The sequence below is a fragment of the Haloarcula sp. CBA1122 genome, from assembly GCF_009741785.1.
Classification (GTDB): Archaea; Halobacteriota; Halobacteria; order Halobacteriales; family Haloarculaceae; genus Haloarcula; species Haloarcula hispanica.
In genome coordinates this window covers 1-54,930 of the sequence record NZ_WPCB01000014.1, presented here as the reverse complement: position 1 = coordinate 54,930, position 54,930 = coordinate 1, and the positions used below count along the sequence as shown (strand labels likewise).

The 54,930-nt window shown below is 63.9% G+C and carries 56 protein-coding genes and 3 pseudogenes (1 of these 59 only partly in view); 27 read left to right on the top strand and 32 right to left on the bottom strand.

The window, feature by feature from the left end:
- A protein-coding gene (locus GJ630_RS07760; RefSeq protein ID WP_064287501.1) for a PQQ-binding-like beta-propeller repeat protein crosses the window boundary here: on the bottom strand, nt 1–1,113 show its 5' portion. The gene continues 102 nt to the left of window position 1, outside the view; only the first 1,113 of its 1,215 coding nucleotides appear in the window; it begins with the start codon at nt 1,111–1,113; its stop codon lies beyond the left edge, outside the window.
- Between the two features lie 363 nt (nt 1,114–1,476).
- Here GJ630_RS07760 and GJ630_RS07755 point away from each other — a divergent pair, with 363 nt between their 5' ends.
- Genes GJ630_RS07755 through glpR form a run of 7 tightly spaced genes read left to right on the top strand, consistent with a single transcriptional unit; the run spans nt 1,477 to nt 6,970 of the window.
- Nucleotides 1,477–2,802 carry an extracellular solute-binding protein gene (locus tag GJ630_RS07755; RefSeq protein ID WP_191449661.1) on the top strand — a complete coding sequence of 442 codons (1,326 nt, stop codon included), beginning with the start codon at nt 1,477–1,479 and terminating at the stop codon, nt 2,800–2,802.
- Nucleotides 2,803–2,828: 26 nt separating this feature from the next.
- Entirely contained in the window at nt 2,829–3,767 is a 939-nt protein-coding gene (locus GJ630_RS07750) for a carbohydrate ABC transporter permease (RefSeq protein WP_064287499.1), read from the top strand.
- Nucleotides 3,764–4,684, top strand: coding sequence for a carbohydrate ABC transporter permease (locus tag GJ630_RS07745; protein WP_064287498.1), 921 nt, complete (start codon nt 3,764–3,766; stop codon nt 4,682–4,684). Before GJ630_RS07750 ends, GJ630_RS07745 begins: the two co-directional genes overlap by 4 nt.
- 6 nt (nt 4,685–4,690) lie before the next feature.
- Nucleotides 4,691–5,821, top strand: a complete 1,131-nt coding sequence (locus tag GJ630_RS07740; RefSeq protein ID WP_050007720.1) for an ABC transporter ATP-binding protein — start codon at nt 4,691–4,693, stop codon at nt 5,819–5,821.
- Between the two features lie 2 nt (nt 5,822–5,823).
- Nucleotides 5,824–5,997 (top strand): hypothetical protein, encoded by a 174-nt coding sequence (locus GJ630_RS19485; RefSeq protein ID WP_196219974.1) that lies wholly within the window; start codon nt 5,824–5,826, stop codon nt 5,995–5,997.
- A gap of 19 nt (nt 5,998–6,016) precedes the next feature.
- Complete coding sequence (locus tag GJ630_RS20300; protein WP_255359459.1) at nt 6,017–6,139, top strand: hypothetical protein; 123 nt, start codon at nt 6,017–6,019, stop codon at nt 6,137–6,139.
- 57 nt (nt 6,140–6,196) lie between these two features.
- Complete coding sequence (gene glpR, locus GJ630_RS07735; RefSeq protein WP_064287497.1) at nt 6,197–6,970, top strand: HTH-type transcriptional regulator GlpR; 774 nt, start codon at nt 6,197–6,199, stop codon at nt 6,968–6,970.
- Nucleotides 6,971–7,007: 37 nt separating this feature from the next.
- On the opposite strand, the gene GJ630_RS07730 is transcribed toward glpR, so the two are convergent.
- From GJ630_RS07730 to truA, 3 genes are all read right to left on the bottom strand, one after another.
- The gene (locus GJ630_RS07730) at nt 7,008–8,228 is read right to left on the bottom strand and encodes a proteasome-activating nucleotidase (RefSeq protein ID WP_050007719.1); all 1,221 of its coding nucleotides are present in this window, start codon (nt 8,226–8,228) and stop codon (nt 7,008–7,010) included.
- Nucleotides 8,229–8,376: 148 nt separating this feature from the next.
- Nucleotides 8,377–10,167 carry an oligoendopeptidase F gene (gene pepF, locus GJ630_RS07725; protein ID WP_191449660.1) on the bottom strand — a complete coding sequence of 597 codons (1,791 nt, stop codon included), beginning with the start codon at nt 10,165–10,167 and terminating at the stop codon, nt 8,377–8,379.
- A 52-nt stretch (nt 10,168–10,219) separates the two neighbouring features.
- Complete coding sequence (truA, locus tag GJ630_RS07720; protein ID WP_191449659.1) at nt 10,220–11,047, bottom strand: tRNA pseudouridine(38-40) synthase TruA; 828 nt, start codon at nt 11,045–11,047, stop codon at nt 10,220–10,222.
- Between the two features lie 95 nt (nt 11,048–11,142).
- On the opposite strand from truA, the gene GJ630_RS07715 reads away from it, so the two are divergent.
- On the top strand, nt 11,143–11,649 hold the full coding sequence (locus GJ630_RS07715; RefSeq protein ID WP_014039432.1) for a GNAT family N-acetyltransferase: 507 nt from the start codon (nt 11,143–11,145) through the stop codon (nt 11,647–11,649).
- Between the two features lie 195 nt (nt 11,650–11,844).
- The gene (locus GJ630_RS20295; RefSeq protein ID WP_255355510.1) at nt 11,845–11,976 is read left to right on the top strand and encodes a hypothetical protein; all 132 of its coding nucleotides are present in this window, start codon (nt 11,845–11,847) and stop codon (nt 11,974–11,976) included.
- Between the two features lie 62 nt (nt 11,977–12,038).
- On the opposite strand, the gene GJ630_RS07705 is transcribed toward GJ630_RS20295, so the two are convergent.
- Together GJ630_RS07705 and hisS are read right to left on the bottom strand one after the other, a co-directional pair.
- Complete coding sequence (locus GJ630_RS07705) at nt 12,039–12,461, bottom strand: SHOCT domain-containing protein (protein WP_151144551.1); 423 nt, start codon at nt 12,459–12,461, stop codon at nt 12,039–12,041.
- 61 nt (nt 12,462–12,522) lie between these two features.
- Nucleotides 12,523–13,830: a histidine--tRNA ligase gene (hisS, locus tag GJ630_RS07700; protein WP_014039429.1), complete on the bottom strand. Its 1,308-nt coding sequence runs from the start codon at nt 13,828–13,830 to the stop codon at nt 12,523–12,525.
- A 246-nt stretch (nt 13,831–14,076) separates the two neighbouring features.
- Here hisS and GJ630_RS07695 point away from each other — a divergent pair, with 246 nt between their 5' ends.
- On the top strand, nt 14,077–14,742 hold the full coding sequence (locus tag GJ630_RS07695; protein ID WP_191449658.1) for an ATPase domain-containing protein: 666 nt from the start codon (nt 14,077–14,079) through the stop codon (nt 14,740–14,742).
- Nucleotides 14,743–14,779: 37 nt separating this feature from the next.
- On the opposite strand, the gene GJ630_RS07690 is transcribed toward GJ630_RS07695, so the two are convergent.
- The 4 genes from GJ630_RS07690 to GJ630_RS07675 all read right to left on the bottom strand — a co-directional run bounded on the left by GJ630_RS07690 (nt 14,780) and on the right by GJ630_RS07675 (nt 17,436).
- Complete coding sequence (locus tag GJ630_RS07690; RefSeq protein ID WP_191449657.1) at nt 14,780–15,397, bottom strand: alpha hydrolase; 618 nt, start codon at nt 15,395–15,397, stop codon at nt 14,780–14,782.
- Complete coding sequence (locus GJ630_RS07685; protein WP_050037501.1) at nt 15,398–15,742, bottom strand: DNA-binding protein; 345 nt, start codon at nt 15,740–15,742, stop codon at nt 15,398–15,400. It abuts the gene before it with no gap.
- Between the two features lie 87 nt (nt 15,743–15,829).
- Complete coding sequence (locus GJ630_RS07680; RefSeq protein WP_050007718.1) at nt 15,830–16,291, bottom strand: 30S ribosomal protein S19e; 462 nt, start codon at nt 16,289–16,291, stop codon at nt 15,830–15,832.
- 113 nt (nt 16,292–16,404) lie between these two features.
- Nucleotides 16,405–17,436 carry a lysylphosphatidylglycerol synthase transmembrane domain-containing protein gene (locus tag GJ630_RS07675; protein WP_064287374.1) on the bottom strand — a complete coding sequence of 344 codons (1,032 nt, stop codon included), beginning with the start codon at nt 17,434–17,436 and terminating at the stop codon, nt 16,405–16,407.
- Between the two features lie 95 nt (nt 17,437–17,531).
- Between GJ630_RS07675 and thiL the strand changes: the two genes are divergently transcribed.
- Complete coding sequence (gene thiL, locus GJ630_RS07670; RefSeq protein WP_064287373.1) at nt 17,532–18,398, top strand: thiamine-phosphate kinase; 867 nt, start codon at nt 17,532–17,534, stop codon at nt 18,396–18,398.
- 30 nt (nt 18,399–18,428) lie between these two features.
- Here thiL and GJ630_RS07665 read toward each other — a convergent pair whose 3' ends face one another.
- Together GJ630_RS07665 and GJ630_RS07655 are read right to left on the bottom strand one after the other, a co-directional pair.
- Complete coding sequence (locus GJ630_RS07665; protein ID WP_191449656.1) at nt 18,429–19,676, bottom strand: site-2 protease family protein; 1,248 nt, start codon at nt 19,674–19,676, stop codon at nt 18,429–18,431.
- A 178-nt stretch (nt 19,677–19,854) separates the two neighbouring features.
- On the bottom strand, nt 19,855–20,103 hold the full coding sequence (locus GJ630_RS07655) for a hypothetical protein (protein ID WP_004518404.1): 249 nt from the start codon (nt 20,101–20,103) through the stop codon (nt 19,855–19,857).
- A 419-nt stretch (nt 20,104–20,522) separates the two neighbouring features.
- Between GJ630_RS07655 and pyrH the strand changes: the two genes are divergently transcribed.
- Together pyrH and lysS are read left to right on the top strand one after the other, a co-directional pair.
- Nucleotides 20,523–21,209 carry a UMP kinase gene (gene pyrH, locus GJ630_RS07650; protein WP_191449655.1) on the top strand — a complete coding sequence of 229 codons (687 nt, stop codon included), beginning with the start codon at nt 20,523–20,525 and terminating at the stop codon, nt 21,207–21,209.
- Nucleotides 21,210–22,847, top strand: coding sequence for a lysine--tRNA ligase (lysS, locus tag GJ630_RS07645; protein ID WP_191449654.1), 1,638 nt, complete (start codon nt 21,210–21,212; stop codon nt 22,845–22,847).
- Nucleotides 22,848–22,900: 53 nt separating this feature from the next.
- On the opposite strand, the gene GJ630_RS19480 is transcribed toward lysS, so the two are convergent.
- A complete protein-coding gene (locus GJ630_RS19480) occupies nt 22,901–23,077 on the bottom strand; it encodes a hypothetical protein (RefSeq protein ID WP_008311078.1) in 177 nt (58 codons plus the stop codon).
- Between the two features lie 62 nt (nt 23,078–23,139).
- Nucleotides 23,140–24,036: a universal stress protein gene (locus GJ630_RS07640; protein ID WP_050037497.1), complete on the bottom strand. Its 897-nt coding sequence runs from the start codon at nt 24,034–24,036 to the stop codon at nt 23,140–23,142.
- Between the two features lie 96 nt (nt 24,037–24,132).
- Between GJ630_RS07640 and GJ630_RS07635 the strand changes: the two genes are divergently transcribed.
- Nucleotides 24,133–25,899: a site-2 protease family protein gene (locus GJ630_RS07635; RefSeq protein WP_064287371.1), complete on the top strand. Its 1,767-nt coding sequence runs from the start codon at nt 24,133–24,135 to the stop codon at nt 25,897–25,899.
- 72 nt (nt 25,900–25,971) lie between these two features.
- Nucleotides 25,972–27,711: an arginine--tRNA ligase gene (gene argS / locus GJ630_RS07630; protein WP_191449653.1), complete on the top strand. Its 1,740-nt coding sequence runs from the start codon at nt 25,972–25,974 to the stop codon at nt 27,709–27,711.
- A gap of 65 nt (nt 27,712–27,776) precedes the next feature.
- Here the strand turns inward: argS and GJ630_RS07625 are convergent, their stop codons facing one another.
- The gene (locus GJ630_RS07625; protein WP_191449652.1) at nt 27,777–28,568 is read right to left on the bottom strand and encodes an alpha/beta fold hydrolase; all 792 of its coding nucleotides are present in this window, start codon (nt 28,566–28,568) and stop codon (nt 27,777–27,779) included.
- A gap of 143 nt (nt 28,569–28,711) precedes the next feature.
- On the opposite strand from GJ630_RS07625, the gene GJ630_RS07620 reads away from it, so the two are divergent.
- Nucleotides 28,712–29,398 (top strand): helix-turn-helix domain-containing protein, encoded by a 687-nt coding sequence (locus GJ630_RS07620; RefSeq protein ID WP_050037494.1) that lies wholly within the window; start codon nt 28,712–28,714, stop codon nt 29,396–29,398.
- A 67-nt stretch (nt 29,399–29,465) separates the two neighbouring features.
- Here the strand turns inward: GJ630_RS07620 and GJ630_RS07615 are convergent, their stop codons facing one another.
- Complete coding sequence (locus GJ630_RS07615) at nt 29,466–30,284, bottom strand: cell division ATPase MinD (RefSeq protein WP_008311088.1); 819 nt, start codon at nt 30,282–30,284, stop codon at nt 29,466–29,468.
- Between the two features lie 366 nt (nt 30,285–30,650).
- On the opposite strand from GJ630_RS07615, the gene prf1 reads away from it, so the two are divergent.
- A complete protein-coding gene (prf1, locus tag GJ630_RS07610; RefSeq protein ID WP_191449651.1) occupies nt 30,651–31,907 on the top strand; it encodes a peptide chain release factor aRF-1 in 1,257 nt (418 codons plus the stop codon).
- Between the two features lie 27 nt (nt 31,908–31,934).
- Here the strand turns inward: prf1 and GJ630_RS07605 are convergent, their stop codons facing one another.
- From GJ630_RS07605 to ahaH, 11 genes and pseudogenes are all read right to left on the bottom strand, one after another.
- Entirely contained in the window at nt 31,935–32,327 is a 393-nt protein-coding gene (locus GJ630_RS07605) for a DUF6276 family protein (protein ID WP_129755964.1), read from the bottom strand.
- A 56-nt stretch (nt 32,328–32,383) separates the two neighbouring features.
- Nucleotides 32,384–33,076 (bottom strand): V-type ATP synthase subunit D, encoded by a 693-nt coding sequence (locus GJ630_RS07600; protein WP_004593983.1) that lies wholly within the window; start codon nt 33,074–33,076, stop codon nt 32,384–32,386.
- A gap of 109 nt (nt 33,077–33,185) precedes the next feature.
- Nucleotides 33,186–33,938, bottom strand: a complete 753-nt coding sequence (locus GJ630_RS07595) for a bacteriorhodopsin (RefSeq protein WP_023843114.1) — start codon at nt 33,936–33,938, stop codon at nt 33,186–33,188.
- 93 nt (nt 33,939–34,031) lie between these two features.
- Nucleotides 34,032–35,450, bottom strand: coding sequence for an ATP synthase subunit B (locus GJ630_RS07590; RefSeq protein WP_014039410.1), 1,419 nt, complete (start codon nt 35,448–35,450; stop codon nt 34,032–34,034).
- Between the two features lie 2 nt (nt 35,451–35,452).
- Nucleotides 35,453–37,212: pseudogene (locus GJ630_RS07585) on the bottom strand (ATP synthase subunit A).
- A 2-nt stretch (nt 37,213–37,214) separates the two neighbouring features.
- Entirely contained in the window at nt 37,215–37,538 is a 324-nt protein-coding gene (locus GJ630_RS07580; protein ID WP_014039408.1) for a V-type ATP synthase subunit F, read from the bottom strand.
- Entirely contained in the window at nt 37,535–38,608 is a 1,074-nt protein-coding gene (locus tag GJ630_RS07575; RefSeq protein WP_014039407.1) for a V-type ATP synthase subunit C, read from the bottom strand. Before GJ630_RS07575 ends, GJ630_RS07580 begins: the two co-directional genes overlap by 4 nt.
- Nucleotides 38,605–39,189: a V-type ATP synthase subunit E gene (locus GJ630_RS07570; protein WP_008311110.1), complete on the bottom strand. Its 585-nt coding sequence runs from the start codon at nt 39,187–39,189 to the stop codon at nt 38,605–38,607. The genes GJ630_RS07575 and GJ630_RS07570 overlap by 4 nt, the downstream gene beginning before the upstream one ends.
- Before the next feature lie 22 nt (nt 39,190–39,211).
- Complete coding sequence (locus GJ630_RS07565) at nt 39,212–39,475, bottom strand: F0F1 ATP synthase subunit C (protein ID WP_008311113.1); 264 nt, start codon at nt 39,473–39,475, stop codon at nt 39,212–39,214.
- Nucleotides 39,476–39,693: 218 nt separating this feature from the next.
- Nucleotides 39,694–41,945 (bottom strand): annotated as a pseudogene (locus GJ630_RS07560) (V-type ATP synthase subunit I).
- Entirely contained in the window at nt 41,932–42,264 is a 333-nt protein-coding gene (gene ahaH / locus GJ630_RS07555; protein WP_004964552.1) for an ATP synthase archaeal subunit H, read from the bottom strand. Before ahaH ends, GJ630_RS07560 begins: the two are co-directional and overlap by 14 nt.
- 115 nt (nt 42,265–42,379) lie before the next feature.
- Between ahaH and GJ630_RS07550 the strand changes: the two genes are divergently transcribed.
- On the top strand, nt 42,380–43,000 hold the full coding sequence (locus GJ630_RS07550) for a methyltransferase domain-containing protein (protein WP_008311118.1): 621 nt from the start codon (nt 42,380–42,382) through the stop codon (nt 42,998–43,000).
- Nucleotides 43,001–43,185: 185 nt separating this feature from the next.
- On the opposite strand, the gene GJ630_RS07545 is transcribed toward GJ630_RS07550, so the two are convergent.
- Nucleotides 43,186–44,418, bottom strand: a complete 1,233-nt coding sequence (locus tag GJ630_RS07545) for a hypothetical protein (protein WP_023843112.1) — start codon at nt 44,416–44,418, stop codon at nt 43,186–43,188.
- 154 nt (nt 44,419–44,572) lie between these two features.
- On the opposite strand from GJ630_RS07545, the gene GJ630_RS07540 reads away from it, so the two are divergent.
- The 7 genes from GJ630_RS07540 to GJ630_RS07510 all read left to right on the top strand — a co-directional run bounded on the left by GJ630_RS07540 (nt 44,573) and on the right by GJ630_RS07510 (nt 50,055).
- The gene (locus GJ630_RS07540) at nt 44,573–45,670 is read left to right on the top strand and encodes a hypothetical protein (protein WP_014039403.1); all 1,098 of its coding nucleotides are present in this window, start codon (nt 44,573–44,575) and stop codon (nt 45,668–45,670) included.
- A gap of 85 nt (nt 45,671–45,755) precedes the next feature.
- On the top strand, nt 45,756–46,547 hold the full coding sequence (locus GJ630_RS07535) for an electron transfer flavoprotein subunit beta/FixA family protein (RefSeq protein ID WP_008311121.1): 792 nt from the start codon (nt 45,756–45,758) through the stop codon (nt 46,545–46,547).
- Nucleotides 46,547–47,497: an electron transfer flavoprotein subunit alpha/FixB family protein gene (locus GJ630_RS07530; protein ID WP_014039402.1), complete on the top strand. Its 951-nt coding sequence runs from the start codon at nt 46,547–46,549 to the stop codon at nt 47,495–47,497. The genes GJ630_RS07535 and GJ630_RS07530 overlap by 1 nt, the downstream gene beginning before the upstream one ends.
- A 61-nt stretch (nt 47,498–47,558) precedes the next feature.
- On the top strand, nt 47,559–48,401 hold the full coding sequence (locus GJ630_RS07525; RefSeq protein ID WP_004594002.1) for a polyprenyl synthetase family protein: 843 nt from the start codon (nt 47,559–47,561) through the stop codon (nt 48,399–48,401).
- Nucleotides 48,402–48,452: 51 nt separating this feature from the next.
- Nucleotides 48,453–49,016, top strand: coding sequence for an AAA family ATPase (locus tag GJ630_RS07520; RefSeq protein ID WP_050037486.1), 564 nt, complete (start codon nt 48,453–48,455; stop codon nt 49,014–49,016).
- Nucleotides 49,013–49,435, top strand: coding sequence for an RNA-binding domain-containing protein (locus tag GJ630_RS07515; RefSeq protein ID WP_191449650.1), 423 nt, complete (start codon nt 49,013–49,015; stop codon nt 49,433–49,435). The genes GJ630_RS07520 and GJ630_RS07515 overlap by 4 nt, the downstream gene beginning before the upstream one ends.
- Entirely contained in the window at nt 49,432–50,055 is a 624-nt protein-coding gene (locus tag GJ630_RS07510; protein ID WP_191449649.1) for an HAD family hydrolase, read from the top strand. Before GJ630_RS07515 ends, GJ630_RS07510 begins: the two co-directional genes overlap by 4 nt.
- 57 nt (nt 50,056–50,112) lie before the next feature.
- Here the strand turns inward: GJ630_RS07510 and GJ630_RS07505 are convergent, their stop codons facing one another.
- From GJ630_RS07505 to GJ630_RS07495, 3 genes are all read right to left on the bottom strand, one after another.
- Complete coding sequence (locus tag GJ630_RS07505; RefSeq protein ID WP_064287361.1) at nt 50,113–50,457, bottom strand: hypothetical protein; 345 nt, start codon at nt 50,455–50,457, stop codon at nt 50,113–50,115.
- Nucleotides 50,458–50,699: 242 nt separating this feature from the next.
- A complete protein-coding gene (locus GJ630_RS07500; protein WP_146418001.1) occupies nt 50,700–51,755 on the bottom strand; it encodes a molybdopterin-dependent oxidoreductase in 1,056 nt (351 codons plus the stop codon).
- Between the two features lie 51 nt (nt 51,756–51,806).
- Nucleotides 51,807–52,763, bottom strand: coding sequence for a lamin tail domain-containing protein (locus GJ630_RS07495; RefSeq protein ID WP_044952137.1), 957 nt, complete (start codon nt 52,761–52,763; stop codon nt 51,807–51,809).
- Between the two features lie 87 nt (nt 52,764–52,850).
- Between GJ630_RS07495 and GJ630_RS07490 the strand changes: the two genes are divergently transcribed.
- Both GJ630_RS07490 and GJ630_RS07485 read left to right on the top strand, forming a co-directional pair.
- Complete coding sequence (locus GJ630_RS07490; RefSeq protein WP_014039395.1) at nt 52,851–53,744, top strand: CBS domain-containing protein; 894 nt, start codon at nt 52,851–52,853, stop codon at nt 53,742–53,744.
- Between the two features lie 123 nt (nt 53,745–53,867).
- Nucleotides 53,868–54,602: a GNAT family N-acetyltransferase gene (locus GJ630_RS07485; RefSeq protein WP_050037484.1), complete on the top strand. Its 735-nt coding sequence runs from the start codon at nt 53,868–53,870 to the stop codon at nt 54,600–54,602.
- A gap of 21 nt (nt 54,603–54,623) precedes the next feature.
- Here GJ630_RS07485 and GJ630_RS07480 read toward each other — a convergent pair.
- Nucleotides 54,624–54,930, bottom strand: a pseudogene (locus tag GJ630_RS07480) (nucleoside recognition protein); the annotation flags it as partial.

The following is a 54,930-nucleotide window of genomic DNA, read 5'->3' as shown; positions in this document are numbered from 1 at the left end:
CGTCACATGGCCGCGGTTGTCGGTGGTCCAGGCCACTGCACCGGTGTCCCGCTCCAGCGCGTACAGTCGCCCGTCGTAGGACCCGACGAGGACGTGGTCTCGGGTGGCGACAACGCTCCCGATAATCCACCCGCCAGTGTCGTAGCGCCACTGCTCCTCGCCGCTTTCGAGGTCGAGCGCGTACACCCGGTCGTCGTGGCTGCCGACGTAGACGGTGCCGTCGTGGACCGCCGGCGCACACATCACGTCGGCGTCGGCCTCGAAGGTCCACTGCTCCGAGCCGTCGGTCACGTCGACGGCGGTGACCGTCTCGGCCCACGACGGCACGATGGCTGTCCCGTCAGCGACGGCGAGAGGGGCTTTCACGTCGCCGCCGGTGTCGTACCGCCACACCTGTTCCAAGCCCGGGAACGACCACGCGTAGCAGTAGCCATCGTTGGAGCCAAACAGCAGGCGGCCGTGCTCGCGGTCCAGCGCTACTGTCGAGTGCGGATGGTCGGTCGGTCGACTGTCGCGCCACTGCACGTCGCCGGTGGCGGCGTTGACAGCGACGACGCTCCCGCTCGGTGCGGCGTGTTCGACGGCGACGTACAGCGACCCGTTGTAGTAGGTCGGACTTGCGCCGATGGCATCACCGAGTTCCGTCCGCCAGCGCCGCTTTCCGGTTTCGAGGTCCAGCGCCGACAGCGCGCCGTCGTAGGCCCCGATGTAGACGGTGTCGTTGGCGATGGCCGGCGTGCCGTGGCTCCCGCGCGTCGCCTGCGTGATGGTCGTCGCCCACTGGACCTCGCCATCAGGTGCGATGGCCCGCACGCGGCCGGTATCGTCGGCCAGAATCAGGTCGCCAGTCGGTGCCAGCGCGGGACTCCCCTTTGCCGCGGTGTGGTCCCCGCGGTTGGCCGGGAGTTCCCAGGCCCGCTCGACAGCGTCCGGAACCGATACGTCCTGATACCCCTGGTTCAGGAGCCCCTGCCGGAACTGCGTGGCAGCGTGTTCGTCAAGCGCCGTCGACGCGAGCGGATTGAACTGTGACTGACACCCCGCGACCGACCCGACCGTCGTTGCCGCGAGCGTCCCCAAAAACGCCCGCCGCGTCCGTCCGCGCTCTGTCACGGGCGCTGATACCGGGCGGGGTGGCTTAAATCGCGTGGGGCCACACGGACCACAGGCGACCTTCGGGCGTCTCGATACCGAACCGAATGACGGAAGTCCGATTCAGTCGGTTACCGGGCCTGCACGATTCGGTGAACGGACCGTTCAAAACATGCTATAATTCAGATTTGTGAGCGAAATCAATCACGCAAAAGTATATAATTTTATATATAAATAATTGTAGAATGTAGCGCTTGATATCACAGAGACGGTTTTAGACTACTAGATCTGATTTTAGGCGCTTATTCTATTATTTATGATATAGGTATTCATTCTTAATTACCCCCATGATTTATAATCTACGGCTGTCTGGTGAGCGATTGCATGCAGAAGAATTCAAAGCGCACTCGTCGAACGTTCATCAAAAGCGCCGGTGTCATCGGGACAGCAGCACTCGCTGGCTGCAGTGGCGGCTCCGATTCGAGCACGGAGGACGGCTCCGATGGCGAAAGCTCCGACGGTGCCACGACCGGCACCGGTTCGGAGACGATGGCAGACGAAATCGTGTTCTACAACGCCGGGTCACTGGAGTTCGACCCGGGGACGGAGGACAACATCAATCGGTTCGAAGAGGAGACCGGCATCTCCGTGGAAGTCAACGAGGTCCCGTGGAGTAACCTCAAGACCAGCCTGACGACGATCTGGCGGAACCAGGACAGTACCGTCGACGCCTTCAACGGGCCGACCTGGTGGCTGGCCGACTTCGTCAGCTCCGACTGGCTCGAGCCGATCGGCCTCGGGAACGACCACATGAGCAAGTTCCCCGACTCGCTGAACGACCTCGTCCAGTTCGACGGTCAGACGTACATGGCACCCGAGTTCGGAAAGTGGGGCAGCTACCTTTACGACCAGCAGTACCTGAACGACCAGGGCTTCGATGCGCCGCCGGACACCTGGGATGAGGTTCTGAGTCAGGGCGAACAGCTATCACAGGGCGACAAATCCGGGTTCGCGTTCACCTGGGCCGGCAAGTCCGTATTCAGTTTCAAGCAGTTCCTCTACCAGGCCGGCGGCCAGCTGTTCAACGACAGCTACGAGCCGGTGTTCGTCGAGGAAGGCAAAGAGGTACTGGAGTTCTTTAATGAACTCCGCGAGCGCGGTATCATGCCGGATGGGATGTCCAGCCTCGGCGAGGGTGGCATCGGTGACAACTTCATTGCCGGCCAGTACGCGACCGTCGAATCCTGGACGCCGCTCGGGGCCCGCGCCATCGATGAATGGGACGAAGGCCGAATCGGCAGCGCCAAGCCGCCGAAAGGGCCGGAGAGTCGAGCAACCTTCCAAGACACGAACGGTATCAGCGTCTCCGCGTTCTCCGAACGGAAGGACGCAGCCAAGGAGTTCGCCCGCTTCATGACGACGCGGGAGTCCTGCAAGAACAACATGCTCGTCGAGGGCAACCCCTGTGTCGTCCCCGACGTGTACGACGACGAGGAGATCCAAAACGAGTATCCGTCCTGGCTGCTCGAAGACATGCGGTTCAACCTCGAGAACGCGAAAAGCGAGACGTACATGGCCCAGCCGCAGGTCGACGACTACCTGAACGAACAGCTCACGCCGGCGCTGCTCGGTAACAAAGACCCCGAGGCAGCCCTCAACGACGCCTACAGCAACATCGAGCGTCTCTACCAGGACATCGGCCTTCTCTGATCGGCACAGTCCAAGGTTTATATATTATGTCAATCGAAAAGAGCCCACTGCGTCGCAAACTCGACAAGCTGTTCGTCCCGTTAACCGTTGGGCCGACGCTGCTGTGGATCGCCGCAATAATCGTTTATCCGACCGCAAAGCTGTTTCTCAGCAGCGTTCAGTTCCGCAACCCGATAACGAACGAGATGGAGTTCGTCGGCCTGCGGAACTTCCAGCGGTTGATCTTCGCACGAGAAGGGGGCAATGCCGCGCTCGGCATATTCAGTCCCAGTTTCGTTTCGATTACCACGAATACAGTCATCTACGTCGGCTTCAGCGTCTCCATCTCGTTCCTGCTGGGGCTGGGCATCGCACTGTTGCTCGATAAGGACCTGAAAGGACGGGGCTGGTTCCGGACGGCGGTCATCGTCCCGTGGATTCTCCCGTACGTGATGAGCGGGCTGATGTGGCGCTGGATGTTCCAGTCCGACTTCGGCGCGATCAACGGTGCACTCCAGAGACTCGGGGTCATCTCCGGGAACATCCCGTTCCTCTCGGACGGCGCACTCGCCATGATGGCGCTCATCATCGCCGACGTCTGGGTGTTCACGCCGTTTATCATCATCATTCTGCTCGCGGGTCTGCAGAACGTCCCCGAGCAGCTGTACGACGCCGCCGAAGTCGACGGCGCGAGTCGGTGGTCCCGGTTCTGGAACGTGACGTATCCGTTCCTGAAACCGTCGATCCTGGTCGCACTGACCATCCGTATCATCTTCGACATCCGGGCGCTGGACCTTGTCTGGGTGATGACCCAGGGCGGCCCCGGGAAGTCGACTGAAGTGTGGGCCTCCTGGCTGTACCGGACCGCACAGGTGTTCAACGAACCCGGGACCGGCGCTGCACTCGGAGTCGTCCTGCTGGCCGTGACCTTCGCCATTGTGGCCAGTCTGTACAAGATATTCGGCGAGTCACCCTACGAAGCATGAGCACGAAGAAATCACCACTCAACCGACTGCGTCGGTCGCTGGGACTGGATACACAGAACGAGTGGCCGTCCGTCGCCCGCGAGCGGCTGCTGGCCTACGGACTGCTCGCCGTGTACGTCCTGATCATCTGGTTCCCGATATACTACATCTTTATCACGAGCATCAAGCCATCGAGCGAAGTGCTGTCGCTGCCGATCACGTTCCTCCCGCAGAACCCGACGGCACAGAACTACGTGGATATCTTCACGAACCGACCGTTCGACAACTACACGATCAACAGCATGATCGTCGCGACGACGACGACGCTCATCTGTATCACCCTGGGGACGGTCACCGGCTACAGTTTCTCCCGGTATGACTTCCTGGGGAACAAGTCGCTGCTGCTGTCGATCGTCGGCGCGCGGATGATTCCCCCTATCGCGCTGATCGTCCCGTTCTTCCAGATCATGTCGAACCCGCCGCTCATCGGCGGACTCACCGGGAGCCTGTACGACACGCGGCTCGCGCTCATCCTCACGTACACGTTCTTCAATCTCCCGTTCGCAGTCTGGATCATGAAGAACTACTTCGACGGCATTCCCGAATCGCTGGACGAACAGGCCCAGATCGACGGCTGTTCCCGCTGGGAGGCGTTCGTCAAAATCATTCTGCCGATGGCGAAACCGGGCATCGCGGCCACCGCCATCCTCGCCTTTATCTTCTCGTGGAACGAGTTCGTCTTCGCGCTCGTTCTCACGTCCTCGGAACAGGCCCAGACGCTGCCGATTGCCGTCTCGCTGTTCGTGGCTGATGACTTTGTGGACTGGGCACACCTCGCAGCCGGCGGGATGATCGCCGCCTTACCCGGCATCCTGTTCGGCCTGTTCTTCCAGCAGTACATCGTGAGCGGACTCACACAAGGAGCAGTCAAGGAGTAACTAACTATGGCACACGTAGAACTCACCGACCTCGTAAAGGAATTCGACGACGTTACCGCAGTCGACGGCATCTCGCTGGACATCCCCGACGAAAGTTTCACCGTCCTCGTCGGCCCGTCAGGGTGTGGCAAGACCACGACCCTGCGCCTCATCGCAGGGCTCGAACGGGCGACCGACGGTGAAATCCGAATCGGCGAGGACATCGTTAACGATGCTCGCGCATACGAGCGCGACATCGCGATGGTGTTCCAGAACTACGCGCTGTATCCGCATAAGACGGTTCGGGACAACATGCGGTTCGGGCTAGAGCAACACGACACAGACGAGGATATCATCACCGAGCGGGTCCAGGAGACCGCGGAACTGCTACAGATCGAAGAGCTACTGGATCGCCGACCGTCGGAACTGTCCGGCGGACAGCAACAGCGGGTGGCCCTGGGCCGCGCAATCGTCCGCGACCCGGCGGTGTTCCTGATGGACGAGCCGCTGTCGAACTTGGACGCGAAGCTCCGCGTCCAGATGCGTGCCGAACTGAACAAACTCCACGAGGAACTCTCGACGACGACTGTCTACGTCACCCACGACCAGGTGGAGGCGATGACGCTGGCCGACCAGATCGCGGTCATGGACAGCGGGCAGATACAGCAGGTCGGCGAACCGACCCATGTGTACTCGAACCCGCGAAACATGTTCGTCGCCGGCTTCCTCGGGTCGCCGAGTATGAACTTCCTCGAAGGCACGCTCGAAGAGTCATCCGCCGGCAAGTTCGAACTGGACCTCGGCGGCGCGATCCACAACGTCCCCGACGAGTTCACCGACGCACTCGAGTCGTATCTCGGTGACCGCGTGACGCTGGGCATCCGTCCGGAGAACATCGCTCTCAATCAGGACGGCGTGCCAGCGAACGTCCATCCGGCGACGGTGGAGGTCGTCGAACCGCAGGGTGAGAAGACCGTGCTCGAACTCGAACTCGACACCGGTCAGAGCATCAAGGCCGCAGTCGACCCCGATACGACGGTCGAGATGGGCGATGCGGTGAACCTCCGGTTCGACAGGGACTCGCTCCAGTATTTCGACCCCGCCACGGGCGAATCACTGACGTACGATGCGAAGATCGAACAGCAGGCGACGATCTGACGATGACAACAGAAATCACCGACAGGATGACACCCGCCGGCCTGCTCGCGTTCGGAATTGCGTTCGGACTGGCAGGCCTTGCAGTGGTCAATTACGCGACCGGCGTGTATGGCGGTGCAATCGTCAGCAGTGTCGGGACGGTCGTCGCGACGCTGTTTGGTGTTTTCAGCGATTAGTACTGGGAGAGAGTTTTTCATGAACGTCTACATACTGCATGATATCCCCCTGAACGCCATCGAGCAACCTCGCGAATCAATAGACTGCTACGCCGGCCCCGAGAACGGGGCCGATTCTATCAAGAGTGATGAGACCAACTAGAATACATCAGTCGGAGGCCACACTCACTCGTAGGGTCCGGGCCCGCTGTAACAGACCATGATACCTGATGAACGGCGGAAGGAGATCGTTCGACAAGTGAACAAGTCGGATCGGGTCACGGTCGAAGAGCTCACCGAAGAGTTCGGCGTCTCCGAGGCGACGATCCGGCGAGACCTCTCGTCACTCGCGGAAGACGGGCTTATCGAACGGTTTCACGGCGGTGCCCTCCCGGCGTCGAAAGAAGATACCAACGGGTCCAGCACGACCGAGAACATCGACAACCCGAGCGGCAAGCGGGCAATCGCCGAGCGGGCCGTCGACGAACTGAGCGAAGGCGACGCCGTCTTCTTCGACACGGGACCGACGGCGCGCGAAGTGGCGAAAGCCATCCCGGAGCAGGTGTCGCTGCTCGCCGCGACGAACTCACCGGAAAGCGCGTTCGAACTCCGCGAGACCTGCGGCGAAGTCAAGGTCGTCGGCGACTCGCTGCGTCAAACCTCGGACGCGCTCGTCGGCCCCAGCGCCGAGTCGTACCTCAGGAAGACGAACTTCGACATCGTGTTTCTCGAAACCGACGCGGTCCAGAGCGACGGCGGCCTCTCTGTCTCGAACGAAGACGAAGCACGCATCAAGACACTGCTCTGTGAAGGCGGCCGACACGTCATCCTAGTGGCTGACGGCAGCAAACTGGACAGCCAGAGCTTCCGCGAGTTCGCGACTGTTGACGACATTGATATGTTCATCACAGACGTGTCGCTGAGCGACGAGATGCGGACGGTGTTCGAGCAGGCAAACGTCACGGTGATCGATAATCTGCTGGCCGTTCCATAAGCCCGCAAGACACTGAAAACATGTTTCTGCGCCGGTGTTACGCGAACGCGACGGGGACGCTGCTGGCGTCGTCGTCGGCTTCGATTTTCTCGTAGGCGTCGTGGAGGTCGGACTGCTGGACCGTCGTCCGGCCGTCGCGGATGGCAAACATCCCGGCCTCTGTCGCCAGCGAGGCCAGTTCCGCGCCGGAGAGGCCGTCGGTCTCGGTGGCAAACGCGCCAAGGTCCACGTCGTCATCGAGGTTCATTTCCTGGGTGTGGATCTCGAGGATGCGCTCGCGGCCCTCGACGTCGGGGTTCGGGACTTCGATGAGGCGGTCGAAGCGGCCGGGGCGGAGGATGGCCCGGTCGAGCATGTCGAAGCGGTTCGTCGCGGCGATGATGCGGATCTCGCCGCGCTCGTCGAAGCCGTCCATCTCCGAGAGCAGTTGCATCATCGTCCGCTGGACCTCGGCGTCGCCGGAGGTCTTCGACTCCGTCCGCTTGGCCGCGATGGCGTCGATCTCGTCGATGAAGATGATAGCCGGTTCGCGCTCGGCGGCGAGCTCGAACAGGTCCCGGACCAGTCGCGCTCCCTCGCCGATGAACTTCCGGACCAGTTCGGAGCCGGCCATCTTGATGAACGTCGCGTCGGTCTCGTTGGCGACGGCCTTCGCCAGCATCGTCTTCCCGGTGCCGGGCGGGCCGTGCAGCAGCACGCCGCTCGGCGGTTCGATACCGACCTCGCGGAACTGGTCGGCGTTGACAAGCGGCTCCTCGACGGCTTCCCGGACCTCGCGGATCTGTTCTTCGAGGCCGCCGATATCCGAGTAGGAGACGTCCGGCGAACCGTCGACCTGCATCGCCTGTGCGCGGGCGTCGGTCTCGGGGTCGAGGATCTGCTTGACGCCGAAGGAGTCGTTGATGGCGACGCGGTCGCCGGCCTCCAGCCCGTCGCGGATGGACGGCGATACTTCGGTCAGGACTTCCTGATTGTTGCCATGCTGTTTGACGACCACGCCGTCATCGGTCAGCTCCTCGGCGGTCGCGATGTACAGCGAGGACGTCTTGAGCGTCTCGTTTTCCCGTTCAAGCTGGTCGACCTCGTCCGTGAGATCGTGCTGCCGGTCACGGGCGGCGTCCAGTTGCTCAGTCAGCTGTTCGTTGACCTGTACTATCTCTTTGAAATGTTCCCGGAGTGCCTCCAGACGCTCGTCAGGCGTCATATCGGGATCAAGTTCCAACCGTGGTCGTTCCGGAAGCGAGGGACTGCGCGACATTTGGATGGTCGGTACTATACGGTTGAGACACAAAGTGCCTTCGGGTCACAGGGGGTGAAACAGTTATCCGTGTCGAGACGGGGCTGTAGCGTTCGGTTAGACCGGTGGCTCGAACAGCCAGACAGGCACCGGATAGCTACTGGCCGCCCTACAGCAGCTCGGCGAACTCGTCGAGGTACTCGCTGTACGTCGAGAGGGCGGACTCGACGGGGTCAGGACTGGCCATGTCGACGCCGGCGTCGCGAAGCAGCTCCAGCGGGTACTGCCGCGACCCGCTCCGGAGGAAGTCGACGTACCGCTGGGCGGCGGGTTCGCCCTCATCGAGGATGCCGTCGACGAGTGCGACGGCCGCCGAAATCCCGGTCGCGTACTGGTAGACGTAGAACGCCCGGTAGAAGTGCGGGATGCGCATCCACTCGCGGGCGATGCGGTCGTCCAGCACCGCCGGCTCGTAGTAGTCGCCTTTCAGGTCCCGATAGAGGTCGTCCAGGCGGTCGGGGGTCAGCGGCTCGCCGGCCTCGGACATCTCGTGGGTGCGGTGCTCGAACTCGGCGAACATCGTCTGGCGGTACAGCGTCGACCGGAACCGCTCGAGGTACTCGTTGAGGATATGTCGGCGCAGGCGTTCGTCCTCGACGGTATCCAGCAGATGGTGGGTCAGCAACGTCTCGTTGACGGTGCTCGCGACCTCGGCGACGAATATCTCGTAGCCGGAGTAGACGTAGGGCTGTTCCTCGCTGGTGTACTCCGAGTGCATCGAGTGGCCGAGTTCGTGGGCCAGCGTGTACATCGACTCCACGTCGTCCTGGTAGTTCATCAGGATGAACGGCTGGGAGTCGTAGGTCCCGCCGGAGTACGCGCCGGACTGCTTGTGCTCGGTCTCGTAGACGTCGACCCACCGCGAGTCCAGCCCGTCGGCGAGCCGGGACTGGTAGTCATCGCCCAGCGGCGCGACGGCCTCGGTGACGTACTCGCAGGCCTGTTCGTACTCGATTTCGGGGGATTCCTCCTGGACGAGCGGGACGTAGAGGTCCCACATCCGGAGTTCGTCGGCCCCGATTGACTGGCGCTTGAGGTCGGCATGGCGATGGAGCGTGTCGAGGTTATCGTGGACGGTGTCGACGAGCGTATCGTACACCTCGACGGGGACGTTCGGGCCGTCCAGTGCTGCCTCGCGAGCGGTGTCGTAGTCCCGGGCGTTGGCCATCTTCACGTCCGTCTTGACGGCGTTCTTGTAGGCCGTGCCGACCGCGTTTCGGACCGTCTCCCACTCGTCGTAGAACGCCCTGTAGACGCGCTGGCGGAACTCCCGGTCGGGGTGTTTCTGCAGCGTCGTGAAGTTGTTGAGCGTGATCGGCTGCTGGTCGCCGTCGGGGTCCTCGACGGTCGGGAACTCCATGTCGGCGTTGGCCAGCATGTTGTACACCTCGCCGGGCGCGCCGGTGACCTCACCGAGTTCCGCAAGGAGATTCTCGACCTCGGCCGAGCGAGTGTGGTCTTTCATCCGGAGCACGTCGTCGAAGTAATGCTCGTAGGGCTCCAGCCCCGGTTCCGCGTCGAGCATCGCCTCGATATCGTCGTAGTCCAACTCCTGCAGTTCCGGGTCGAGGAACGAGGCAGCCGAACTGGCCTCGGATGAGAGGGACTGCGAGCGGGCAGTCAGCGCCTGGTACGTGTCGTCTGTCGTGTCCTCGTCCCGGCGCATCCGGGCGTAGGCGGCGACGTTCGACACCGTCCGCATCAGTTCCTCGTAGGTCTCAAGGGTTTCTAACAGCGTCGCAGCGTCCTCGGTGGCCCGTCCTTCGTAGGCGGACAGGTCCTCGATCAGTTCCTCCGCCTCCTCGTAGGCGGCTTCCCAATCCTCGTCGCTGGCGTAGAGGGAGTCGAGGTCCCACTTGTACGCCTCGTCGATGTCGCTCCGTGCGGGTACCGAACTCATAGCCCGCTCTTGGGACGGGGCCGAAGTAAGCCTTCGTTTCAGCGACGAGGGACTACAGCCCGTCGGTTATGTGGTCGGCGACTCGCGCTGTCGTGCGGGCTTCGGTGCGTCGGTGTTCGAAGACCGCCCGTGCGTCCGCAGCGGCGTCCTCGTCCCGAGAAAAAGTCACATTCGGGTAACGGACGTCGGTCAGCACCAGCGGTTCGGGCGGGGCCGGCGGGACGCCGTCGGGGCCGCTGGCGGACTCCGTCGAGAGGATACGGTCGACCTTCGACAGCTGGGCGGAGCCGTCCGCGACAGCCGCCGCGAGCGAGACGAGCCGACGAACCAGCTGGCGGCAGAACCCGCCGGCCGTGAGCCGAACGACGAGGAACTGGCCGTCTCGCGTCCAGTCGATGTCCACCGTGCGCTCAGTGCCGGTGTCGTCGGACGTGAGATTGTGGAAGTCGTGGCTCCCGGCGAGTGCGTCGACGGCCTCGCCCCACCGCTCGTCGTTGACCGGTTCGCGTCCGAGTCGGTCTGCGTCCGTCGGCGCGTACAGGTAGTAGGTGTAGGTGCGTTCGGTGGCGTCGTGGGTCGCATGGAAGCCCTCGGAGACATCGACACTGGCCCACACACGGATGTCGTCCGGAAGTTCGCCGTTGAATGCCGCCGGTGAGAGCCACGCCGGCGCGTCGAAGGCGACTGTCTGTGCCCGCGCGGACACACCGGCGTCAGTCCGACCAGCGGCCGCGTAGCACTCGGGCAAGCCGTCGCCGCGCTCGCAGACGCCGAGGCGGACGAGCGCCGAGCGCAGTCGCCCCTCGACAGTGTCGACGTCGGGCTGGCGCTGGAACCCGTGATACGGTCGGCCGTCGTAGGCCACGCGATAGGCGCGCATACCGATTTGTCGACTGCGAGCCACTTGTCTCACCCGAATCTCAGTCGCTGGGAAGGATAGACGAACTTAGGCATGCTGAGAACAAAGGTGGGAGTATGTCCAACGCCGCCGCGGCGGATCACGACTTCCCCCGCCCGCCCGAAACGTTCACCGACAACGACGGGCGGACGGTGACAATCGAGGCCTATGACGGCGCCATCGACCCGCTGGTGGAGATGTATGTTGACTTCGGGCCCGACTCCCGGTCACAGGGCGTCCCACCCCGGACGGAAGCGGACATCCGCGACTGGCTGCCGAATCTCGTCGAAGACGGCCTGAACGTCGTCGCTTGGCACGAGGAGCAATCCGTCGGCCACGCCGTCCTCGTCCCCTATCAGGACACCTCGGAACTGGCGATTTTCGTCCATCCGGACTACCAGCACGCCGGGATCGGCTCACAACTCATCCGCGTGCTGCTTGGCTACGGCCAGGAGAACGGCCTCGAACGGGTCTGGCTCTCCGTCTCGAACACCAACCACGTCGCACGAGCGCTGTACGAGTCGGTCGGCTTCGAGACGATCGCCAAAGAGCGCGTGGAAATGGAGATGGAACGGGCGCTCTGACCGGGAAATTCACGAACAGCCGCACACAGCGATAAGTAGCGGCTACGCGAAGGCGGAGTTATGGACCCCCCTCGCATCCAGAGACGCTGACCTGCACGGCGTGTGACACGGCAATCGAGGGCGTGGGCTACCTGCTGGCGACCGAGCGGGACGGCACTTATCACCGGCTGGTCGACGCGGTGATCTGTGGCGCCTATGGCTTCAACGACATCGGAAACGGGCTGTGCGCCCGAACTCGCCGACGTGGTCGACCCGGGACCGGACGATGTACTTCTGTACGTTCGCCTAACTGACAGCGGTATCGAGGTCGTCAGCGCGAAGGAATGAGGCCGCGAGTGCCTTGACTGCACATCCGCCTGTGGCACGGCTCGAATACGATGGCCGGCGACTCACTCGGTTTCGAGGCTGACTTCTCTGTCGGTCTCACCGGCTGTATTCTCTGCCTCGCTGTTCGCTGAGAGGGCTTCGGTTTCCAGCAATCGGTCCAGTCGCCGCTCGAACTCGCTGTCTGTCAGTTCACCACGGGCGTACCGCTCCCGGAGCTGGTCGACCGGATCTACCGTCGGTTCCGAAGCCGTGGTCATCTCGGTTTCATCCGAGTCCGGCTCGGCCGCCGGCGATTCAATCATCGGTAGTTTCGATCCCAGAAGGGCGACGAGCGGGGCCAGAATGAACCAGCCGAGGATGATCGACATCGATGCAATCGGCCCGCCGAAGCCAGCCACGCCTGCAAGCATGGCGATACCCAGCGAGAGTATCGCAATGGTCGCGACGAGCTTCCACCTCGGGAGGGCGATGGAGGGGAGCTGCATGTCGACTACTCGACACGGTGGTCGCAAAAAGCTACTGTCGCGGACCGATGGCTCGGCCGCGCTACTCCGCGAAGTCCTCGAACGTCGGCCGGTCGTGGTCGCCCGGGAACGCCGAGAGCGGGACGCTGATCTGCTCGCCGTCGTCCATCTCCTTGAGCGTCACCTCGTCGTTTTCCAGGTCCTGCTCGCCGACGATGACGACCGTCTCGGCGTTGATGCCGTCTGCGTAGCCCATCTGCGCGCCGAAGGAGCGGTCGGCGACGTCGCTCTCGACGACGTGGCCGCGCTCGCGCAGGTCCCGGGCTATGCGGGCCGCCGTCGGTCGCGTATCGCCGACCTGCAGGACGTAGTAGTCCGTCGATAGCTCCTCGGCGGGCCAGACGCCGGCGCGCTGGCAGAGGAGTTGGAGCGTGGCATGGCCGGGCGCGAAGCCGACGGCCGGCGTCGGCTGGCCGCCGAAGCCCTCGATGAGATCGTCGTAGCGGCCGCCGCCAAACACCGAGCGGGACACCTCGCCCGTCGAATCGAAGCACTCGAAGACGACGCCGGTGTAGTAGTCCAGCCCGCGCGCGGTCGTCAACGAGACGGTGAGGTGCTCGCGGACGCCGAAGTCCTCGGCGGCGTCGAGCACCGCCTGAAGATTGTCAGTCGCCGCGCGGACGTCCTCGGAGCCGGTGAGGTCCGCGAGCGTTTCGATTTCCTCGGCATCGATCTGCAGCATCTCGTCGAATTTGTCGGCCTGCCCGTAGTTGAGCCCCGCCTCGACGAGCGCGTCAAGGTAGTCGTCGTGGTCGACTTTCGCCCGCTTGTCGACTGCGCGAATCGCTTCGGGCACGTCCACGTCGGCCCCGAAGGACTCCAGCACGCCCGCGAGGATGTCCCGGTGGGAGACGCGGATTTCGAAATCCTCGGCGGTGAGCCCGAGGTCGGTGAGCATGTCCACGGCGACGGCCAGAATCTCGGCGTCGGCCGTCGGCTCCGCCGACCCGAAGATGTCGACGTTAGTCTGGTAGAACTCCCGGAACCGGCCCTGTTGGGGCTCCTCGTAGCGCCAGAACGGCCGCGTCGACACCCACTTGATTGGCTTCGAGAGTTCCTGTTGCTTGGCGACGAACATCCGTGCGACGGTCGGCGTCAGCTCCGGCGTGAGCGCGACCTCGCGCCCGCCCTTGTCCTCGAAGCTGTACAGTTCCTCGACGATCTCCTCGCCGCTCTTGTCGACGTACATCTCGGTCGGCTCGAGAGCCGGCGTGCCGATCTCCCGGAAGCCGTAGCGCTGTGCGACGTCTTCCAGCGTGTCCATGGCCCACCGCCGAGCCTGCATCTCCTCGGGGTAGAAATCACGAAAGCCCTTGACGGAGTCGTACATGTCCGCGTCTACAGCGAGGGCGCGCTTGAACCTGTTCGTTCACGCTGGCCGTGACCACCAAATCGCGCCCAGTAGAGACTCACTACGACAGGGGCTCGCTGCTGCTTTCGCCAGTAGTCCGTCCGTGACAGACCGGCGTGGCCGGCACGCGCTGGCGTCAAAAGGGTAGTGGCCGGCTACACGGGGAACGGTCCGTGTTAGAGAGGGGACAACAAAGACGCGGTCTATCGAGGGTGGCCCTATGGGATGGGCAAGGCATCGGTGGACGCCGCGCGGGGTGAGACAGTGACACAGCGATTCGAGACGGGGGTTCGAGCACTCGACCGGAAGCTCGACGGCGGCATTCCGACAGGGAGCCTCGTCACGCTGCTCGCCGAACCGGCGAGCCAGGCGGAGCTGTTTCTCTCCGAGTTCGTCGCCCAGCAGGAGACGGTGTATCTCTCCGGCGAACAGGCACCGACAACAGTCACGTCGGCGCTGCGGTCCCAGCGGGGGACGTACGACGACCTCGCAGTCAGCCAACTGGACCGCAAAGCCCCGATCAGCGACGCGCTCGCCCACGTCGAGGGAGTCACCGAGGAGTCGCTCCTCGTCGTCGATCCGGTCGAACCACTTGAGCGCGCCGATACGGGGGAGTTTCGGGCCTTCCTCGAAACGCTGCAATCCAGACTCACACAGACCGACAGCGTTGCGGTTCTGTACGCGCTCAAACACGGCGCCACGCCGTCACAGCGCCACCGGACAGAGTACACGAGCGACATCGTGTTCGATCTCGAAACGAAGCGAAACGACGACGCCATCGAAAACAGGCTCTTCGTCCCGAAGTTCCGCGGGGGCCGAGCGCTCACCGAACCGATATTCCTCGACCTCACCGACCGGATCAACGTGGACACCAGCCGGGACATCGCCTGATCCGACGAACGCACGCGCAGGACCGAACCGCTGACGGCTACCGCAGGCCCCGCACGCGTGACTGCGTGTGCTCGGGGAACACGTCGGTCACGGCACCCTCGCCGTAGCGCTCCCGCAGGAGCGCGCGGAGTTCGACCTCGTAGTCGGCCTTCGGAATCTCGGCGCTGGGGCCGCTCTCGACCACGAGTCGGTTTGCAGCCATCGCGTCGATAGCCCCGCGGCCGATACCCGCAAGCGGCGCGAGGTAGTCCACGCCGAAGCGGTCCTCGACGCTCTGGGCGAGCGGGCGCTCGATGGTCGGTACCCGGTCGTCGCGACGGGTGCCGTCGGCGACGGCATCGAGTGTGTCGATGTCGTCAGCCTCGGCGACCCAGTCGCCCCGGGCGATGGTTTCGACGGCGTGTTCGTGGACCTGCTGGATGCCGTTACGCGGGTAGCCGTCGTCGTGCATCTGCTCGACGGCGTCGTGGGCCACGTCCGGATCTAGATCGACCGTCGCGTGGTCGAAGCCGACAGCCGACGCGCTCTCCCGAGCGGGGTCGGTGTCACGGACGCCGAAGGAGCCGCTGACGAGCGTTACGTTGTAAAAGGGGTCGAGCAAGAGCGCCGCCAGCGTCGAGTCCTTGCCCCCGCTGTACAACAGGGCACAGCGCATCTACCGGCGCTTAATGTCGAAGCTCTTGGAGTCGGGCGTCAGCTCCGAGAGGAGCTCCTTCATCTGGTCCTCGTCGATCCGGCCCTGCACGCGGCCGCTCTGGGCCAGCGCGACGACCTGCTGTTCGATCTGCTCCCCGACCTGCGGTTTCGACATCTTGACCGTGTTGAGCCGCTTGCGTGCGCCGTCGGTGAGGTTCTGCTTGAGGACTGCCTGCTTCTGGGCGTCGGCCTGCTGCTTGGCCGCCTCCTGCGCCTCGCCCTCGTCTCCCTGCTGTTCCTTGAGCTGCTCCATCTTCTTTTTCCGGAGCTCTTCGAGTTCCTCCTCGCTGGGGTCGCCACTCATAGTTGTATGGAAGTACTGGAGTCGGTCGGAAAACGATTTCGGAGCAGGAGCTACGGGCCGGCTGAAAAACAGCGAGAAAGGCGTCAATTACGCGTAGCGTTCGAGTTCCGGACGGTCGAGTTCCGTCAGGAGGTCGCCTGCGGTGTCGTCGAGGAGACTGCGGCCTTCGCCGGTGACACGGCGGCCGTCGTTCTCACTGGTCTCGACGTAGCCGGCGTCTTCGAGCTGCTGGAGCGCCGTTCGGATGATGTTGCCCGAGCCCTTGGTCTTCCGGTGGGGCCGGACGCGGTAGCGGGTCGTCCCCTGCTTCGAGGTGCCGTACTCGGAGCGGAGGGCGTTGACGCCGACGGGACCGTCAACAGCGACCTTCCGGAGGAGGCTGGCGGCGCGGCGCGCCCAGAAGTCCTCCTGCTCGGGTGGGAGTTCGCGGTCGACACCGGTCTTGGTGTACTCGGCCCAGTCCGGGGCTTCGATATCGTCTTCGTCTGCGAGCGTCTCCGTGAGTGCCTCGATGAGTTCCTCGGGGGGAACGTCGTAGAGTGTAGCCATTGCAGATTTCTTTCCGTCGCCGTCATTTAAACGCGTCGTTCGCAGTCGGCGGGCGTGAACCGTTCACTCGCCCATAGGGCAGTGATGCTCTCTCCCGTCGGGAACCGTGAGTGTCACTCCTCGGACGCGGCCCGGTCGACACTGAGCGCGGCAGCGACGCCGCCGCCGATAACCGTCGGCAGCAGGTAGCTCCCGACGCGGTGGATCAGCACCGCAGAGGTGGCGAGGGCGGCCGAAATCGGGGCCGTCGAGACCAGCAGCGTCACGAGTACCGTCTCGATAGCGCCCGACCCGCCGGGAAGCGGGACGACGCTGGCGATGCTCCCGACAGGGACGACAAGCAGGACGACCTCGACCGGGACTGGTGCCCCAACGGCGTACAGCGACGTCCACAGCGACGCCGACAGGCAGACCCAGCCAAAGGCCGAGAGCCCGAAGGTCTGGAGGACTGTCCGCCGGTCCGTCGCGATGCGTTCGATGGCCGAAAAGAACCCCTCGATTCGCGTCTCGATGTTTTTGGCGGACGGCGGGGACCACCGGGGAACGACCTTCGACACCGCGGCGAGGGCGGGTGCGACACCGCGAACGACCGCCGCCTGAATGCGGTCCCGGTGTCGCCAGCCCAGGACGGCGGCGATGGGGATGCCGACCGCGAGCACCGCGACAGCACCGGCGGCAAACGCCAGGTTTCGGGTCAACTGGACCGCTCCAGCGGCGACGAACGTGAAGCCGACGATGGCATACCCGACCGACGGCAGGAAGTGGACCGTGTCGACGGTAGCAATAGCCGCCAGCCCGGTCTCGTACTCGGTGTCGGCGGCTGTCGATATCAACAGCGCGCTCACGGGCTCGCCGCCGGCCTGGCCGAAGGGCGTGACGTTGTTCGAGAACACGGCGGCGACGAACACGAGAACGGCTGTGTGTGGCGCAACCGGTGCGTCAAGCGCTCGGAGGACCGTCCACAGCGCCAGCCCCCACGAGACGAGCCAGAGCATGGCGATGCCCGCGACAGCGAGAAGCGCCCACGGGTCCGCCGTGGTGAGCGCATCCAGCGTCTCGTCGATGCCGACAAACCACACCAGCCCCCCAAGGACGGCCAGTGCTGCCGCGAACCCGACGACCGTCGCCATCCGGTTCCCATCCATGTGGATGGGATTGGCAGTCTCCGGTTTCAACCCACCGACCCTGTCCCGCCGACCGATACCCCGAGGGTTTTGCCCCGGGACACCGACGACCGGGTATGGACGAGCGGGCTGCACTCGCCGACCTCGCCGACCGACTTCCCGACGCGGGCGACGACTGCGCCGTCGTGGACGGCCAGGTCATCACGACGGATATGCTCCACGAGCGGACGGACTTCCCGACGGGGACGACCCGCTACACGGCGGGCTGGCGGGCCGTCGCCGCCTCGCTGTCGGATGTGGCCGCGATGGGGGCCGACGCGACAGCCGCGGTGGCCGCGTACGGCGCGCCGTCGTTCGAACCGGACGAACTCGCGGCGTTCGTCGACGGCGCACAGGACGTGTGTCACGCGGTCGGCGCGGAGTACGTCGGCGGTGACCTGGACAGCCACGACGAGTTCACCGTCGCGACGACGGCCATCGGGGCGGCCGCGGACCCGATCCGGCGCTCGGGCGCGTCGCCCGGCGACGCGGTCTGTGTCACCGGAACGCTGGGCCGGTCAGCCGCCGCCCTCGAACTGTTCGACCGGGGCGACACTGGCCGGGCGAACGAGCTGTTTCAGTTCGAACCCCGCGTGCGTGCAGGCGTCGCACTCCGAGCGCACGCGACGGCGATGATGGATTCGAGCGACGGGCTGGCCCGCTCGCTGCACCAGTTAGCCGAGGCCAACGGCTGTGGCTTTGCTGTCGAAGAGCCGCTCCCGATAGACGCGCAAGTCGACGCGCTCGCGGAGACTGAGCAGGAGCGGAGAGAGCTGGGCGTGTTCTTCGGCGAGGACTTCGAACTGGTCTGTACGCTGCCCGAGGCGGATGTTCCCGAGGCAAGACAGGCCGTGCCGTGCCCGCTCCACCGGATCGGAACGGTCACCGAACACGGCGTCACGCTCAACGGGGAGACGCTTCCGGACCGCGGGTACTCACACTGAGAACGGCCAGACCGCGACGCGAGCTAACGGTCAAATCGCACTTATCTCGAACGGAACCGGCGTGAAACAGGCCAGCCCCAGTAGGAACGTAAACAGGCCGAGCAGCGCCCGCCGTCGGTCGAGTTCCGTATCTACTGTCGGTCTGGCCGGACCAGCATACGCGAGTCCGGTGGCGAACAGGCCCCAGAACACCCACAGGCCCCAGACGCCGAAACCGACCGGCGGCGGGTCGCGGGTGAAATACAGGTAGCCGGCGAGTGCGAACAGCGCTCCGGGAACGGCGGCGGCGACCGTCTCCTGGCGCTGCCCGACGATTGACCGAACGATGTGGCCGCCGTCGAGTTGCCCAACCGGGAGCAGGTTCAGGAACGTAAAGAACATCCCGGCCCAGCCGGCGAACACGATCGGGTGGACCGATTCGCCGGGGCCGACCTCGGTCCCGAGTCCCAGCGTGTTCACCAGGGCTTCCAGCGCCTGGAACAGGAGCGGATAGTTGAACGTAATGATGACGCCGGTGTCGCTGCTTGCCACGCGTTCCGGCACCGTAATCGGGTCTATCGAGAGGCCGATGACCGTGACGATGGTCGTCGCGACGAGCCCAGCGAGCGGGCCAGCGACACCGATATCGAACAGCGCCGTCCGGTCGGGGATGCGTCCGCGAATGTTGATGACCGCCCCCATCGTTCCGAGAAACGACGGAAACGGGATGAAATACGGGAGCGTCACGTCGACACCGTGGTATCGGGCCGCGGCGTAGTGGCCCAGTTCGTGGATACCGAGCACGCCGAGCATCGCGACCACGAACGGCCAGGCCTCGAAAATCCGAAGCGGGTCCTCCGCGACCGGGATGTAGTACCAGGCGCTCGCGCCGACGTAGAGGGTCGACGCGATAGTCGCGAACAGGAGCCCGATGTTGAGCCACGGGATACCGCCAGTGTCCGTGTCGGCGGGCTCCGCGATCAGTGCGTACTGGTTCGGGCGCGCGTTCAACGCACCACCGGTGGCGGTCATCGAGTCATCGACCGCCGGACTGCCGACGACAGTAGTACCACCGTTGCTCGTAGTGGCTGCTGTATCGCCGGATTCCGGGCCGAGTTCTTCGAGCCGAACGTCGTAGCCCCGCTGTCGAAACAGCGGTCTGAGTTGCTCGACAGCGGCGGCTGGTGGCACTATCGGGTCGCCGAGATACTGGACAGATCCATCCGTCCGCCGCATTGACGAGACGGAGAACACGCCGGCCAGTCGGTCAGGCGACGGCGGGTCCGCGGAGCCACTCATCAACTGCTCGTAAACGATGCGGGCACAAATACTCCGCGAACGATCACACAGCTATAGTAGCCGTTGAAAATCAATGCACACCTGATCGCACGATGGCAGTGCGATCAGTGTATAAATCGTTTCAATTGTTACTATAGCAGGTACTATCGTCCGAGAACTGTACGCGGGGACCGGTCGTCTACGCTGGCTCGATACGCCAGGTGGTCGCGCTCGTGTACGACCACTTCTCGACGTTGATCTCGGACGCGCTGTCCTTGAGCTTGACCATCAGGGCACCGATCTCTTTCGGGGAGAGACCGACTTCATCAGCGATGAACTTGCTCTTGAAATACATCTCGCCGTCACTTGCCTTCTCTGCGAGGAACGACTTCAGTCGCTCTTCTTTGGAGGGCTCTTCCTCGCCGGAGGGCGTTGCGGTAGCGCTCATCTTTGTCACCTCACTTCTTCGTAACCCCGCCGGGAGTATATAAAGGAAGGAACCTTCAGGTCACTTCGGTCACTTTCAGGACAAATCGAGCTAAAACGCATTTTTTACAACCGGTTCAGATTCTTTTAGACATTTCACAAAGCCTTCTTAGACCGTAAATCGATGCAAGTTTCGTGGTGTTTTGAGCGGTCTGTGAAAGAGAGATATCACCATCTGTAGCGCCAACAAGCGGCGCATTTCACCGTTAGTTTTCCAGAAGCGTCAGACACGCGTCAGCACGTCGGGCACGCGTCAGACGGACATTCTCGCGGGGACGCGACCGACAGCGATCGCAGTGGGTACCAGAAAGGGCCGACTAGAGAGACAGCAGTCAGTGGCCTTGACAACCCTTAAGAGTGCATCGCGGTTACGGCGGGCTAATGAAAGTCGTCGTCTCCATTGGCGGAAGCGTACTGGCCCCGGACCTCGACGCGGAACGGGTCGCCGACTACGCCGGCGCCATCCAATCGCTCGATGCACAGGGACACACGCTCGGGACCGTCGTCGGCGGCGGACCGACCGCACGCGATTACATCGGCACCGCCCGCGACCTCGGCGCAAACGAAATCGAGCTCGACCAGCTCGGTATCGCCGTCACGCGGCTGAACGGCCGGCTACTGATCGCCGCCCTGGACGACCGCGCCGCGCCGACACCCGCCGAGAGCTACGACGAGGGCCGGGAAGCCATCCGTCGCGGGGACATCCCTGTCCTCGGGGGCATCGTCGCCGCACAGACCACCGACGCCGTGGCGGCCGCCTTCGCGGAGTACGTGGGCGCGGACCTGCTCGTGTACGCGACGTCTGTCCCGGGCGTCTACGACGCCGACCCGAACGAAGACGACGACGCGACGCGGTTCGACGAACTCGGCGCGAGCGAACTCGTCGACGTGATCGCCGACATCGAGATGAACGCTGGCAGCAGCGCACCCGTCGACCTGCTGGCCGCGAAAATCATCCAGCGGTCCGGCATCCGGACGATAGTGCTCGACGGTACCGACCCCGAACACGTCGTGCGCGCGGTCGAAGATGGTGAGTTCGACGGGTCCGAGATTCTCCCGGAGGCATAGATGGCGGAAGACCCCTACGAGGTCGGCCGCGGCGGCGGCCGGGCGTTCTGGGCCGACTCCGTCGCCGACGCTATCGAAGCGCGCGACCCCGACGACCCAATCGTCATCAAGGGCGGCGTCTCCCCGTCGGGTGTTCCTCACATCGGCCACTTCAACGAGATCATGCGGGGCTACTACGTCGCCGAGGCCCTGCGGAACCGCGGCCACGAAGTCAGACAGGTGTTCACCGCAGACGACAAAGACCGGCTTCGGGCGGTGCCCCGCCAGCTGGCCGACCTCGACTGGAACGTCGTCGGCCTCGGCGAGGTCGACGCCGGCGCGCTCGGGCGGAACCTCGGGAAACCGTACACCGACATCCCGGACCCCTTCGGCTGCTGTGACTCCTACGGCGCCCACTTCACAACGCTCCTGCGAAAAAGCGCCGAGCTGGTCGGGGTGGACGTGGAGTTCGTCTCGAACACCGAGCTGTACGCCGACGGCGAGTTCGAACCCGTGACCCGCCGCGTGCTCGAACGCGCCGACCGGGCCCGCGACGTGCTCGCCGAATACCAGAACAAGGTCGGCGACGACTACGTCCCGTTCCTGCCCCAGTGCGAGGAGTGCGGCAAGCTCACCGAGGGCGTCACCGATGTCGACCTCGACGCCGGCGAAGTCGAATACGTCTGTGAGGACGTCGAAGCCGGCGACCAGACCATCGAGGGCTGTGGTCACGAGGGAACGGCGACGCTCCGGGATGGGAAGCTCCCGTGGCGGTTCGAGTGGCCCGCCCAGTGGGAGATTCTGGGCGTCGACTTCGAGCCCTTCGGCAAGGACCACGCCGAGGGCTCCTGGCCCTCCGGCGAAGACGTCGCCGAGAACGTGCTTGACATCCAGCCACCGGTCCCGATGGTGTACGAGTGGTTTACGCTCGACGGCGAACCGCTCTCCTCGTCCTCGGGCAACGTCATCACCGTCGACGAGGTGCTGGATATCCTCGAACCCGAGGTGTTCAAATACTTCTTCGTGAAGGACCCGCGGAAGCAGCGGGACTTCTCCGTCGAGAACGTCGACCAGCTCGTCGACGAGTTCGACCGGTTCGAGCGACGGTACTTCGGAGAGGCCGAGGCCAGCGAGGACGACGCGGAACTCGCCGAGCGAGCCTATCCGATGGTCGTGGACGAACCGCGTGAACAGCGGGTTCGAATCCCCTACACGTTCGCCGCCGTCCTCGGGATGACCGACGACCCGGAACAGCGGGAGCAGATCGCCCGGAAAGAGGGCCACATCCCGGACGATGCGCCGGAGTGGGCCGTCGAACAAGCGCTCGCCCGCGTCGAGCGCGCCCAGGAGTGGGCCAGCCTGACGAACAACGAATTCAACTACGAACTCAAGCGCGCCGAGATGCCCGACGTGTCATTCGACGACGAGACGGCGGCCGCGCTGGACGAGCTGGCCGATTTCATCGCCAAGGGCCACGATGGCGAGGCGATTCAATCCGAGATCTACGAGACAGCGAAGCGAAACGACATCGATATCGGCGAGTTCTTTTCAGCCGGCTACCAGCTCCTGTTCGACGACACCGAAGGCCCGCAGCTCGGGACGTTCATCGCGAAACTGGACCAGGAGTTCGTTGTGGAACGGTTCCGCCGGAACGAGTAGTCCCGGGGTAGGCGGGTCCTACCCACCCGTAACAGGCTATTGAAACGGCGACTTCAGGGCGACTGTTCCTGCGTGTCGACCCGTTCGAACATCGGTCCGAGACGCTCGTCGTAGCAGTCCTGACAGACGTACGCGTCGATGACGCCCGTCTCGCTGTGCGTGTGAATCATCGCGTGGACGGTAGCATCGAAGGGGACCGTCTCACCACAGATACCGCAGGTTTCTGGCATTGTCCGGCACCGTCTTGCGATACGTTCCCACGATACATAGAACGGGTGGTTCGTCCATCCGCTCAGGTCGAACGGGGCGTCACTAGCACGGGGACATCGACAGTTCGGAGCAGTTGCGACGTGACGCTACCGAGCAGCTGGCGCTTCAGGTTCGAGCGTCCGTGTGACGCCATCACGACGAGGTCGATGTCCCGATCGGAGACGTACTCGCAGATGCCAGCGGCGACGCCATCGAGCGAGTCCGACCGTTCCACGGCGGTTTCTACCGACACGTCCGAAGCCGCCGTTTCGAGGTCGTCGGCGGTTGCTGCGACGGCGTCATGCCCGTCCGCTTCCAGTCGTTCGATGAACGCCTCGTTCAGTCCGCCAGCGTTGAACGCTCCGCCGGCGGCCTGGATATCGACGACGTTGAGGACGTGTACTGTCGCGTCGTACCGGTCTGCTACCGCCGCGCCGTGTCGCGTCGCCGTGTTTGCGTTCTCGCTCCCGTCAGTTGTGACGAGGACTCGTGAGTAGTCGAATTCGCGCCTTTCCGCCTGTTTCTCCCCCGAAACGACGAGCACGGGCACCGCAGTTCGATGCAGGAGCTGTTCGGTGACGCCACCGAGGAGTCGCTTCCCGAGACCGGTCAGTCCCTGTCGACCGAGGACGATGAGTCCTGCGTCGGTTTCGCGGGCGTACTCGTCGATCTGCACGCTCGGTTTCCCCTCCAGAAGCTCCGTCGTGACGGGCTGGCCGATATCGGCGGCGAGCGACTCGATGTCAGCGAGGACGGACTCGCCGTGTTCGTGGAGGCGTCCGCTCTCGCGATCCGTTCGCGTGAGCCTGCGTGCTCGCTGGTCGACGACGTGAACCGCCTCGGCAGTCGCGTCGAAGTCCTTGGCCAGTGCGAGGCCGCGCCGTGCGGCTGCCGTGGATTCGTCGCTCCCGTCGACGGGAATGAGAACGTGGTCGTACATTGTGTGGTCGTTTGCAGCGCGGTCACTTCACCGTTGGCTGCTGGCGGTGTGTCCCAAACCAAACCCTCTTGCTTGGCTAAACCTAGTTTCGGGTAAATGGTGAGTACGCTGACGTGGGTCCTTGCGGGCCTTGTCGCTTACACCCTCCTCGCGATGGCGTTGCGGACCCGCGGCGTTGTCCCCGAGTATATTCGTTTTAGCGGCCCGATTACGACGATTCACACGCAGAAGGGCAAAGCTGTCCTCGACTGGCTTGCACGGCCAAAGCGGTTCTGGCGGGCCTGGGGGAACCTCGGCGTCGGGTTCGGACTCGTGGTGATGGTCGGCTCCTTCCTCCTCGTTGCGCTCGGGGCCTACCAGGCGCTCGTCAACCCACAGCCCTCCGCACTGAACGAGCCGCGGAACGCGCTGGCGATTCCCGGCGTCAACGACTTCCTCCCGCTGTCGGTCGCACCCGAGATCGTGCTCGGGTTGTTGCTCGGCCTCGTCGTCCACGAGGGCGGCCACGGGCTCTTCTGTCGCGTCGAGGACATCGACATCGAGTCGATGGGGCTGGCCTTGCTGGCGATCATCCCCATCGGCGCGTTCGTCGAACCCGACGAAGACGAACTCCTGCGGTCCGACCGCGGTGCGCAGGCCCGGATGTACACGGCCGGCGTGACCAACAACTTCGCGCTCGCGATCATCACGCTTCTGTTGCTGTTCGGGCCAGTCGCCGGCGCTGTCGCTGTCGTCGACGGCGTGCCGGTCGGAAGTCCGATCAACGGAACCCCCGCCGCTGATGCGGGTATCGAGTCAGGCGACGTTATTACGGCCGTCGACGGCCAGTCGGTCGAGAGCCAGCAGGAACTCGAATCGGTGCTCGCCGAAAACGACGCACAGACTGTCGAAGTGGCCCGTAAGGATTCCGAAACAGTCACCGTCGAGCGGTCCGTCGTCGTCTCGGCGGCCCTCCAGAGCGCGCCGCTTGGAACCGGTGAGACGATTGTCTCGGTCAACGGGACTGCCGTGGCTACCAGCAGTGAGTTCGAACAGGCGGCTCGAAACAATCCCGTTGCAACAGTCGAAACCGAGTCCGGGGAGACGGTCACGACCCCGCTCGGCGCATACGTCCTGGTCGCCGAGGACGGCCCGCTCGCCGGGGAAGGGGCACCGAGCGGCGAAGGCATGATAATCACCGAGGTCAACGGGGAGCGAACACACAGCGGGGCAGCGCTAATGCAGGCCCTCGAGGGCGGCGAACCCGGTGACCGGGTGTCGGTCACCGGCTACGTCGACGGTGCACGCGAGACCTACGAGGTGACGATGGCCGAGAGTGAGCAGGTCGACAACGGTATCATCGGCGTCAGCATCCAGCAGGGTATCAGCGGCATCCAGGTCAGTGACTTCGGCATCGACGCCTATCCCGCCGCCGCGTTCCTGGAATTCCTCGGCGGATCGCCTGACACCCCCACGTCAGTCTCCGAGTTCTCGTTCGCCCAGCGGATTTTCAGCACGCTCTTGCTCCCCTTTATCGGCGTCGCCGGCGGCTTCGGCTACAACTTCGCCGGCTTCACCGGCATCGCGACGAACTTCTACACCGTCCAGGGACCGCTCGGGGCGCTCGGAACGACGCCGGTGTTCCTGCTCGCGAACGTCCTGTTCTGGACTGGCTGGATCAATCTCGTCATCGGCCAGTTCAACCTCATCCCGACGTTCCCGCTCGACGGCGGCCACATCCTGCGGGCATCGACCGAGTCGTTCGTCTCGCGGCTCCCCGTCTCGGACGGGCGGCGGGTGACGACGGCCGTCTCCATCGCGATCACGGTGTCGATGATCGGCGGCCTCCTGTTGATGGTGTTCGGCCCGCGGCTCCTGACCTGAGACAGACAGGAATCGGTCTAACGTGGCTGGGGTTTCGTTACCCATTTACTCCCCGCCGCGAAAGCCCGGCGTATGTTCCTGCAGTTCCGTGCGGAGGTCGAGGACGCCCTCGCCGACGCACTCACAGCCCTCGACCTGCCGGCCGAGGACCTCGGTATCGAGGAGCCACCGGAGGACGTCGACGCCGTGCTGGCGTCGAGCGTCGCCTTCCGGCTGGCCGGCGAGGTCGGTACTGCGCCACCGAACGTCGCCGGCGACATCGCCGAGGCGATTGACACGGACGACCTCACCTACGTCAGTGCTGTGACGACACAAGGGCCGTACGTCAATTTCCTCCCGAGCGAGGCGTACTTCGCCGAGACCCTGCAGTCAGTCACGGAGAGCGAGTTCGGGCGGCTTCCCGACCGCGACACCAGCGTCGTCGTCGAGCACACCTCCGCGAATCCGACTGGCCCGGTCCACGTCGGGCGAGCACGAAACCCTATCATCGGTGACGCCGTCGCCCGCGTGCTCGATTACGCTGGCTACGACGTCGACCGCCACTACTACGTCAACGACGCCGGCCGCCAAATTGCCGTGTTCACCTGGGCCTACGAGACGTTCGACGAGTCCGACCTGCCCGAGCCCGAGCGAGAGTCCCCGGAGTACGAGATGGTTCGGTACTACCGCAAGGGCAATACTGTCCTCGAAGAGGGCGACCCCGACGAAGTCGAGGCAGCGGAGGCCGAGGTCCAGTCGATTTTGCAGGGCCTCGAAGACGGCGACGAAGAGACGTACGAACGCGTCGCCGAGGTCGTCGACACTGTGCTGGGCGGAATGCAGAACACGCTCGGTCGCCTCCCTGCGGAGTTTGACGAGTTCGTCAAGGAGACGAAGTTCATGCGCAACGGCGACACGGACGACCTGGTCGACCGCCTGAAGGACCTCGACTGCGCCGTCTACGAGGAGGACGCCTGGCAGCTCGACCTGCCCGACTTCGAAAAGAACCTCGTGTTCCTGCGTTCCGACGGCACATCGTTGTACACCACCCGCGACCTGGCCCACCACGAGTGGAAGTTCGATACCTACGACCGCGCCGTCACGGTGCTGGGTGAGGACCACAAGCTCCAGGCCGACCAGCTCTCGGCGGCCCTGGAACTGCTGGACAACGACACCGACCAGCTCCGGCAGGTGTTTTACTCCTGGGTGAACCTTCCCGAAGGCGGGATGAGCACGCGGGAGGGGACCGGCATCGACCTCGACGACCTGCTCGATGAAGCTATTGACCGCGCGCGCGAAGAGGTTGAGTCCCGACTGGACGACCGGACCCGCGGCGACCTCGACGCGGACGATATCGACCGTATCGCTCGTCAGGTCGGCATCGGCGCGGTGCGCTACGACATCGTCTCGAAACAGCCGACGAAGGGCATCACCTTCGAGTGGGACCGCGCGCTGGACTTCGAGGCCCAGTCCGCGCCGTACGTCCAGTACGTCCACGCGCGCTGCTGTGGCATCCTCGGCGACGTGGAGGCTGACATCCCAGCCGAACCCGACCTCGACCCGCTGTCGGAACCGGAAGAGCGGGACCTGCTCCGCGAACTGGCCCGGTTCCCCGCCGTCATCGAGGCGGCCGCGGACGACCTGACGCCGCACACCGTCGCCACCTACACCCGCGACCTCGCCGAAACGTTCAACGCCTTCTACCGGGAGTGTCCGGTTCTCGACGCCGACGACGAGACCCGCGCCGCACGGCTGGCCCTCGTCGACGGGACCCGGACCACGATTGCGAACGCCCTCGACGCGCTGGGCGTCGAAGCGCCGACCTCGATGTAGGAGCGGTCTGCGTCGGGAATCCGATGTGACAGGCGCGATTGCCGCGAAAAGTCCGTCGAGCCGGCCTAATTCTGCAGGAACGCGTCGACTTCCGCCGCGATTAGTGCAGGTGCCTCGGCGGGGCCGCTGTGGCTGACCCCATCGAACTCGACGAATCGGCTGTGTGGGAGTGCGTCGTGAACGGCCCGGGCACTCTGCCGGAGGAAGTCCGGCCCGCCGGTGCCAGACAGAACGAGAGTCGGTGTGTCGACATCCAGACGGTCGGGGAGCCGGTACTGCTCGACGGACCGGTTCATCCGAACGACCTCCTCAGCGAGGGCCACGCAGTCGGGCCAGACAGGCCACTCCGCAAGCCAGGCGTCGAGGTCCTCGATACCGTCTGGGTGAAGGACCTGTTCGATGTAGCGTTTCACCGCTTCCTCTCGCTTTCCATCCTGTACGAGCGATGCCATTCGGTCAGCGAGGTCAGCGTCGGCCCGGTACTCGGCGGGAAGTACCGCCGGTTCGTACGCGATAACTGCCTCGACCGACGTACCCGCCGCGGCCTCGATAGCGGTGAGTGCGCCGTACGAGTGGCCGAACAGGATTGGGTCGCCGTCGACAGCGTCGGCAAGCGCCCGGACATATCGGACCTCACGATCCAGCACCTCGTCGGCGTTTGTTTCCGCCGGGGAGTCGAGACAGGTCCCGAACCCCGGACGCTGGGGGACGACAGCACCGTAGCCCTCGAACTCTGGGATAACCGGTCCCCAGTACTCCGTGGGGGCCATCCCGCCGTGCAGGAGGAGGAGTGGCTGGCCGTCGCCGTAGCGCTCGAACTCGACTCCGATCTCATCTGCGGATTGTGTCGGCTGCATACAACATACGGTCGAACGCAGTCGGGCTAAGCCGTTCTCTCAGTGATTGGGCCGTTTAAGTAGGGGTGTCAAGAGCAGGACCGACAGCCACGCCGATGCTCTGTTTCGACAGGCGCTTCAGCACTGGCAGCGAGCGATGCCGTATGGGGCTTATCGCAGAATTTCAGATCGATTGCGACTCATTGCCGCTCGTGTCGGTCGCGGCTGCGGTACCCGAAGCGACGATCACCCTCTCACTGCAGTACAACCACGGTCGTCGCCCGCTGTTTATTGGGACCGTGACGGGTGGCTCCGAGCAGGCCATCGAGCGGGCGTTCACTGATGCCTACGACGTTCAGGAGTGGACGCGGATCGGGACGGCCGGCGACACCCGTCGGTATCAGGCAGTGCCGGCACTGAGCTTCGAGGAGCAACTCGGTGGCCAAATCGACGACTTGGACGGACTCGAAGCACTCGCCACGGCAGACGCCATCATCGAACGGATAACCGTGACCGCAGACGGGTGGGAGCAACTGGGATGGTTCGCCGACCGAGCGGCGTTCACCGAGTTCGCCTCGTTCTGGCAGCGAAACGCGGACTTCGGACTTGAGCGGCTGACCCGAGATGCGGAGCCGAAGTCGCCCGGCAACGGGCTCACTGACCGACAACTGGAAGCGCTACGGACGGCGTACGAGATGGGGTATTTCGAGATTCCGCGGCGCACGTCGCTGGACGCCGTGGCCCAGGAACTGGACATCTCTGCGTCGTCGCTCTCGGAGCGACTGCGCCGGGCACAGACTCAACTCATTCAGGAAACGGTCGCGACGCTGTGGCCGCCGCTTCCGGAATGAGTCAGAGACAGCGAGATGCGGTCGGAGCGGCGGGCTGAGACCGGACCGGCTGGCGGGTACAGAGCCGTCAGTTGAAGAGGCCGAACACACCGCCGGAGTCCTCGTCGTCGTCGACATCGGAGTGATCCTCAGTGTCGTCGAGGAACCACTCGTCGTCGAGTATCGTCTCGATATCCGTTTCGGGGCTCTCGCCGCGGAAGAACACACCCTCCAGCGCCTCGGTCAGCCGCTGATAGGCGTCGGCAGCCGTGCTCTCGGGGGCGTTGAGCACGAGCGGTTCCTCTGTCGTCGCCTGCGGGTCGTCCGGAATGACCGCAAGCAGCGGGAACTCCATCTGCTCGGCGATGGCCGCGACGTCAGTGTGTCGGGTCGCGCGGTTGATGATCGAACCGAGAACGGTCCCGTCGATTCGGTTCGCTAGCTGGGCCGTTTTGACCGTATCGCCCACCGCAACGTCGTCGGGGGTCGTGACGAGGACGATTCCGTCGGCCAGCCCAAGCGGCACGGCGACTTCGTGGCTCAGTCCAGCCCCGGTATCGATCAACACCACGTCGTAGGCATTTCGGAGCGTCTTGATGACTTTCCTGAGCTTTGCGGGATCAGCGTCCGCGAACGCCTCCAGCGACTGTTCACCCGGAATCACCGTGAGTCCACCCGGCGCATCAGTCAAAGCCTCACTCACGGCAGCCTCACCGGCCAGAATCTCGTGGAGGCTCTTTTCGGGCTCTACAGAGAGCATCGAGCCGAGGTTCGCCATCCCCAGATCCGCGTCGACGACGGCGACATCGTAGCCCATCTCCTGAAGCACAGCCCCGAGATTTACCGCGGTCGTCGTCTTTCCGACGCCGCCCTTGCCGCCCGCAATCGTACACACGTACCCCGCCATAATCTGATTGCTTGGGTACAATGCAGGCAGTCATATAAATGCGACTGTCATTTGTTGGATCGGGACGGGCCAGGCGACGTTCAGAGTAGGTGGTTTCACCGCTAGTCAAATAGCTCGGTTGTCACGTCTGTCGTATCGGCCTCACGGCTTTGCCGCTCGGGCACGAGGGCCGCTCACTCCGTTCGCGCCCCTCGCTGCTCACGGGTCGCCTCCCCGCTCGCCCGTCCTGCGATTCGAGCGAAGCGAGAATCGCACTGGCTTCCTCCGCGGCTCTCTTCGGTCCCCGCTCCGGTACGAGGGCCGCTCACTCCGTTCGCGCCCCTCGCTGTCAACAGGTTCTTACGCCACCTCGGCCAACAGAGAGTAATGAGCGAGCAGCAGGAACAGGAGCAATCTGACAAGCAGAAATACGAGTTCCGAAAGGTCATAGAGGAACTCAAGGGGTACCAGGGCTCGGGAACCCAACTCGTCTCTATCTACGTGCCCGAGGACAAGCAGATCAGCGACGTCGTCGCCCACGTCACCCAGGAGCACTCCGAAGCCTCGAACATCAAGTCGAAGGACACCCGGACGGCGGTGCAGGACGCACTCACTTCAATCAAGGACCGCCTCCGGTACTACGACGTGCGACCTCCTGACAACGGGCTGGTCGTGTTCTCGGGTGCATTCGACACCGGCGGCGGTCGGACCGACATGGTAACGAAGGTACTCGAATCCCCGCCGGACCCCATCGAGTCGTTCCGTTATCACTGTGACTCGGAGTTCCTCACCGAGCCCCTGGAGCACATGCTGGCCGACAAAGGGCTGTTCGGCCTCATCGTGCTCGACCGGCGCGAGGCCAACGTTGGCTGGCTGAAGGGCAAACGGGTCGAACCCGTCAAATCCGCCTCCTCGCTGGTCCCGGGCAAACAGCGAAAAGGTGGTCAGTCCGCCCAGCGTTTCGCCCGCCTCCGTCTCGAAGCCATCGACAACTTCTATCAGGAAGTCGCCGGCATGGCCAACGACCTGTTCGTCGCCGACCGCCACGAACTGGACGGCATCCTCGTCGGCGGGCCCTCACCGACGAAAGACGAGTTCCTCGACGGCGACTACCTCCACCACGAACTGCAGGACATGGTGCTCGGGAAGTTCGACGTGGCCTACACGGACGAGTCAGGGCTGTACGATCTCGTTGACGCGGCCGACGAGGTGCTGGCCGAACACGAGATGCTCCGGGACAAGGAGCTCATGGAGGACTTCTTCAAGCAGCTCCACAACGGGGACAAGGCCACCTACGGGTTCGACCAGACGCGCCAGAACCTCAACATGGGCGCGGTCGAACAGCTGCTCATCTCCGAGGACCTCCGGAAGGACGTGGTCGCCTACACCTGCGAGAACGGCCACGACGAATACGAACTCATCAACAGCAACGCGAGCACCGACGACCACGACTGTTCCCGCTGTGGCGCCACCGTCGACGCCGAGGACGGCGAGCGCGAAGACGCCATCGACCACCTGATGGAACTGGCCGACCAGCGCGGCACCGAGACGGTGTTCATCTCGACGGACTTCGAGAAGGGCGAACAGCTGCTGACTGCTTTCGGCGGCGTCGCCGGCCTGCTGCGCTATTCGACGGGCGTCTAACGACCGTCGTTCGCACTTTCAGTTCTGTTATAACAACTGTTCCAGTTGCCGACGACGACGGCCGAGGTCGACGTGGGCCGCCTCCCCGTAACTGGCGTCGAGGCGGTCCAGTACCAGTAGCGGGTCGACGCCCTCGCGCTCGATTCGTTCCAGCAACGCAGTGATCTCCGCCCGGTGCATCGCCAGCGAATCGAGTAGCCCGACGAGCAACACCAGCGGGACCGCTGCGTCGTCGTTATCGGGGATGGAACTATCGAGACCAGTAAAGTCCGGGACAGCAGTGGGTGGCTCCGTCTCCGGTTGGAGAGCTAAACAGGACTGACAGACGCTGGCACCCGGTGCGTCTCCGGGGAGATATTGCTGGAGATCAGACGGGACTGGGAACGAAACGAGGTCGCCACCGCAGTCGGGACAGGACATACTCAAGCACGAACCTGAAAGCGCAAAAACGATACCGGTCAGGACGGACTCCCCGATCAGTCGTCAGCAGTGACCGCTTCGGGCTCTTCTTGTGCTTCCTCTTCGGCCGCGAGCGCGTCCTCTTCCTCTTCTTTCTTGGCTTTGATCTTCTTCATGCGGAAGATCTCTTCGCGCTCCTGCTCTTCGAGTTTCTGCTCGATGTACTCCTGGTTGTCGTAGAGATCGGGCAGGAGTTTGAATTCGAGGGCGTTGACACGCCGTTTCGTCGTCTCGATCTCTTCGAGCATCTTCTTCATCGCCGTCTCGACTTCGGCGGCGAGGATGATGTTCTCGAGCAGTTCCTCGTAGGCCTCGGCGGCCTCGTCGATGCGGGCCGAGGTCCCCATGACGCCGTAGCCGCGTTCGTCCAGTGACTTCCGGACCTTGCTGGACTCGATCTGCGGGACGACGACGCCCATGATGTTTTTCGACTGGGTCGTCAGTTCCGGGTGTTCTTTCAGTGCTGCGGCGGCCCCACGGACGGCCACGTCGCCTTCCATCGCCCGGGCCATGTTGATCGCGCGCTGGGCCCGTTCGTAGGAACCGTCGAGGTCTTCACGGACGTCCTGAGCCTGGTCCAGAATGTCCATGAACTCCATGATGAGGCCGTCACGCTTCTTCTCCAGCGTGTCGTGCCCACGCTCGGACAGCTCGATGCGGTCCTCGATCTGCATCAGATTCTTGCGCGTGGGTTTGACGTCCTTAGCCATTACGGGTCTTTTTTTCGACGTAGGCAGTTAACGGTTTCCAGTTATTTCGGTTCGAGCGCCGCCGCTTCCGGATCGACACCCAAAAAACGAAGTCGGCGAACGGCAGTCGTTAGTCGTCTGCAGGCGTTGCGCCGGTGCTGGTCGACTCCGCAGCACCGTCAAGCACGCCGTGGCTACGGAGCAGGATGATACCGAAGCCGACCTTGGCGACGAGGTCGATGACCATGAAGCCGGCCGTCTCGATCCCGATACCGACGAGGCCGAGTCCTTCACTGCCGACGAGCCACCAGACCGGGTAGACCAGCCACACGACCGTCACGAGGTTTCGCAGCGTCTTGAACGTGCTCCGCGTGTCGCTGGGCAGGTCTGCGACCCGACCGGACAGCGAGGCGAACAGGAAGTACAGCAGGACCAGCAGGAAGGCGGTGCTGATACCCCACCAGACCAGCCGTTCCGCGCCGGCCGACAGCACGCCGCTCCCTGCGCTTAGCGTCGCGACCACACCGGTACCGATCATCAGCACGTCGAGGCTGACGAGCGAGGCGATGGTGTTGCGGTCTGCCCCTGCAAGCAGTCCGAGGTCATACAGCAGTAACGGCGTCGTGAACAGCCAGTCGGTGTATCGCGCCCAGTAGATGGGGTGTTCCGACCCGCCGAACTCGATGAACGTCAGGCCGAACCCGAGTGCCATCGCGAGGTAATTCACGAACGCGATTGCCGTGATCAGTATTGTCGCGATGTAGAACTTCTGACGCCTGCTGTCGGTTTCACCCCAGCCACGCGCGATGAAGTATAGCATGCCGAGGAACATGCCCGCTGTACCTAACCACAGCCATATCGCTTCACTCCCTGGTTCTGGCATAGTGCACTCTAGTATAGGAGGTCAACGCTAAACAGTCGCGTACCCAAAATATATGGTAAAAATTGCGAAGAGCCGTGAGATATAGGGCCGTTGTCAGGCTTCGGCTTCGACAGTTTCGGCGGTCTCGTCCTCGCGGTAGTGCTCCTCGATGAGGTCCTCGTCGATGCGGTTCAGCGCATCCTTCGGGAGCATCGAGAGCAGGTCCCAGCCGAGTTCGAGCGTCTCGTCGATACTGCGGGCCGTGTCGGTCCCCTGATCGACGAACTCCTCCTCGAAGCGGTCGGCGAAGTCCAGGTACTTGTTGTCCAGTTCCGACAGCGCCTCGCGACCGACGATGTTCACGAGGTCGCGCAGGTCCTCACCTTCCGCGTACGCGGCGAAGATCTGGTCTTTCACGTCGGCGTGGTCGGCGCGAGTCAGCCCCTCGCCGATACCGTCGTCCATCAGCCGCGACAGGCTGGGCAGAACGTTGATCGGCGGCTGGATGCCCTGGCTGTTGAGGTCGCGGTCGATGTAGATCTGGCCTTCGGTAATGTACCCGGTCAGGTCCGGAATCGGGTGCGTATCGTCGTCGCCCGGCATCGTCAGGATCGGGAGTTGAGTCACGGACCCCTCGCGACCCTCGATCCGACCGGCACGCTCGTAGAGCTGTGCCAGGTCAGTGTACATGTATCCGGGGTAGCCACGCCGGCCCGGGACCTCCTCACGCGCGGCACCGATCTCGCGCAGTGCCTCGCAGTAGTTGGTCATGTCCGTCAGGATGACCAGGACGTGGTAGTCCTTCTCGAAGGCAAGGTACTCGGCGGTGGTCAGCGCCAGCCGCGGCGTAATCGTCCGCTCGACGGCCGGGTCGTCCGCGAGGTTCATGAAGACGACGGAGCGTTCCAGCGCGCCGGTGCGCTCGAAGTCGTCCATGAACTCGTTTGCCTCTTCGGCCGTGATACCCATCGCGCCGAAGATGACAGCGAACTCTGACCCTTCGTCGTCTTCGCCGTCCTCCTCTTCCGGCACCGTCGCCTGTCGCGCGATCTGGAGTGCCAGGTCGTTGTGTGGCAGGCCGGAGGCGGAGAAGATCGGCAGCTTCTGGCCGCGGACGAGCGTGTTCATGCCGTCGATGGCCGAAACACCCGTCTGAATGAACTCTTCGGGGTACTCCCGGGAGTAGGGGTTGATCGCCTCGCCGACGATGTCGCGGCGTTCGTCGGGGACGATCTCGGGCCCACCGTCGATCGGCTGACCGGTCCCGTCCATGACCCGCCCGAGGAGGTCCTCGGTGACGGGCATCTTCATCGTCTCGCCGAGGAAGCGAACCGAGGCATCGCGGTCGATACCCTCGGTCCCCTCGAACACCTGAATGGCAACGTAGTCGCTCGCGGATTCGAGCACCTGGCCACGGCGGGTCTCGCCGTCGCTGAGCTCGATTTCGACGATGTCGTCGTAGCCGACCGGTTCGTCGGTTTCGACGAACACCAGCGGTCCGCTGATCTCCGTGATTGTCTGATACTCTTTCATTGTTAGTACAGCTCCCGCAGTTGAGACTCGATGTCGTCTTCGAGGTCGTCGATGTACTCGTTGTAGTCTTCCTGCACGCCGATACGGTTGAGCCGCGGCGCGGCGTCGATGTCGGTGATCTCCTCGACGGGGACACCGGCATCCAGCGCCTCGAAGGCCGCATCGTTGTACGTCTTGGCGGCGTCCATGATGCGGTAGGTCTTCTCGGGCTCACAGAACGTGTCCACGTCGTGGAAGGCGTTCTGCTGGAGCCATGCCTCGCGCAGGTAGCGGGCGATCTCGAGCGTCAGCTGCTGGTCCTCGGGCAGCGCGTCCTTCCCGACGAGCTGGACGATCTCCTGCAGTTCCGCTTCCTCGTCCAGCGTGTCGATGGCCCACTGGCGCGTCTCCGGCCAGTCGGCCCGGACGTTGTCCTCGAACCACGGGTCGAGCTGGTCGCGATACAGCGAATACGACTCGTTCCAGTTGATAGAGGGGAAGTGCCGGCGTTCGGCCAGGTCCGCGTCCAGCGCCCAGAACGTCTTGACGATACGCAGCGTGTTCTGGGTGACCGGCTCGGAGAAGTCCCCGCCAGGCGGCGAGACGGCCCCGATGACTGAGACAGAGCCCTCGGTCCCGTTGATGTTCTCGAAGTACCCGGCACGTTCGTAGAACTCGCTCAGGCGAGCGGAAAGGTACGCGGGGTACCCCTCCTCGCCCGGCATCTCCTCGAGTCGGGAGGAGATTTCGCGCATGGCCTCGGCCCACCGGGAGGTGGAGTCGGCCATCAGCGCCACGTCGTACCCCATGTCGCGGAAGTACTCCGCATGGTAATCCCCGTGTACACGCAGGATTCGCGTGCCGCGACGGGCATGTTCGACGTGTTGGCGATGAGGCAGGTCCGGTCCATCAGCGCGTTGCCGGTGGTCGGGTCCTCCAGTTCCGGGAAGTCCTCGATGACCTCGGTCATCTCGTTGCCACGCTCACCACAGCCGACGTAGACGACGATGTCCGCGTCGGCCCACTTGGCGAGCTGGTGCTGGGTGACCGTCTTCCCGGACCCGAACGGACCGGGAATGGCGGCCGTTCCGCCCTTCGCAATCGGGAACAGGCCGTCGAGTACGCGCTGGCCCGAGATGAGCGGTTCCGTCGGGGTCTCCTTGTCGACGGTCGGGCGCTGCTGGCGCACCGGCCACTCCTGGTGCATCTGGATCTCCTCGCCGCTGTCCAGTTCGACGACCGTCTCTTCGACGTTGAAGTTGCCCGATTCGATGGCGACGACCTCGCCACCCTCGGAGTCGGGCGGGACCATCACCTTGTGGTCGATACTCGGCGTCTCGGGGACGGTGCCGACGATGTCGCCGGCCTCGACCTCGTCGCCTTCCTCGACTTCAGGGGTGAACTCCCAGGTCTTCTCCAGGTCAATGCCCGGCGCGTCGACACCGCGGTCGAGGAACGCCGACCCCATCTTCTCTTCGAGCACGTCGAGCGGGCGCTGGACACCGTCGTAGATGGCGTCGAGCATGCCCGGCCCGAGGTCCACGGAGAGGGGCGAGCCCGTCCCTTCGACGGGTTCGCCGGGGGAGACACCGGAGGTCTCCTCGTACACCTGAATCGTGGTGATGTTTCCTTCGATCTCGATGACCTCGCCCATCAGCCCTTCCGAGCCGACGTAAACGACGTCGTTCATCCGGGCGTCGAGGTCCCGAGCCGTTACGACCGGTCCCGAGACGCTTTCGATAATGCCGTCCTCGCGGACGTCTGTGTCTGTTGCTTGACTCATGGTTAGTCCTCGTCCATCAGGTCGATACCGATGGCTCGCTTGATCTGTTCACGCAGTCCGCCGCTCCCAGTGCCGCCGCCGAGCGTGACCATCACCGGCTCGACACTCGTCTCCGCGTCCTGCCTGACACCGCGTGAGAGATGCGACAGGTCGTCGTCGTGCATCACGACGATACCGACGTCGTCGTCGTCGAGCATCTCCTCGACGGCGTCGTCGAGCTGCTCGTCTTTCTCGTCAGCAGGCACGTCCGCGAACTTGCGGACGCCAGCCAGCCGAAAGCCCGTCGTGAACTCCGGGCTTCCGATGACAGCGATCTCCTGGCTCATAGTATCACCAGCTCCTGTTCGATCTCGTCGGGGCCGAGGCCGGCCTCGCGACCGCGGGCGATGGCCCGGATGTTGTCGACCTCGCGCTCCTTTTTGAGGATGTACGACAACACCGGACAGACCGACAGCGGATAGCGGTTCGAGAGCCGGTCGGCGTATTCGAGCAGCGCCGCGTCCAGCGCCCGCTCGAAGTCGATGAGGTTGTCGGCCTCCTCAAGCGCCGACAGCGCCTGATCGAGGTCGTCGCCGTACTTGCTCTCGCGAACGGCACTGACCAGTTGGTCGAGATTCGTCGACAGCTGTGCGACCTCCTGTGCGTCGAACAGCTGGCCGCCCTCGATGAAGTACTCCGAGGGGTCGAGGTCCGCGCCACTGCGGGCCAGCCGGAGCGCGTTCCGGAGGTTGCGGAAGTCGACTTCCGTCTCCAGGAACTCGACGTACAGCCCGGTCGGGCTGTCGATCTCCGGATTGTCCGGCAAGCCGGACAGCAGTGTTTCGTAGAAGGCGCGGTCGAGCGCGTTCTCCAGAGGCACGAGGACGCCGCTTTCCTCGTAGACGTCGAACGCCTCGGCCATCGTGTCACCGAAGATAGTGTCGTCGAGCTGCTCGACGACCTCCTCGATAGAACCGGCGTTCAGCAGGTCCTCGATACGCCGGTCGGTGAACTCGCCGGCCCGGATGAGGTCGTCCTCGACCTCGGTCCGCTCCGCGTCAGAGTAAAGCCCGCGGATGACGGTCTTGACGTTCCACACGTCGAACTTCCGCAGGTAGCGGGCGATGTAGTCGTACAGCGCCCCCTCGGACCAGCGAAGCAGGTCGTCGAAGTGTTTCGCGAGGTTGCGGTTCAGCGCGTACTCGACGAGGTCGACGCCGTCGTACCGGGAGCCGAGCGCGTTCATTTCGGTCTCGTACTCCGTTTCCTCCATGAAGCGGGCTATCTCGCCCGTCCCCATGCGGACCAGCTTCCGGTAGTCGTCATCGTCGAACAGGGACGCGCTTCGGGCACGAACCCGTGCGATGACGTACTCGTAGTTGCTTCCCTGGCCGCTCGTTCCCGTTCGCGAACTCATTGGTCTTCGAACAGGCGGTCGCTGATTGCTTTCAGGTTGTCCTCCCAGACGTCCTCCAGGATGGAATCGAACGTGTTGTTCACACGGACTCGCGACTCACCGCTCTCGACGACGACGCCGCCGAGGCAGTCCCGCTCACCGGCGTACGTCGCGCCGTCGTAGTCATCGAGTACATCCTCGAGAAGCGACTGGTCCGACGCACGGCCGTACACCGACAGCTCGTCGCTGTCGTCGAATTCATCGACGGCGGCGTCAAGCAGTGCGCGTGTCAGTTCCTCTCGTCGGTCCCCTTCGAGGGCCGCAAGCGCGTCCTCTACGTCGCCGTGAACGTCTTCGAGGATGTCACGCCGGGCGTTGAGTCGAGCCTGTTTGGCCTCGAGCTTCGCGGAGGAGAGTCGCTGCTCTCGCTCCTGCTCGATGGTCCGCTCGACCTCGGCCTCGCGTTCCTCGTGGATCTGCTCGGCGTCGGCCTCGGCGTCGGCGATAATCTCCTCGGCACGTTCGTCGGCCGCGTCGCTAATCTCCTGAGCACGCGCGCGGGCCTCGTCGCGGATGTCCTCTACGACTGTTTGAAGGCTCATTATTGGAAAAGGGAGAGAGTGGTTAACCGAGGATGAAGACGACGACCAGCGCGAGAATGACGAGCGTTTCCGGCAGGACTGTCAGGATGAGCCCACGGCCGAACATGCTCTCGTCTTCTGCGATTGCGCCGACGGCGGCGGCCCCGATCCCACGTTCCGCGTATCCCGAACCGAGCGCAGCCAGCCCGACAGCGAGGGCTGCAGCAGCTTCTCCCGGGATAGCCGGAGCAGCGGCGCCACCTTCTTGCAGTACAGCGTTGACAACGAGTGCGATAGTTTCTATCATGTTGTTGAGATCCTCTCTGAGGTTGCTCGTGTCCGAACAGGCGTATGTGACTCCACGGACTTCATAAAGCTTCCCAAAACACTTCGTCAAGATGCTGTTCCGTGGGTTTAGCCGCGCTCTCAACCACGGTTGTCATCTGGTACCAGCCCCCGAGTACGCGACGGTAGGGCAGTAGCTACCGGAGTACCGACAAATATCGGAAGTAAGGTCGATAGCGGTCAGTCGTCAGTGGTGTAGGTCCGCTCGTAGCCGAACGGGTTGTACCGCTTGCCGCCGCCCTCGAAGAACTTGCCGAAGAACTCCACGTATTCGAGACGCACACCCTGTAGTCCGGCACTGGTGATACCCAGTACGAGGACGAGGAGGTGCCCCAGCACAAGGACGAGCAGTCCACCGACGAGACCAGCGATGCCCGAGTGCATCAGGCCTCCGAACATGACCTCTGTGACTTCGTGGCCGTGGTAGACGCCTTCCTCGAGGTAGTAGCTCGGTGCGTGACTGATACCGAAGTGCCACGCTCCGTCGTCCGTGACGAACACACCGAAGAACAGCAGATTGACCACGAAGGCCATCCCGGCCTTCGCCAGGAGTACTGCTGCCAGTCGCGTGTACGACAGCACGTTCACGAACACGTTGAGGAACTCGACGACTTCGATGGGGTCAGCGAGCGCCAGCAACACGAGGCCAGCGAAAAACACCAGCAACCACGCTGATATCGGGAACCCACCGACACTGAACAGGTCGATAGCCGGGAGCCCGGCGAAGCCGAGCGGGAACGGGTTCCCGGCAAAGATGCCTTCCTCAGCGGTGTAGAGGAAGTCCGGTGCCGAGCCCGCTGCGCCGGAGAACACCCAGGCCCAGAGGCCAAACAGCATCAGGAGCCAGGAGCCGCTCTCGGTGACGGCGTCCCAGAGGCCGTGGTTCAGGTTCTCGATGAAGTCGAACGTCCACCCCACAGCGAGGTGGAGCATCCCGGCCAGCAGACTCAGCGTCAGCCACCCGATCGCGTACTCGCCGTACGCCGGCTGCAGTCCCTTGTGGAACGGCGCCCCTTCGAACCCGAGGGCAGGCCACACGACGTTCGAGATTGTGTGCAGGCCGAAGATCTCGCCGTACAGCAGGCCAAACAGCATCGTGAATCCACCGGCCCACATTCCGACACCCCCGAGGCTTTTCAGCACATCGCTGTCAACCGCTGAGTACAGCCCGTAGCCGAGCGCGAGTACAGCAGTCCATACCCGACGTCACCGATCATGAACCCGAAGAAGGCCGGGAACGTCAGGAAGAAGGCGACCGTCGGGTCGAACTCGCCGTACTTCGGCCGGTTGACGACCTCGACGAGGTCCTCGAACGGCTTGACGCCTTTCGGGTTGTCCTGAATGACTGGCGGCGCGTCGTCACCCATCGTGATGACGCCACCGTCAGCGACGGTTTCCTGCGGTTGGCGCTCGCTCTCCGGTTCGGGAGCATCGACGGAGCTTCCGACGGGTTCGCCGCCGTTGCCGCCTTCCCGCTCGACTTCTTCGTGGGACTCTGCGTGCCCCTCGCTGTCGTACTCGGCGATTTCGATCCTGTCGATGTCGACAGCGTCGCCGACAGTACTCGAAAGGGCCCGCTCGAACTCCTCGTAGCGCTCGTTCGGAATCCAGCCCTCGGCGATGAAGGCGTTTTCCGTCGTTGCGAAGGTGAGCGGCGCTTCGCCCTTCTGGGCCTCGATAGCCAGTTTCTCCTCGGCCGCGAGCAGGAACCCGGCGTGGTCGAGTCGGAGTTCGTTGAGTTCGTCCTCGACGGTCGAGAGCTTCGATTCGAGCTGCTGTTTCTCGTGTTCCAGCTCTTCGAGATACGCCGTCGGGTCGCCGTCGCCGTCGGGGATTTCGAGTCGGGAGAACGTCGCCCCGACGAGCGCGTCCTGCAGGGCGTCTTCGTCGGCCTGTGCGAACACGGCGACGATGCCGTCCTCGGTGAACAGTTCGAACGTCCCGACGTCGCTGTCTGCGAGGACAGCCTCGATCTCGTCGCTGTCGCCCTCGCCGACAACGACGGACAGCGAGTCGTAGCCACGGAGCAGGTCGAGATCAATGCCCAGCGCAACGAACGGCGCCATCGTGTTGATCTGGTCCTCAACAGCCCGGAGTTCGTCCCGGACATCGTCACGCCGGTCGTCGAGTTCGTTGACCGCTGTCCGAACCTCGTCGAGTTGCTCCTCGATCGCCTCGTCGGTGACAACTCGGGTTGGGCCGGCGTCCTCCTCACTGACGTCCAGAATGGACTGTAGCGAGCGAACCGTGACAAGCTTGTCCGAAACCTCGTTGGTTCCGGTAAGCGAGTTCCCCGGTTCGAATCCGTCCCAGGAGCCATCATACTCGGTGACGTGGAGCATATCGAGGTCGTGGACGGCCTCAATAGTCTGCTCCATCGCGCGTTTCGACCCCGTCACCGAGACGCGGCACATCTTCTCAGGTCTGAGCATGCACCGCCTCCTCAAACAGGTCTGTGACGTATTCGACTACCTCGTCGATCTGTTCACTTGCCTGCTGTTCGAGGTCGTCGCGAGCGCTCTCACCGTCTTCGATGATTTGCTCGCGTTCGGCCTCGATCTCTTCGCGAGCCGATTCAAGACGGTCCTCGGCAGCCGCCTCGGCCTCTTCCCGCGCGGATTCGCGGATCTCGTCGGCCTCCTCGCGAGCCTCCGCGATGCGGTCTTCGCGGTCTTGTTCGGCCTCTTCGACGATCTCGTCGGCCTCCTGCTCGGCCTCCTGTATCCTGTCAAGAACTTCTGGCCGTGGCATTCTCTAATCATGTGAGCGTTGCCAGAGCGGCTATTTGGTAGTTGCGAAGTTTCCCCGTGTGATAGAGCGGCCAAAATCCGGGGAATTATGACCGCCAAGTCCTAAGCTGGCAGTAATGGGAGTCCTCGAGAACAAGGCCCGCGCGCGGACGTTCTACAAGTATCTCTCGAAGGTGTACGACCAGATCAACCCCTTCATCTGGGACGAGCGGATGCGCGACGAGGCGATTGCGATGCTCGATCTTTCGCCCGACGACAAGGTCCTCGATGTCGGCTGTGGCACCGGCTTCGCCACCGAGGGGCTGCTCGAACACGTCGATACGGTGTACGGGCTCGACCAGAGCCCCCACCAGCTCTCGAAAGCGTTCGAGAAGTTCGGCAAGTTCGGCGACGTGCGCTATCATCTCGGTGACGCCGAGCGACTCCCGTTCAAGGACGACAGTTTCGATGCGGTGTGGTCCTCGGGGTCCATCGAGTACTGGCCCAACCCCGTCGACGCGCTTGCGGAGTGTCGCCGACTGACCAAACCCGGTGGCAAGGTCCTCATCGTCGGCCCCGACTACCCGAACTCGACTGTCTTCCAGAAGATGGCCGACGCCATCATGCTGTTTTACGACGAAGAGGAAGCCGACCGGATGTTCACTGAGGCCGGATTCGAGGAGTTCGAACACCACATCCAGCAGTCCCGACCAGGTAGTCCGCGAGCGATTACGACGATTGCAGAAGTACCCGAGTAAGCCCTTCAGCCACGAGCAAAGCGAGTAGCCGCTTTTTCGCCCACGTTTTTGCGGTGAGCGGTAACCGGAGGTTACCCGAGCCGGAAAAAGGTGGTCCGGCAGTCCCGACCAGGTAGTCCGCGAGCGATTACGACGATTGCAGAAGTACCAGAGTAACAGCGACCATAGAGCCGCTTTCTTCCGTGCTACGCCGATCCACTGACGGGAACCCGTACTCGGTCGCCGTCCTGTGTGGTGACGGTAACCGTGTACTCTCCACGGGGTTCGACAGTCCAGAGAGAGCCGTCTGTACCGGTCGTCCCGATCCGTTTACCGTTTATCCTGACAGTCGCATCCGCCGTGGATCCCGTACTGTTGTCGCTGACCGTGACGAGCAGCGGTCCGGACTCGAAGGACTGCTCGACTCGGACGCGAACTGACTGGTTCACGTTCGTCGCTACTTCCGACCGGTCGACTGTCGTCAGTTCGAGGTGCTGGGTTTCGTAGAAGACATTCGTCGTGCCGCCGTCGAGATAGGCCGTTAGCTGTCCGTTCGAGTGATCGGCCTGAATCTGGTAGATGGCACTCCGGCCGTACGTCTGGACGGACGGGTACTGTTCGCTGTAGAGCCACGGGTAGAGAGTCTCCGCCCGCGTGTTGACCGCACGGAGGGAGTCGTTGGTCCGGGCGAACTGGTCGATTGCCGTCTGTTCGCGGTCCTGTCCGAGATACGTCTCACGCGTGTACCGACCGTCTGCGACCGTCGACAGCATGTACCCCTCGGACGAAACCTCGACGTATACCGTGTTCGGCTCGGTATTACCGGCGGTTTCAGCGCTGATACGCTGACTAATCGGGCCACGGGACGTCTTGAGCACGCCCCTGTTGTTTTCCAGCCGGAAGCGCTGGTTCGGTGACAGTGAGTAGTCCGGTGCGGTACCAGCGGTCGCCCGAATCCGGTCGAGTCGGGTGGCCAGTTGACGTGACTCTGCGTCGAGCAGCGCCCGCTGTCGCAGGAACTCCCTAGCGGTTATCGCACCGTTTGCGTACTGCTGGATCGCGATCTGATTCCGTTGTTCCAGACTCGTTCGCTTGCTTTCGATGTTGGTCAATGTCTCGTCGACGAGGCGGTCGCGGGCGGCCTCGCTGTCCTGCTGGAAGAACTTCCGTTCGAACGTCGTCGTCGCGTAGTCGCTCCGCAGGTCACTGGATCCGGCTGCAACCGCGACGCCGACATCGATCGACGATTGGTTGTACGTCGTCGACCTGACGTCGCTGGCCGGGATAGTGAGATGGTTCGTCGTGTTGTCGACAACCGTGATCTGTGGCAACTGATCGCTGCCGTCAGCGGTCTGGGCCGGCGAGGCGAACCCAGTCACTGGGGCAGCCACGGAGACGACCATGAGGAGGATCACACCGACTGCGGGGAGGGGACGCATCAGCATCGAATACTCGCCCACCGTACAAAAATCTCCCCATTCTCCATGTATCAATAATGACCTGAGAAGCCACGAGACCTTTCAAAGCGTCCGCTGACGTTTTATTCTCGGATGGAAAGGGTTTTGCCCCCAGAACGTTCATCGGTGAACGAGAATGACCCCGCGGGTATCAGGTGCCCTCCTCCTCCTTGTCCTGTTTGCCCTGTTGGCGACCCCGCCGCTTGCGACAGCGGCGGCAACAGATACCGTCCCCGCCCAGCAGACGACCGGGACGCCGACACCGGTCGCGGAGAACACGACGTTCGCTCTCCAGATCCAATCGAACGGCGATGCCAAGTGGACGATAACAGACACCTACGCGCTCGACGAATCCGAAACTGAGTGGTTTAGGAACACCGGTGAGCAGTTCGCCAGCGAGGACACCGAGGCAGTGTGGCTGCCGTCGTTCCGGGAAGCGAGCGACGAGGCCAGTGCCGTCACCGGCCGCGAGATGGAGATTACCGACGTCGACCGTCGGTACGAGGTGTCAGACCGCAAGGGGCAACTGATCCTCGAGTTTACGTGGACGAACTTCGCAGTCGTCACCGGCGAGAACATCGTCGTCGGGGACGCGTTCAATTCAACGGACGGTACGTGGTTCGGGACGCTAACTGCGGACCAGCGACTCGTTATCTCGCCACCGCCTGAGTACGGGGTGGAGAGCGCCCCGAGCGCCGTCGACGACGGAAAGCTGGTTTTCGAAGGACGGCGGACGTTCGAGCCGGGGTACCTGTCCGTTGTGTACACTGGCGAACAACCGGATACCCAGACGCCGGCAGAAACCCCTGGATCGATGTTCGGCGGCGTCGACTCGACCTGGATCGGCGGGGTCGTGCTGATGGTGCTGCTCGTCGGGGCCGTCGGTTACATGTTCAAGACCGGATACACTGACGCGCTGCCATCGGTTGCTGCCGGGACCGACGACGACGGAGACGACAGTACCGGGACGGCAGCCCCGGTGAGCGACACCACAGCCTCGGACGACGTCGACGTCGAACTGCTGAGCGACGAGGAACGCGTCGAACGGCTCCTGGAAGAAAACGGCGGACGGATGAAGCAGGCTCGCATCGTCTCCGAGACCGGGTGGTCGAACGCGAAGGTGTCGCAGTTGCTCTCAGCGATGGACGAGGAGGGCCGCATCGACAAACTCCGTATCGGTCGGGAGAACCTCATTTCGTTCCCGGACGAAGAGATCACCGACTTCGACGAGTAACTGTCCGGACTATTTGACTGTAAACGAGCCGGGCGTGGTTTCTGGTTCGAAAACGTTTATTCGCTGTCCGGTCGGACGTCTCAGCATGAAAATCCTTGTCACGGTGAAGGAGGTGGCAGCCGTCGACGACGAGTTCGAGATCGACGGACTCGCTATCGACGACCGGTACGTCACAGCCGACCTCAACGAGTGGGACGAGTACGCTGTCGAAGCGGCCGTCCAGATAAAGGAGGCCCACGACGACGTCGAGGTCGTCACCGCCACTATCGGCCCGTCCGAGACGGACGAAACGATCCGGCAAGCGCTGGCGAAAGGGGCCGACCGAGCGATCCGTGTCTGGGACGACGCACTCGATGACGCCGGCCTGCTGGACCCCGAAACGAAGGCCCAAGTGCTGGCCGCCGTCGCTGCCGAGGAAGACCCCGATCTGGTGCTGACCGGTGTCCAGTCCGCCGACGACGGGTTCGGGGCGACCGGCGTCACGCTGGCCGACAAACTCGACATGGAGTGGGGCGCTGTCGTCAACGACCTCGACCTCGATCTGGAGGCAGGTGTCGCGAGCGTCCACCGGGAACTGGAAGGCGGCGTCGAGGAACTCACCGACATCGAGATTCCGGCCGTCCTGACGATACAGACCGGGATCAACGACCCACGCTACGCGAGCCTTCGGGGCATCCGGCAGGCCCAGAGCAAGGAGCTCGCGGAGTACAGCCTGGCGGATATCGGCCTCGACGCGGCCGGGATCGAGAGCCCGCTGGAACAGACCTCGCTATACGAGCCTGAAACCGAGGGCGAGGCGACGGTGTTCGAGGGGAGTCCCGAAGAGACGGCGACCGAATTGGCTGAACTGCTCGCGGAGAAGGGGGTGACCAGCTAATGTCGGTCCTCGCTATCGCCGAACACCGGCGTGGGGAGCTCCGACCGGTGAGCTTAGAACAGTTAGCAGCCGGTCGCGATCTCGCCGACGAACTCGGCGGCGAGCTACACACCGCCGTTATCGGCGGTGACGTCGAGGCGTTCGGGGCAGAGCTGAACCGCGAGGGCGTCGACACCGTCCACACCGTCGATATCGGCGAGGAGTTCAACCACGACGTGTACACGCAGGTCGTCACCCAACTGGCCACGGAGCTGGACCCGACCGTCCTCCTGATGCCCAACAGCGTCAACGGCCTCGATTACGCGCCGGCAGTCGCCAACCGGCTGGACCGGCCGCTCGTGACCGACGTAGTCGACATCGACGCCGAGGACGGCCTCACTGCAACCAGAGAACTGTACGGCTCGAAAGCCGAAACGACAATCGACGTCCACGCCGACCAGGCGGCCGTGACCATCCGTCCGGCTGAGTGGCCGACCATCGAAGCGGACGGGGATGCTGCCATCGAGGCGTTCGACGCGACCATCGATGAGAGCGCCGTCAGGTCCACGGTAAAGGGCTTTGAGGAGGTCGGCGGTGGCGATATCGACATCACGGACGCGGACGTGCTGGTGTCCGTCGGCCGCGGTATCGAGGAAGAGGAGAATCTGGATATCATCCACGACCTCGCTGAGGCGCTGGACGCGACGGTGTCGGGTTCGCGGCCGCTCATCGATAACGGCTGGCTGGCGAAGGACCGCCAGGTCGGCCAGAGCGGGAAGGTCGTCACCCCGGACGTGTACATCGCCATCGGCATCTCTGGGGCCGTCCAGCACGTCGCCGGGATGAAGGGCTCGGACACGATTGTCGCCATCAACACCGACCCGAACGCACCGATCTTCGATATCGCCGACTACGGCATTCAGGACGACTTATTCGAGGTCGTCCCGGCACTTATCGAGCAGTTCCAGTAGCCACGATACACTGAATCGCGGGTGACAAGGTACTTTTTATGGTAGTCCTAAGGGAGCGGTAATGGAGTATCTCGAGCGCCGGCGGGACCGGGTCGAGGAGCGGTTGGAGGCTGTCCTCGACAGCGTGGAGCCGGACGAACTCGCAGACGAAGTGCGTCATGTGGCGCTTTCCGGGGGGAAGCGGGTGCGGCCGACGGTGACAGTGCTGGTGTGTGAGGCGCTGGGCGGGGAGCCGGCCGATGCTGTCGATTTCGCGGTCGGCATCGAGCTCGTCCACAACGCCTCGCTGGTCATCGACGACATCATCGACGAGTCAGAACTCCGGCGGGGGTCCCCGGCTGCCTGGGAAGCCTTCGGCCACGGCCCGGCCATCATCGCCTCCGATGGCCTGCTCGGCGAAGCGTTCAATCTATTCTCGACGGACGAGCGCGCCATGCAGACCGTCTCCGAGTCGATGGTCGAACTGGGCGAGGGCGAGGCGATGGAACTGGTTGCGGAGCCCTCCAACGAGAAGGAGTACATGGAACTGGCCCGCCGAAAGACCGGGGCGCTGTTCCGCGCTGCGGCGGAACTTGGAGCTATCGCCGCCGACTCGGACCCGTACACGGTTGAGGCGGTCGGTCAGTACGCTGAACGGGTTGGCGTAGCCTTCCAGATGCGCGACGACGTACTCGATGCGACGGCCGACGCCGAAACGCTGGGCAAGCCGGCCGGGACCGACGCGGAGATGGAGCGGCCGTCGCTGGTGGAAGTGACGGAACTGACGACCGAGGAGGCAAACGAGCGAGCGCGGGCCGAGTCCGACGCCGCGCTGGAGTCGCTGTCGACCATCGACGCCCCGGAGTCCCAGTCGATGGAGTACCTGCGCGACCTCGCGGAGTTCGTCGTTGTCCGCGAGCGGTGAGGACCGATCCGAACGGGAGGGCTTTTGCCCGCTGCTCGATTACGCCCGGCAATGACAGTTATCGGTATCGTCGGGCTGCCGGGCAGCGGGAAAAGCGAGGCAGCGAACGTCGCCGCCGAGATGGGCGTGCCGGTCGTGACGATGGGCGACGTCATCCGCGAGGAGTGCCGCGACCGCGGGCTTGACCCCGCGACAGACCACGGGACGGTCGCGAAGGCGCTCCGAGAGGAGAACGGCCCCGCCGCTATCGCCGAGCGCTCGCTACCGATGATCGAGGCAGAACTCGAATCGAACGACACCGTCCTCGTCGACGGTATCCGGTCGGACGTAGAGGTCGAAGCGTTCGAATCGGCGTTCGGCGACACGTTCCTACTCGTCGAGGTAGACGCTCCGTTCGAACTGCGGGCCGACCGCCTCGACCTCCGTGGACGGGACACCTCGGCGGAGGACGGCGGCGAATCGCTCGAGGACCGCGACGCTCGCGAACTCGGCTTCGGAATGGGCGAGGCCATGGAGATGGCCGACCTGACCATCGAAAACACGGAGACGCTGGCCGCGTTCCAGCGGACTGTTCGTACACTGATTCGGGACGGTCCGGAGGCACTCGACCAATGAGCGCCGTCTACTCCGTCGACATCCGAATCGAAGTCCCCGTCAACGACACTGAAGTGACCGACCGGGTCGCTGACGCGGTCCGGAATCTCTTCCCGGAGGCCGACCCGTCCCACCAGCACGGCGAACTCGTCGCCGAAGTCCACACGATGGACGGGTTCTCCGAGCTGCTCCACCGGCGGGAAATCCTGGATACAGCCCGGTCGGTCTTCTTCGATAATCTGGAGGGCGACACCTTCGCGTTCGACGTGAAGAAGCAAGCGGCGTTCGAAGGCCGAATCAACTTCGCGGTCGGTGACCCCTCTGAACTGGGCGACATCCACGTGAACGTGACCGTCCACGAACCGACGGCCGAGGAGTACATCGACTACGTCGCGCCGCCGACCGAGGACGGCCAGCCGGTCTACGACGAGGACACATGACGACGACCATCTGTTTCGACCTCGACGACACGGTCGTCCATTACCCGGAGCCGTACAAGAACATCATCCGCCGGACGGTCGAGGCCCACGGCATTGAGTACACGGACGAACTCCGGGCGGTTAGCAAAGACGCGTTTTATACGGCCTTCGAGGCACTGGAGCCGGAGCCGTACCGTCAATCTATGGCCGCCGTCGTCGAGGCGGCCGGAGCGGACGCCGACCTCGCTGCGGTGGTCGAGACGCTCAGAGAGACCGAGTACGCGTCGACGACCGTGCCCGACGCGGCCCGGGATAGCCTGACCGCACTCGCTGCCGACAACCAACTCGCAATCGTCACCAACGGCGTCCGGGACTGGCAACGTAGGAAGCTTGCCCATCACGGGTTAGCTGACCTGTTCGACCGCTTCGTCGCCTCCTACGAGGTCGGCGCACACAAACCGGATAGCGCGCCGTTCGACCGGGTCCGGGAGGAGCTGCCGGCCGACGAGTATGTGATGGTCGGTAACGAGTACGAAACCGACGTTGAGGGCGCCCGCAACGCCGGTTTCGTGCCGATTCATTACGAGTCGGGCGACGACGGCGGGCCGGACCTCTGGGATTCTATCGACGCGCTGGTGTAGCACATACAACTGCCGGCACAGAACGCCGTGGGTATCAGAGGCGGTCAGCCGGCGGTTTCAGGCCAGAAGGGCGGTGAGGATGATGCCGGTGTTCCACGCCGTCACCGCGACGCCCAGCAGCGCCAGTCCGAGCGGGACACCGATGGAGTACGGCCAGGAGACGTACTTCCAGATGGCGAAAAAGCCCACGAACACGGCGGCTTTCAGGCCAGTCAGCACCAGCAGTGCGTGCTGTTCCAGCAGTAGCTTGACGACCGGACTGAGCTCTGTCACGCCGGTAATGCTGTAACCGACGAGCGTCGTGACGAGGTCGCCGACGCCGAAGAAGGCGACGGCAACCACCCACAGGGCGACGGCGGTGTTCGACGGGCCGGTGAGTCGGGCGGGCTGCCGCCAGTTCATAGCCCCCGCTACTGCTCCACAGCACTTCGTTAGTGGTAGCTTCAATGACAACTACAGTGGTAAGCTGCTCTTTCGACCGCTGGGCCTGTCGTACTGTGCTGAGCGCCGAGTCAGCGTAGAGAGACAGTGCGTCGGGGTGTTCCCGTCCGAAGTGAGCAGATACTGCGGGTAATCTCCTCTTTCCAAACGGGATTTCCTGAAGGAACAGCGACCGCGCTACCGCTGGGAGCACATGGACAAATTCAGAGCCCGCTCACGAATATCGCGAGCCACTCACCGAGTTCGCGGCGCTTGCTGACCCGGACCGACTCGACCCACTTCACCCACTGGAAGCCACGGCGGCCCGGTGCGACGAGTCGGAGCGGGTAGCCGTGCCCGTGGGCCAGGCGCTCGCCGTCGACGTGGGTGGCCAGCACGGCATCGCGGGCCTCCGACAGCGGGAGGCTCCACCGGTAGCCGGTCACCGAGCGGAACTGGACCCACGCCGCCGCGTCGTCGGGGTCAACGGCGTCGAGCAGGTCACCGACCCGAACGCCCTGCCACTCGTGGCCGGAGTACCAGCCGCTCGTACAGTCAAGTATCGCCGATTCGGTCGCGTCCGGCGAGAGTTCGTCGGCGGCGTAGCTGGTCTCCTGAGCGACTCGGCCGGCAACCGACAGCGACCAGTCGGCCGCGTCGACCGGGTCCGGGTCGTCGGCGACCCAACTGGTGACGGGGTACCGGTTGCCGTCGTCAGTCCCTTCCTCCCGCGAACCGGTGTACCGGCGGTCCGCGCCGGCCGAGTCGAGCGCGTCGTTGACTGGCCCCTGAACTCGCCAGAGGAGCGCGCCGGCAGTCACCAGCCCGGCGTACCGGAGGACGTCCCGGCGGCCGCCACGGGTGGCCTGTCTTGGAGAGTAGAACCGAGCACGGAGATGCACCAGTAGCAGTGGCGGGACCAGCAGGCCGAGCGCGACGTGCAGGTGAAACAGCCCCCACGGCCCGAGGTCGAGCGTGCCGCCGAATATCCACCAGACGCCGGTGCCGAGCGCGCCCAGCGCGACTGCCGCCAGGACGACCGAGAGGACGCGAGTCCCGGTCAGCCGCGACGGAGCGACGCGGTGGGAAACGCGGTGGAGCTTCACCGGCAGGAGGAGGATCAGCACGACGCCGGAGAGTGCGTGGATGTCGATTATCCACGCGCTGCTGGGGATGCCTGCGAAGATGGTGGCGACACCGGTGGCAAGCAGCGTCGCCACCGCCGCGAACAGCCCCCAGTCGACCGCCCGTGGCGTGGGCGTCAGCCGGCGGATGGCCATGCTATCGGTTAGCACTGGAACGGTTTATACTGCCATCCCTGCGTAGCGGCGTCAGTACGACTGCCGCAGGACCGTCTCGCCGCTGGCGTTCCGGACGACGACAGTGTCGCCGTCGTTGTTCCAGACCGCCCCGTTCCGGCCCCAGTACCGTTCCGTGTCAGTGTCGGTTCCGCTTCCGGTGTAGAGGGTCACCGACGCGTTCGGGTCGAGGGTCAGGTCCGTGAACGCGTACTGGTGGCCGGCTTCGTCGCTGACTGTCCACCCGGAAAGGTCGAGAGCCGCGTCACCGGTGTTCGTGAGCGTGACGTACTCGTCGTTCAGGTTCTCGTTGTCGTTGCCCGTCGCATCGGGATGGATTTCCGCGATTTCGACGCCGCTGGCACTCTCGGTCCCGCCGTCGGCGATAGCCGTGTGGGTCACTGCGTCCGGGTCCGTACAGCGCCAGAGCCCGCGTCGGTCGGAGCGGGCAGCGTCCTCGGCCACGTAGAATCGGTCGGTGCGGGAGAATTCACTGTCGTATACCCTCGCATGACCAGTCTCGACGAGTCGGTAGTTGAACAGCGTCCCGTCGAGGACGACGTAGGCCAGCAGTCGGTCGTAGTAGCCGCGGCGGTCCAGATTCTGGTCGAACGCGAGCCCGACTGTCTCGCCCAGCAGTTGTTGCTTGGCGAGCGACGACGCGTTTGTGCCGGCCCTGCGGAGGCAGGACGCACCGGCGTCGGTCTCGGGGACGCCCTCGAACTCCGCGGGGTCGTTCTCTGTGTGGACTTCGGGCGTGTCGACACCGACCAGTCGGACCGTGTCACCAGTCCCGTTCTCGTAGGCGACCTGTATCGTATCGCCGTCGACGACAGCCGTGACGGTCACGGTGACAGCGGGCTCCGGAACGTCGACTGCTGACTGGCTGTCAACGGCGGTCCCCGCGGGCTGAGACGGAGAAGTAGTGAAGCCGCTGCAGCCGGCAGCGACCACGAGGACGACGACGAGACCGAACGCGAGCCGACGCATTGTCGAGATGTCGGTGGCCGGCGACACAAGGGTGCCGGTGTCGTCGGGCGGACTGTTATACGTCTGCCATGTCTGGGTTCCGGTAGGATGCTCGTCCCGCTACCAGTCAGAGATATCATGCGGACGCCGGTCAAAACGATCAGCCCCGACGCTCCGGTCATCGAGGCGGCTCAACGCCTCCGCGACGAGGATATCGGTTCACTCGTCGTCGAGGACGATGGCGGCTGTGTCGGCATCATCACGGAGAGCGATATCGTCGCCGTCACCGCAGCCGAGGGAGATACCAGAGCGCTGTCGGTCAGCGACGTAATGACCGAGACGCTGTTGACGGTCACGCCCGACGCGGACATCGAAACGGCCGTGGATCGGCTGCGGACGAACAACATCAAGAAACTGCCCGTCGTCGAGGACGGGTCTCTCGTCGGCATCGTCACGACGACCGACCTCTCGGACTATATCCCGCACCTCTCGCGGGCAAGGGGAGCGTTCGACGACCAGACCCAGCGAAAGCGGTTCACCCGGCCGGACACGCTGTACGAGAACGAGGACTGGACGTTCGAGAGCTACGGGACCGCCGACGGTATCGACGTGGGTGACCACGTCCAGTTCAGCAAGACGATATCCAAGGCCGATGTGGAGGCCTTCGCCGAGGCGAGCGGCGACACGAACAGACTCCACCTCGACGCGGCGTTCGCCGAGGGGACGCGCTTCGGCCGCCGGATCGCCCACGGAACGCTCGTTTCCGGAATTATCAGTGCAGCCCTGGCACGACTCCCCGGGCTGACAATCTACCTCTCCCAGGAACTGAGCTATCAGGGGCCCGTCGACATCGACGAGGAAGTCACGGCCCACTGCGAAGTCGTCGAGCGCATCAAGGACAACCGGTTCCGCCTGGCCACGGCCGTTGACGATTCAGAGGGGAACTGCGTCATCGAGGGTGACGCCGTCGTCATCTCCGACCCGATTCCGGACACAGCCTGAGCCGACAATCGGGCGCATCCTGTCACGTTCGAACAGGGCTGCTCGGACAGAACTCCCACCGCGTTTCATGTTTTGTGCTACCAAATAACAATTGTTAATAATCTGCTAGTAGATGTGTCTGTTATGGACGCTGTCGAACGGCCGACTTTCGAGACCAGCGCGGCGATGGAGGTGTATCAGCACGTCGAGCGACACGGGACGGCGGCACGGCACAGAGTCCGTGAGATGGTTGACCTCTCGCCGGAGGCGTTCGAGGAGGCACTGACACACCTCCTGTCGAAGGGGTACATCGAGGACGACGGCGGGACCCTGACGCTGGCGCTCGATGTCGGCTCGGTCGAGCAACACACCACGAACGGGCTGACGTACACGATTCGGCCGGCCCACAACGACGATTTCGAGGGACTCGTCCAGACCATTCGGAACGTGTCCAGCGACGGCACGTACGTCGTCGCCGAGAGCGTCGCCGAGCAGTTGCTGTACGAGGACGCCGTCACGCGACACAACACGGTCGAATCGCGGGTGTTCTTCGTCGCCACAGTCGACGGGGAGGTCGTCGGCTGGTGTCACCTCGATATCCCGCAACTGGACAAGCTCCGCGAGACGGCCCAGCTCACCGTCGGCGTCAGGGAAGAGCAGCGTGGCCAGGGCATCGGCAGCCAGCTCATGCAACGCGGGCTGGACTGGGCGAAGGCCAACGGCTACCGGAAGCTGTACAACAGCGTGCCGGCGATCACGGAGAACGCGATGGTGTTCCTCGAAGACCACGGCTGGAACACCGAGGGTATCCGCCGGAACCACTACAGCATCGACGGCGAGCAGGTCGACGAGGTGATGATGGCCTACACGTTCGACTGACGGCGGACCACCGGTTTCTCACTACAGCAGGACGGCCAGCGCCAGCGCGATCCAGACGATTTTCAGCCCCGTGTTGACGACGATGACTTTCGAGCCGAACTCCCGGCCCCAGATGCCGAACTGGAAGGGAATCGAGCGCTTGAACGTCGAGACGGCAAAGGAGATGATGCCGCCGACGAGCATCGTCGCCACGGCGGTCCGGGCAGTGAAGGTTCCGTTCCGGATGAGCGGCGCGATGACCGTCGCCCCCGAGGTCGTATCGAGGGCGTAGGCGGCGATGACTGGGATGGCCGCGCCGGGCAAGCCGAGCAGCCCAGCGAACCCGTCG

Excerpts from the sequence above, each read along its gene's own strand:
- GJ630_RS07755 (WP_191449661.1), top strand. The coding sequence starts at position 1,477 with ATGCAGAAGAATTCAAAGCGCACTCGTCGAACGTTCATCAAAAGCGCC.
- GJ630_RS07750 (WP_064287499.1), top strand. The coding sequence starts at position 2,829 with ATGTCAATCGAAAAGAGCCCACTGCGTCGCAAACTCGACAAGCTGTTC.
- GJ630_RS07745 (WP_064287498.1), top strand. The coding sequence starts at position 3,764 with ATGAGCACGAAGAAATCACCACTCAACCGACTGCGTCGGTCGCTGGGA.
- GJ630_RS07740 (WP_050007720.1), top strand. The coding sequence starts at position 4,691 with ATGGCACACGTAGAACTCACCGACCTCGTAAAGGAATTCGACGACGTT.
- GJ630_RS19485 (WP_196219974.1), top strand. The coding sequence starts at position 5,824 with ATGACAACAGAAATCACCGACAGGATGACACCCGCCGGCCTGCTCGCG.
- GJ630_RS20300 (WP_255359459.1), top strand. The coding sequence starts at position 6,017 with ATGAACGTCTACATACTGCATGATATCCCCCTGAACGCCATCGAGCAA.
- glpR (WP_064287497.1), top strand. The coding sequence starts at position 6,197 with ATGATACCTGATGAACGGCGGAAGGAGATCGTTCGACAAGTGAACAAG.
- GJ630_RS07730 (WP_050007719.1), bottom strand. The coding sequence starts at position 8,228 with ATGTCGCGCAGTCCCTCGCTTCCGGAACGACCACGGTTGGAACTTGAT.
- pepF (WP_191449660.1), bottom strand. The coding sequence starts at position 10,167 with ATGAGTTCGGTACCCGCACGGAGCGACATCGACGAGGCGTACAAGTGG.
- truA (WP_191449659.1), bottom strand. The coding sequence starts at position 11,047 with ATGCGCGCCTATCGCGTGGCCTACGACGGCCGACCGTATCACGGGTTC.
- GJ630_RS07715 (WP_014039432.1), top strand. The coding sequence starts at position 11,143 with ATGTCCAACGCCGCCGCGGCGGATCACGACTTCCCCCGCCCGCCCGAA.
- GJ630_RS20295 (WP_255355510.1), top strand. The coding sequence starts at position 11,845 with ATGGCTTCAACGACATCGGAAACGGGCTGTGCGCCCGAACTCGCCGAC.
- GJ630_RS07705 (WP_151144551.1), bottom strand. The coding sequence starts at position 12,461 with ATGCAGCTCCCCTCCATCGCCCTCCCGAGGTGGAAGCTCGTCGCGACC.
- hisS (WP_014039429.1), bottom strand. The coding sequence starts at position 13,830 with ATGTACGACTCCGTCAAGGGCTTTCGTGATTTCTACCCCGAGGAGATG.
- GJ630_RS07695 (WP_191449658.1), top strand. The coding sequence starts at position 14,077 with ATGGGCAAGGCATCGGTGGACGCCGCGCGGGGTGAGACAGTGACACAG.
- GJ630_RS07690 (WP_191449657.1), bottom strand. The coding sequence starts at position 15,397 with ATGCGCTGTGCCCTGTTGTACAGCGGGGGCAAGGACTCGACGCTGGCG.
- GJ630_RS07685 (WP_050037501.1), bottom strand. The coding sequence starts at position 15,742 with ATGAGTGGCGACCCCAGCGAGGAGGAACTCGAAGAGCTCCGGAAAAAG.
- GJ630_RS07680 (WP_050007718.1), bottom strand. The coding sequence starts at position 16,291 with ATGGCTACACTCTACGACGTTCCCCCCGAGGAACTCATCGAGGCACTC.
- GJ630_RS07675 (WP_064287374.1), bottom strand. The coding sequence starts at position 17,436 with ATGGATGGGAACCGGATGGCGACGGTCGTCGGGTTCGCGGCAGCACTG.
- thiL (WP_064287373.1), top strand. The coding sequence starts at position 17,532 with ATGGACGAGCGGGCTGCACTCGCCGACCTCGCCGACCGACTTCCCGAC.
- GJ630_RS07665 (WP_191449656.1), bottom strand. The coding sequence starts at position 19,676 with ATGAGTGGCTCCGCGGACCCGCCGTCGCCTGACCGACTGGCCGGCGTG.
- GJ630_RS07655 (WP_004518404.1), bottom strand. The coding sequence starts at position 20,103 with ATGAGCGCTACCGCAACGCCCTCCGGCGAGGAAGAGCCCTCCAAAGAA.
- pyrH (WP_191449655.1), top strand. The coding sequence starts at position 20,523 with ATGAAAGTCGTCGTCTCCATTGGCGGAAGCGTACTGGCCCCGGACCTC.
- lysS (WP_191449654.1), top strand. The coding sequence starts at position 21,210 with ATGGCGGAAGACCCCTACGAGGTCGGCCGCGGCGGCGGCCGGGCGTTC.
- GJ630_RS19480 (WP_008311078.1), bottom strand. The coding sequence starts at position 23,077 with ATGCCAGAAACCTGCGGTATCTGTGGTGAGACGGTCCCCTTCGATGCT.
- GJ630_RS07640 (WP_050037497.1), bottom strand. The coding sequence starts at position 24,036 with ATGTACGACCACGTTCTCATTCCCGTCGACGGGAGCGACGAATCCACG.
- GJ630_RS07635 (WP_064287371.1), top strand. The coding sequence starts at position 24,133 with ATGGTGAGTACGCTGACGTGGGTCCTTGCGGGCCTTGTCGCTTACACC.
- argS (WP_191449653.1), top strand. The coding sequence starts at position 25,972 with ATGTTCCTGCAGTTCCGTGCGGAGGTCGAGGACGCCCTCGCCGACGCA.
- GJ630_RS07625 (WP_191449652.1), bottom strand. The coding sequence starts at position 28,568 with ATGCAGCCGACACAATCCGCAGATGAGATCGGAGTCGAGTTCGAGCGC.
- GJ630_RS07620 (WP_050037494.1), top strand. The coding sequence starts at position 28,712 with ATGGGGCTTATCGCAGAATTTCAGATCGATTGCGACTCATTGCCGCTC.
- GJ630_RS07615 (WP_008311088.1), bottom strand. The coding sequence starts at position 30,284 with ATGGCGGGGTACGTGTGTACGATTGCGGGCGGCAAGGGCGGCGTCGGA.
- prf1 (WP_191449651.1), top strand. The coding sequence starts at position 30,651 with ATGAGCGAGCAGCAGGAACAGGAGCAATCTGACAAGCAGAAATACGAG.
- GJ630_RS07605 (WP_129755964.1), bottom strand. The coding sequence starts at position 32,327 with ATGTCCTGTCCCGACTGCGGTGGCGACCTCGTTTCGTTCCCAGTCCCG.
- GJ630_RS07600 (WP_004593983.1), bottom strand. The coding sequence starts at position 33,076 with ATGGCTAAGGACGTCAAACCCACGCGCAAGAATCTGATGCAGATCGAG.
- GJ630_RS07595 (WP_023843114.1), bottom strand. The coding sequence starts at position 33,938 with ATGCCAGAACCAGGGAGTGAAGCGATATGGCTGTGGTTAGGTACAGCG.
- GJ630_RS07590 (WP_014039410.1), bottom strand. The coding sequence starts at position 35,450 with ATGAAAGAGTATCAGACAATCACGGAGATCAGCGGACCGCTGGTGTTC.
- GJ630_RS07580 (WP_014039408.1), bottom strand. The coding sequence starts at position 37,538 with ATGAGCCAGGAGATCGCTGTCATCGGAAGCCCGGAGTTCACGACGGGC.
- GJ630_RS07575 (WP_014039407.1), bottom strand. The coding sequence starts at position 38,608 with ATGAGTTCGCGAACGGGAACGAGCGGCCAGGGAAGCAACTACGAGTAC.
- GJ630_RS07570 (WP_008311110.1), bottom strand. The coding sequence starts at position 39,189 with ATGAGCCTTCAAACAGTCGTAGAGGACATCCGCGACGAGGCCCGCGCG.
- GJ630_RS07565 (WP_008311113.1), bottom strand. The coding sequence starts at position 39,475 with ATGATAGAAACTATCGCACTCGTTGTCAACGCTGTACTGCAAGAAGGT.
- ahaH (WP_004964552.1), bottom strand. The coding sequence starts at position 42,264 with ATGCCACGGCCAGAAGTTCTTGACAGGATACAGGAGGCCGAGCAGGAG.
- GJ630_RS07550 (WP_008311118.1), top strand. The coding sequence starts at position 42,380 with ATGGGAGTCCTCGAGAACAAGGCCCGCGCGCGGACGTTCTACAAGTAT.
- GJ630_RS07545 (WP_023843112.1), bottom strand. The coding sequence starts at position 44,418 with ATGCGTCCCCTCCCCGCAGTCGGTGTGATCCTCCTCATGGTCGTCTCC.
- GJ630_RS07540 (WP_014039403.1), top strand. The coding sequence starts at position 44,573 with ATGACCCCGCGGGTATCAGGTGCCCTCCTCCTCCTTGTCCTGTTTGCC.
- GJ630_RS07535 (WP_008311121.1), top strand. The coding sequence starts at position 45,756 with ATGAAAATCCTTGTCACGGTGAAGGAGGTGGCAGCCGTCGACGACGAG.
- GJ630_RS07530 (WP_014039402.1), top strand. The coding sequence starts at position 46,547 with ATGTCGGTCCTCGCTATCGCCGAACACCGGCGTGGGGAGCTCCGACCG.
- GJ630_RS07525 (WP_004594002.1), top strand. The coding sequence starts at position 47,559 with ATGGAGTATCTCGAGCGCCGGCGGGACCGGGTCGAGGAGCGGTTGGAG.
- GJ630_RS07520 (WP_050037486.1), top strand. The coding sequence starts at position 48,453 with ATGACAGTTATCGGTATCGTCGGGCTGCCGGGCAGCGGGAAAAGCGAG.
- GJ630_RS07515 (WP_191449650.1), top strand. The coding sequence starts at position 49,013 with ATGAGCGCCGTCTACTCCGTCGACATCCGAATCGAAGTCCCCGTCAAC.
- GJ630_RS07510 (WP_191449649.1), top strand. The coding sequence starts at position 49,432 with ATGACGACGACCATCTGTTTCGACCTCGACGACACGGTCGTCCATTAC.
- GJ630_RS07505 (WP_064287361.1), bottom strand. The coding sequence starts at position 50,457 with ATGAACTGGCGGCAGCCCGCCCGACTCACCGGCCCGTCGAACACCGCC.
- GJ630_RS07500 (WP_146418001.1), bottom strand. The coding sequence starts at position 51,755 with ATGGCCATCCGCCGGCTGACGCCCACGCCACGGGCGGTCGACTGGGGG.
- GJ630_RS07495 (WP_044952137.1), bottom strand. The coding sequence starts at position 52,763 with ATGCGTCGGCTCGCGTTCGGTCTCGTCGTCGTCCTCGTGGTCGCTGCC.
- GJ630_RS07490 (WP_014039395.1), top strand. The coding sequence starts at position 52,851 with ATGCTCGTCCCGCTACCAGTCAGAGATATCATGCGGACGCCGGTCAAA.
- GJ630_RS07485 (WP_050037484.1), top strand. The coding sequence starts at position 53,868 with ATGGACGCTGTCGAACGGCCGACTTTCGAGACCAGCGCGGCGATGGAG.